The 57,671-nt window shown below is 45.7% G+C and carries 55 protein-coding genes and 4 pseudogenes (1 of these 59 running past the window's edge); 42 read left to right on the forward strand and 17 right to left on the reverse strand.

Annotated features, from left to right (window positions below):
• Nucleotides 1-240 precede the first annotated feature (240 nt).
• The 7 genes and pseudogenes from L693_RS0119935 (at nucleotide 241) to L693_RS0119980 (ending at nucleotide 8,324) form a co-directional block, all read left to right on the forward strand.
• The gene (locus tag L693_RS0119935; RefSeq protein WP_025719372.1) at nucleotides 241-1,530 is read left to right on the forward strand and encodes an arsenical efflux pump membrane protein ArsB; all 1,290 of its coding nucleotides are present in this window, start codon (nucleotides 241-243) and stop codon (nucleotides 1,528-1,530) included.
• 25 nt (nucleotides 1,531-1,555) lie between these two features.
• A pseudogene (gene arsC / locus L693_RS0119940) lies at nucleotides 1,556-1,975 on the forward strand (arsenate reductase (thioredoxin)).
• 31 nt (nucleotides 1,976-2,006) lie between these two features.
• Nucleotides 2,007-2,442, forward strand: a pseudogene (locus L693_RS29470) (protein-tyrosine phosphatase family protein).
• Nucleotides 2,443-3,757: 1,315 nt separating this feature from the next.
• The gene (locus L693_RS30150) at nucleotides 3,758-4,045 is read left to right on the forward strand and encodes a hypothetical protein (RefSeq protein ID WP_155983886.1); all 288 of its coding nucleotides are present in this window, start codon (nucleotides 3,758-3,760) and stop codon (nucleotides 4,043-4,045) included.
• Nucleotides 4,046-4,407: 362 nt separating this feature from the next.
• The gene (locus tag L693_RS0119970) at nucleotides 4,408-5,391 is read left to right on the forward strand and encodes a LacI family DNA-binding transcriptional regulator (protein WP_025719375.1); all 984 of its coding nucleotides are present in this window, start codon (nucleotides 4,408-4,410) and stop codon (nucleotides 5,389-5,391) included.
• A 204-nt stretch (nucleotides 5,392-5,595) separates the two neighbouring features.
• A complete protein-coding gene (locus L693_RS0119975) occupies nucleotides 5,596-6,831 on the forward strand; it encodes an MFS transporter (protein WP_025719377.1) in 1,236 nt (411 codons plus the stop codon).
• 11 nt (nucleotides 6,832-6,842) lie between these two features.
• Complete coding sequence (locus L693_RS0119980) at nucleotides 6,843-8,324, forward strand: glycoside hydrolase family 32 protein (RefSeq protein WP_025719379.1); 1,482 nt, start codon at nucleotides 6,843-6,845, stop codon at nucleotides 8,322-8,324.
• Nucleotides 8,325-8,456: 132 nt separating this feature from the next.
• Here L693_RS0119980 and L693_RS0119985 read toward each other — a convergent pair whose 3' ends face one another.
• On the reverse strand, nucleotides 8,457-8,792 hold the full coding sequence (locus L693_RS0119985) for a hypothetical protein (RefSeq protein WP_025719381.1): 336 nt from the start codon (nucleotides 8,790-8,792) through the stop codon (nucleotides 8,457-8,459).
• A gap of 136 nt (nucleotides 8,793-8,928) precedes the next feature.
• Here L693_RS0119985 and L693_RS0119990 point away from each other — a divergent pair, with 136 nt between their 5' ends.
• From L693_RS0119990 to L693_RS0120000, 3 genes are all read left to right on the forward strand, one after another.
• Nucleotides 8,929-9,507, forward strand: a complete 579-nt coding sequence (locus tag L693_RS0119990) for a TetR/AcrR family transcriptional regulator (RefSeq protein ID WP_025719383.1) — start codon at nucleotides 8,929-8,931, stop codon at nucleotides 9,505-9,507.
• A gap of 103 nt (nucleotides 9,508-9,610) precedes the next feature.
• A complete protein-coding gene (locus tag L693_RS0119995; RefSeq protein WP_025719385.1) occupies nucleotides 9,611-10,351 on the forward strand; it encodes an SDR family oxidoreductase in 741 nt (246 codons plus the stop codon).
• Nucleotides 10,352-10,448: 97 nt separating this feature from the next.
• A complete protein-coding gene (locus L693_RS0120000) occupies nucleotides 10,449-11,150 on the forward strand; it encodes an SDR family oxidoreductase (RefSeq protein WP_025719387.1) in 702 nt (233 codons plus the stop codon).
• Here L693_RS0120000 and L693_RS0120005 read toward each other — a convergent pair.
• On the reverse strand, nucleotides 11,144-11,371 hold the full coding sequence (locus tag L693_RS0120005; RefSeq protein ID WP_025719389.1) for a hypothetical protein: 228 nt from the start codon (nucleotides 11,369-11,371) through the stop codon (nucleotides 11,144-11,146). The two genes, L693_RS0120000 and L693_RS0120005, sit on opposite strands and share 7 nt — an antisense overlap.
• A 415-nt stretch (nucleotides 11,372-11,786) precedes the next feature.
• Between L693_RS0120005 and L693_RS0120010 the strand changes: the two genes are divergently transcribed.
• Entirely contained in the window at nucleotides 11,787-13,325 is a 1,539-nt protein-coding gene (locus tag L693_RS0120010) for an FAD-dependent oxidoreductase (RefSeq protein WP_049825228.1), read from the forward strand.
• 28 nt (nucleotides 13,326-13,353) lie between these two features.
• Here the strand turns inward: L693_RS0120010 and L693_RS0120015 are convergent, their stop codons facing one another.
• On the reverse strand, nucleotides 13,354-14,541 hold the full coding sequence (locus tag L693_RS0120015; RefSeq protein WP_025719394.1) for a macrolide family glycosyltransferase: 1,188 nt from the start codon (nucleotides 14,539-14,541) through the stop codon (nucleotides 13,354-13,356).
• Between the two features lie 234 nt (nucleotides 14,542-14,775).
• Here L693_RS0120015 and L693_RS0120020 point away from each other — a divergent pair, with 234 nt between their 5' ends.
• From L693_RS0120020 to L693_RS0120040, 5 genes and pseudogenes are all read left to right on the forward strand, one after another.
• A complete protein-coding gene (locus L693_RS0120020; protein ID WP_025719396.1) occupies nucleotides 14,776-14,970 on the forward strand; it encodes an H-type small acid-soluble spore protein in 195 nt (64 codons plus the stop codon).
• Between the two features lie 19 nt (nucleotides 14,971-14,989).
• A complete protein-coding gene (locus tag L693_RS30745) occupies nucleotides 14,990-15,160 on the forward strand; it encodes a hypothetical protein (protein WP_007432293.1) in 171 nt (56 codons plus the stop codon).
• Nucleotides 15,161-15,336: 176 nt separating this feature from the next.
• The gene (locus L693_RS0120030) at nucleotides 15,337-15,765 is read left to right on the forward strand and encodes a MarR family winged helix-turn-helix transcriptional regulator (RefSeq protein ID WP_049825229.1); all 429 of its coding nucleotides are present in this window, start codon (nucleotides 15,337-15,339) and stop codon (nucleotides 15,763-15,765) included.
• Entirely contained in the window at nucleotides 15,752-16,789 is a 1,038-nt protein-coding gene (locus L693_RS0120035; protein WP_025719400.1) for a threonine aldolase family protein, read from the forward strand. Before L693_RS0120030 ends, L693_RS0120035 begins: the two co-directional genes overlap by 14 nt.
• A gap of 181 nt (nucleotides 16,790-16,970) precedes the next feature.
• Nucleotides 16,971-17,279: pseudogene (locus L693_RS0120040) on the forward strand (pectinesterase family protein); the annotation flags it as partial.
• Between the two features lie 55 nt (nucleotides 17,280-17,334).
• On the opposite strand, the gene L693_RS0120045 reads toward L693_RS0120040, so the two are convergent.
• The 3 genes from L693_RS0120045 to L693_RS0120055 form a co-directional block, all read right to left on the reverse strand.
• Nucleotides 17,335-18,561, reverse strand: a complete 1,227-nt coding sequence (locus L693_RS0120045; RefSeq protein WP_025719404.1) for a sugar efflux transporter — start codon at nucleotides 18,559-18,561, stop codon at nucleotides 17,335-17,337.
• Between the two features lie 216 nt (nucleotides 18,562-18,777).
• The gene (locus L693_RS0120050) at nucleotides 18,778-19,551 is read right to left on the reverse strand and encodes an alpha/beta fold hydrolase (protein ID WP_025719406.1); all 774 of its coding nucleotides are present in this window, start codon (nucleotides 19,549-19,551) and stop codon (nucleotides 18,778-18,780) included.
• The gene (locus L693_RS0120055) at nucleotides 19,532-20,167 is read right to left on the reverse strand and encodes a class I SAM-dependent methyltransferase (RefSeq protein WP_331281096.1); all 636 of its coding nucleotides are present in this window, start codon (nucleotides 20,165-20,167) and stop codon (nucleotides 19,532-19,534) included. Before L693_RS0120055 ends, L693_RS0120050 begins: the two co-directional genes overlap by 20 nt.
• 197 nt (nucleotides 20,168-20,364) lie before the next feature.
• Here L693_RS0120055 and L693_RS0120060 point away from each other — a divergent pair, with 197 nt between their 5' ends.
• Complete coding sequence (locus L693_RS0120060) at nucleotides 20,365-21,954, forward strand: alkaline phosphatase family protein (protein ID WP_025719410.1); 1,590 nt, start codon at nucleotides 20,365-20,367, stop codon at nucleotides 21,952-21,954.
• Nucleotides 21,955-22,048: 94 nt separating this feature from the next.
• Here the strand turns inward: L693_RS0120060 and L693_RS0120065 are convergent, their stop codons facing one another.
• Nucleotides 22,049-22,444 carry a winged helix-turn-helix transcriptional regulator gene (locus L693_RS0120065; RefSeq protein WP_025719412.1) on the reverse strand — a complete coding sequence of 132 codons (396 nt, stop codon included), beginning with the start codon at nucleotides 22,442-22,444 and terminating at the stop codon, nucleotides 22,049-22,051.
• 162 nt (nucleotides 22,445-22,606) lie between these two features.
• Between L693_RS0120065 and L693_RS0120070 the strand changes: the two genes are divergently transcribed.
• The 3 genes from L693_RS0120070 (at nucleotide 22,607) to L693_RS31615 (ending at nucleotide 24,095) form a co-directional block, all read left to right on the forward strand.
• Nucleotides 22,607-23,167 carry an NAD(P)H oxidoreductase gene (locus L693_RS0120070; RefSeq protein ID WP_025719414.1) on the forward strand — a complete coding sequence of 187 codons (561 nt, stop codon included), beginning with the start codon at nucleotides 22,607-22,609 and terminating at the stop codon, nucleotides 23,165-23,167.
• A 113-nt stretch (nucleotides 23,168-23,280) separates the two neighbouring features.
• Complete coding sequence (locus L693_RS0120075; RefSeq protein WP_231503712.1) at nucleotides 23,281-23,865, forward strand: hypothetical protein; 585 nt, start codon at nucleotides 23,281-23,283, stop codon at nucleotides 23,863-23,865.
• The gene (locus tag L693_RS31615; protein WP_231503713.1) at nucleotides 23,850-24,095 is read left to right on the forward strand and encodes a hypothetical protein; all 246 of its coding nucleotides are present in this window, start codon (nucleotides 23,850-23,852) and stop codon (nucleotides 24,093-24,095) included. The genes L693_RS0120075 and L693_RS31615 overlap by 16 nt, the downstream gene beginning before the upstream one ends.
• 9 nt (nucleotides 24,096-24,104) lie before the next feature.
• Here L693_RS31615 and L693_RS0120080 read toward each other — a convergent pair whose 3' ends face one another.
• Nucleotides 24,105-24,806: a YoaK family protein gene (locus L693_RS0120080; protein ID WP_025719415.1), complete on the reverse strand. Its 702-nt coding sequence runs from the start codon at nucleotides 24,804-24,806 to the stop codon at nucleotides 24,105-24,107.
• 168 nt (nucleotides 24,807-24,974) lie between these two features.
• On the opposite strand from L693_RS0120080, the gene L693_RS0120085 reads away from it, so the two are divergent.
• Nucleotides 24,975-25,880: a DUF1835 domain-containing protein gene (locus tag L693_RS0120085; RefSeq protein WP_025719416.1), complete on the forward strand. Its 906-nt coding sequence runs from the start codon at nucleotides 24,975-24,977 to the stop codon at nucleotides 25,878-25,880.
• 34 nt (nucleotides 25,881-25,914) lie between these two features.
• On the opposite strand, the gene L693_RS0120090 is transcribed toward L693_RS0120085, so the two are convergent.
• A complete protein-coding gene (locus L693_RS0120090; protein ID WP_025719417.1) occupies nucleotides 25,915-26,433 on the reverse strand; it encodes a DJ-1/PfpI family protein in 519 nt (172 codons plus the stop codon).
• Between the two features lie 154 nt (nucleotides 26,434-26,587).
• Here L693_RS0120090 and L693_RS0120095 point away from each other — a divergent pair, with 154 nt between their 5' ends.
• Nucleotides 26,588-27,025, forward strand: a complete 438-nt coding sequence (locus tag L693_RS0120095) for a winged helix-turn-helix transcriptional regulator (RefSeq protein ID WP_025719419.1) — start codon at nucleotides 26,588-26,590, stop codon at nucleotides 27,023-27,025.
• A gap of 87 nt (nucleotides 27,026-27,112) precedes the next feature.
• Here the strand turns inward: L693_RS0120095 and L693_RS0120100 are convergent, their stop codons facing one another.
• Complete coding sequence (locus L693_RS0120100; RefSeq protein ID WP_025719420.1) at nucleotides 27,113-27,448, reverse strand: winged helix-turn-helix transcriptional regulator; 336 nt, start codon at nucleotides 27,446-27,448, stop codon at nucleotides 27,113-27,115.
• A gap of 255 nt (nucleotides 27,449-27,703) precedes the next feature.
• Between L693_RS0120100 and L693_RS0120105 the strand changes: the two genes are divergently transcribed.
• The 4 genes and pseudogenes from L693_RS0120105 (at nucleotide 27,704) to L693_RS0120120 (ending at nucleotide 34,292) form a co-directional block, all read left to right on the forward strand.
• The gene (locus L693_RS0120105) at nucleotides 27,704-28,813 is read left to right on the forward strand and encodes an FAD-dependent monooxygenase (protein WP_025719421.1); all 1,110 of its coding nucleotides are present in this window, start codon (nucleotides 27,704-27,706) and stop codon (nucleotides 28,811-28,813) included.
• Between the two features lie 71 nt (nucleotides 28,814-28,884).
• Nucleotides 28,885-29,649, forward strand: a complete 765-nt coding sequence (locus L693_RS0120110) for a GTP cyclohydrolase II (RefSeq protein WP_007432264.1) — start codon at nucleotides 28,885-28,887, stop codon at nucleotides 29,647-29,649.
• On the forward strand, nucleotides 29,646-30,755 hold the full coding sequence (gene ribD, locus L693_RS0120115) for a bifunctional diaminohydroxyphosphoribosylaminopyrimidine deaminase/5-amino-6-(5-phosphoribosylamino)uracil reductase RibD (RefSeq protein ID WP_025719422.1): 1,110 nt from the start codon (nucleotides 29,646-29,648) through the stop codon (nucleotides 30,753-30,755). The genes L693_RS0120110 and ribD overlap by 4 nt, the downstream gene beginning before the upstream one ends.
• A 499-nt stretch (nucleotides 30,756-31,254) precedes the next feature.
• Nucleotides 31,255-34,292, forward strand: a pseudogene (locus tag L693_RS0120120) (glycosyl hydrolase).
• A 180-nt stretch (nucleotides 34,293-34,472) separates the two neighbouring features.
• Here L693_RS0120120 and map read toward each other — a convergent pair.
• Both map and L693_RS0120130 read right to left on the reverse strand, forming a co-directional pair.
• Nucleotides 34,473-35,219 (reverse strand): type I methionyl aminopeptidase, encoded by a 747-nt coding sequence (map, locus tag L693_RS0120125; protein WP_025719423.1) that lies wholly within the window; start codon nucleotides 35,217-35,219, stop codon nucleotides 34,473-34,475.
• A 7-nt stretch (nucleotides 35,220-35,226) separates the two neighbouring features.
• The gene (locus L693_RS0120130) at nucleotides 35,227-35,772 is read right to left on the reverse strand and encodes a TetR/AcrR family transcriptional regulator (RefSeq protein WP_231503714.1); all 546 of its coding nucleotides are present in this window, start codon (nucleotides 35,770-35,772) and stop codon (nucleotides 35,227-35,229) included.
• Nucleotides 35,773-36,854: 1,082 nt separating this feature from the next.
• Here L693_RS0120130 and L693_RS0120140 point away from each other — a divergent pair.
• The gene (locus L693_RS0120140; RefSeq protein ID WP_025719426.1) at nucleotides 36,855-37,973 is read left to right on the forward strand and encodes a slipin family protein; all 1,119 of its coding nucleotides are present in this window, start codon (nucleotides 36,855-36,857) and stop codon (nucleotides 37,971-37,973) included.
• Nucleotides 37,974-38,050: 77 nt separating this feature from the next.
• Here the strand turns inward: L693_RS0120140 and L693_RS0120150 are convergent, their stop codons facing one another.
• Complete coding sequence (locus L693_RS0120150) at nucleotides 38,051-38,464, reverse strand: chemotaxis protein CheW (protein ID WP_025719427.1); 414 nt, start codon at nucleotides 38,462-38,464, stop codon at nucleotides 38,051-38,053.
• Between the two features lie 220 nt (nucleotides 38,465-38,684).
• On the opposite strand from L693_RS0120150, the gene L693_RS0120155 reads away from it, so the two are divergent.
• The 14 genes from L693_RS0120155 to L693_RS0120220 all read left to right on the forward strand — a co-directional run bounded on the left by L693_RS0120155 (nucleotide 38,685) and on the right by L693_RS0120220 (nucleotide 52,160).
• A complete protein-coding gene (locus L693_RS0120155; RefSeq protein ID WP_025719428.1) occupies nucleotides 38,685-39,620 on the forward strand; it encodes a sugar-binding transcriptional regulator in 936 nt (311 codons plus the stop codon).
• Between the two features lie 201 nt (nucleotides 39,621-39,821).
• Complete coding sequence (gene deoC, locus L693_RS0120160) at nucleotides 39,822-40,484, forward strand: deoxyribose-phosphate aldolase (protein WP_025719429.1); 663 nt, start codon at nucleotides 39,822-39,824, stop codon at nucleotides 40,482-40,484.
• A 32-nt stretch (nucleotides 40,485-40,516) separates the two neighbouring features.
• A complete protein-coding gene (locus L693_RS0120165) occupies nucleotides 40,517-40,912 on the forward strand; it encodes a cytidine deaminase (RefSeq protein ID WP_025719430.1) in 396 nt (131 codons plus the stop codon).
• Nucleotides 40,913-40,989: 77 nt separating this feature from the next.
• Complete coding sequence (locus L693_RS0120170; RefSeq protein ID WP_025719432.1) at nucleotides 40,990-42,168, forward strand: NupC/NupG family nucleoside CNT transporter; 1,179 nt, start codon at nucleotides 40,990-40,992, stop codon at nucleotides 42,166-42,168.
• 28 nt (nucleotides 42,169-42,196) lie between these two features.
• On the forward strand, nucleotides 42,197-43,381 hold the full coding sequence (deoB, locus tag L693_RS0120175) for a phosphopentomutase (RefSeq protein ID WP_197030010.1): 1,185 nt from the start codon (nucleotides 42,197-42,199) through the stop codon (nucleotides 43,379-43,381).
• Between the two features lie 39 nt (nucleotides 43,382-43,420).
• Nucleotides 43,421-44,128, forward strand: a complete 708-nt coding sequence (gene deoD / locus L693_RS0120180; protein ID WP_025719435.1) for a purine-nucleoside phosphorylase — start codon at nucleotides 43,421-43,423, stop codon at nucleotides 44,126-44,128.
• Nucleotides 44,129-44,160: 32 nt separating this feature from the next.
• Nucleotides 44,161-45,462 carry a pyrimidine-nucleoside phosphorylase gene (locus tag L693_RS0120185; protein WP_025719437.1) on the forward strand — a complete coding sequence of 434 codons (1,302 nt, stop codon included), beginning with the start codon at nucleotides 44,161-44,163 and terminating at the stop codon, nucleotides 45,460-45,462.
• A gap of 65 nt (nucleotides 45,463-45,527) precedes the next feature.
• Nucleotides 45,528-46,094: a TetR/AcrR family transcriptional regulator gene (locus tag L693_RS0120190; protein ID WP_025719439.1), complete on the forward strand. Its 567-nt coding sequence runs from the start codon at nucleotides 45,528-45,530 to the stop codon at nucleotides 46,092-46,094.
• Nucleotides 46,095-46,233: 139 nt separating this feature from the next.
• Nucleotides 46,234-46,731 (forward strand): hypothetical protein, encoded by a 498-nt coding sequence (locus L693_RS0120195; RefSeq protein ID WP_025719441.1) that lies wholly within the window; start codon nucleotides 46,234-46,236, stop codon nucleotides 46,729-46,731.
• A gap of 121 nt (nucleotides 46,732-46,852) precedes the next feature.
• On the forward strand, nucleotides 46,853-47,536 hold the full coding sequence (locus L693_RS0120200) for a hypothetical protein (protein ID WP_025719443.1): 684 nt from the start codon (nucleotides 46,853-46,855) through the stop codon (nucleotides 47,534-47,536).
• A 385-nt stretch (nucleotides 47,537-47,921) separates the two neighbouring features.
• Complete coding sequence (locus tag L693_RS0120205; RefSeq protein WP_025719445.1) at nucleotides 47,922-48,968, forward strand: sulfate ABC transporter substrate-binding protein; 1,047 nt, start codon at nucleotides 47,922-47,924, stop codon at nucleotides 48,966-48,968.
• A gap of 85 nt (nucleotides 48,969-49,053) precedes the next feature.
• Entirely contained in the window at nucleotides 49,054-49,887 is an 834-nt protein-coding gene (cysT, locus tag L693_RS0120210) for a sulfate ABC transporter permease subunit CysT (protein ID WP_025719447.1), read from the forward strand.
• Nucleotides 49,888-49,934: 47 nt separating this feature from the next.
• Nucleotides 49,935-50,810: a sulfate ABC transporter permease subunit CysW gene (cysW, locus tag L693_RS0120215; RefSeq protein ID WP_025719449.1), complete on the forward strand. Its 876-nt coding sequence runs from the start codon at nucleotides 49,935-49,937 to the stop codon at nucleotides 50,808-50,810.
• Between the two features lie 219 nt (nucleotides 50,811-51,029).
• Nucleotides 51,030-52,160: an aminotransferase class V-fold PLP-dependent enzyme gene (locus tag L693_RS0120220; protein ID WP_025719450.1), complete on the forward strand. Its 1,131-nt coding sequence runs from the start codon at nucleotides 51,030-51,032 to the stop codon at nucleotides 52,158-52,160.
• Between the two features lie 103 nt (nucleotides 52,161-52,263).
• On the opposite strand, the gene phnE (L693_RS0120225) is transcribed toward L693_RS0120220, so the two are convergent.
• The 4 genes from phnE (L693_RS0120225) to L693_RS0120240 all read right to left on the reverse strand — a co-directional run bounded on the left by phnE (L693_RS0120225) (nucleotide 52,264) and on the right by L693_RS0120240 (nucleotide 55,781).
• On the reverse strand, nucleotides 52,264-53,061 hold the full coding sequence (phnE, locus tag L693_RS0120225; RefSeq protein WP_025719451.1) for a phosphonate ABC transporter, permease protein PhnE: 798 nt from the start codon (nucleotides 53,059-53,061) through the stop codon (nucleotides 52,264-52,266).
• Nucleotides 53,058-53,912, reverse strand: coding sequence for a phosphonate ABC transporter, permease protein PhnE (phnE, locus tag L693_RS0120230; protein ID WP_025719453.1), 855 nt, complete (start codon nucleotides 53,910-53,912; stop codon nucleotides 53,058-53,060). The genes phnE (L693_RS0120225) and phnE (L693_RS0120230) overlap by 4 nt, the downstream gene beginning before the upstream one ends.
• Nucleotides 53,909-54,679, reverse strand: coding sequence for a phosphonate ABC transporter ATP-binding protein (phnC, locus tag L693_RS0120235; protein WP_025719455.1), 771 nt, complete (start codon nucleotides 54,677-54,679; stop codon nucleotides 53,909-53,911). The genes phnE (L693_RS0120230) and phnC overlap by 4 nt, the downstream gene beginning before the upstream one ends.
• A 133-nt stretch (nucleotides 54,680-54,812) precedes the next feature.
• The gene (locus tag L693_RS0120240; RefSeq protein ID WP_025719457.1) at nucleotides 54,813-55,781 is read right to left on the reverse strand and encodes a phosphate/phosphite/phosphonate ABC transporter substrate-binding protein; all 969 of its coding nucleotides are present in this window, start codon (nucleotides 55,779-55,781) and stop codon (nucleotides 54,813-54,815) included.
• A 249-nt stretch (nucleotides 55,782-56,030) separates the two neighbouring features.
• On the opposite strand from L693_RS0120240, the gene L693_RS0120245 reads away from it, so the two are divergent.
• A protein-coding gene (locus tag L693_RS0120245) for a bifunctional 2',3'-cyclic-nucleotide 2'-phosphodiesterase/3'-nucleotidase (protein WP_025719459.1) crosses the window boundary here: on the forward strand, nucleotides 56,031-57,671 show its 5' portion. It continues 258 nt past the right edge of the window; 1,641 of the gene's 1,899 nt are visible here — the first part of the coding sequence; it begins with the start codon at nucleotides 56,031-56,033; its stop codon lies beyond the right edge, outside the window.

Consider the following 57,671-nt stretch of genomic DNA (forward strand, 5'->3'; position numbering starts at 1 on the left):
GCGTTAGCGGCATGGGCGTCTAATACTTTATTTTCTTTTGACAGAGGGACCCATAGCAACTTGTGGACCGGATTCCTCAGGCTGCTCTTCCTAAAGGCTGTTCAGTTTATCTCCTTGTGGGGATAAATGTTGTCTTCAATATAAGTATATGATTATAAGATTAAGGATTACAAAGAGGAGGAATCAGCAAAACGAGAAGATGAGGACTATGGATATCACGGGTAATGGAGGTTTTAAACATTGGTTTGGTTGGCATGCATTATATTTCTAGCCACTTTAGTGTTGGTGATCTGGCAGCCTAAAAATTTGTCTATTGGCTGGTCCGCCTGCGGAGGAGCTGTACTTGCTCTACTGGTAGGTGTCGTCGATTTGCATGATGTTTGGGAAGTGACTCAGATTGTCTGGGATGCAACCCTAGCTTTTGTGGCCATCATCCTGATTTCGTTGGTGCTTGATAAAATTGGATTTTTCGAATGGGCGGCGCTTCACATGGCACGAGCTGCACAGGGAAGCGGAACTCGGATGTTCGTGTATGTGACCATTCTTGGAGCTGTTGTCGCTGCTTTTTTTGCGAATGACGGTGCGGCCTTAATTCTGACACCCATTGTTCTAGCGATGGTTCGAGCACTTAAATTGGATGAGAAAATGGTTTTTCCGTTCATCATAGCGAGTGGTTTTATTGCGGATACGACGTCGCTTCCGCTTGTGGTCAGCAATCTGGTGAACATTGTATCAGCCGATTTTTTTGGCATCACGTTTATGGAATATGCGGGTCGTATGGTTGTACCTAATTTATTTTCCTTATTGGCTAGTATTGTAGTACTGTATTTCTTTTTCCGCAAAAGGATTCCAAAAACGTTTGATGACGCACAATTAATGGCACCTACAGAAGCGATTAAAGATCCAAAAATGTTCCGTATGTCCTGGATTGTTCTTGTGGTGCTGTTGGTTGGCTACTTTGCATGCGAATTTTTTAGTATTCCTGTCTCAGTCGTAGCCAGTACCATAGCCATCTTTTTCCTGCTGTTGGCGAGAAAAAGTCCTGCGATATCGTTAAAAGAAGTCATCAAGGGTGCTCCATGGGCTATCGTATTTTTCTCTATCGGCATGTATGTAGTGGTGTATGGTCTGCGTAATGCCGGTTTGACGGATCTGCTGGCTCATGTGATTCAAGCGGCTGCCGATCAAGGTATGTTTGTAGGCACCATGGGCATGGGTTTTATCGCGGCGACTATCTCATCGTTGATGAATAACCTGCCTACGGTCATGATTGATGCGCTTGCCATTAATGCCACCCATACGACTGGAATGGTCAAAGAAGCGCTGATTTACGCTAATGTAATTGGATCGGATTTGGGTCCGAAAATAACCCCGATTGGTTCATTGGCCACATTGCTATGGCTACATGTGCTTAGCTCTAAAGGTGTGAAAATATCTTGGGGAACTTATTTTAAAACAGGCATTGTTTTAACGATTCCTACTCTTTTTATTACGCTATTAGGCTTGTATCTGTGGTTAGTCATTTCATAATTGAACATTAAAGGAGACGTTTCCCATGGAGAGAAAGACAATTTACTTTTTGTGTACTGGTAATTCTTGTCGGAGTCAAATGGCAGAAGGATGGGCTAAGAAATATCTAAGAGACAATTGGAACGTATATAGTGCAGGCATTGAGGCGCACGGCCTTAATCCTAAAGCGGTGTAAGCGATGAGTGAAGTAGGTATCGATATTTCTGGTCAAACTTCGGACATTATTTGATCCTGTCTTGCTGAACAGTGCCGATCTGATTGTGACGTTGTGCGGGGACGCGGCTGATAAATGCCCTATCACTCCTCCGCAAGTTCGCCGTGAGCATTGGGGATTTGGTGATCCGGCAAAGCTGAAGGATCGGAAGAAGAGAAATGGGGCGTCTTTCAGCGGGGTTGTGACCAGGTAGGAGAACGCATTAAACAATTTGCAGAAACCGGAAAATAGCAGCTCCTGCTATGAACTCGATAGAGGGAGAATGATTAAGGTGAATTATCACGCGCTTGTTGAGGACAAAGTATATATTGGCGGAGAGAGTGCATTGCTTCAAGTTCTTCGGGAGCAAGAGATCACAGATGTTTTTGATCTGCGTGATAACGGTACTGAGGCAGAAGGATTTCCGGCAAAGGTAACGCGTCATCATTATCCGATTGTGGAACATGAGACTGGGTAGGAGGACTCTGTGCAAGCCGCTATTCAGGAGGTTAAAGAAGCGGTGAACAGCGGGAAGACCGTGTATTTCCATTGCGCCGGCGGACGGAATCGTACAGGAACCGTAGCAACTGGAGTGTTACTTGAGTTGGGTTTAGCTACCACAGTGGAAGAGGCGGAAGCCGGCCAAAGAAAAACGTCCAGATATCAATATCAAGCAAGAAATGCGTGATGTGTTGAAAGGTTTTTATCCTTCCAAATAATTAAATCGATATAACATGGGGCTACTTCCTTCGGGAGATAGTCCTTATTTTTTTCAAAAAGTGATAATGAGGTTCCTCCAAAAGAAATATTACTCAGTAGATATTAGATCTTAATAAAAGAGAGGCGGGATTTGTTGTATGTTCACTATGTCTATTTTTTTTCTTTTGGTTACACTGATTCTTAAAAAACAGGAGGAGATTAAGATTAATTATAAAGAATTATACAATTTACATATTCAACTTCTTAATGTCTATGAACAAAAATAGAGAATTCCTTATCAAAGGATGCTCAGATGCTTATTTTGCCAATTCCTATAAGGATTCCATGTTTTCCATTTAATATTGTAGAATAAAAACATACAATATTAGCGAAGATTCATAGAAATCGTTTTACAATGGTTATGGAGCCCCTAAGAGATTATTTCTAGACGGTCATCGGCCGTGTAAAGGTAAAAGCGTCTAGTTTGGTCCAACTTGCCTATGTGCTTGGATTTGGAAGAATCTATTACTCACGAGGTCATTAGCTCACACCTCATGGTCAGGCAAACTTGGCAATGAGTTTTTTTGTTTTAGACTCAGAACAAATAAAGTGAGGTACCCTATGACTCAATCATATGCTAAGCCATCACATATTGAAAATTGGATAAAGCAGGGTAAGGGACAAGGCGTAGGAGAAAATTTTAAACCTTGGTTTACAGCAAGGCAGGTTTCCTCAATGGGGAGAACCCATAACGTAAGCGGAATAAAAACGGGAAGAGAGCATCTGCTTCTATCTGACCTAGAGTGGTATTATTTTTACTTACTTGAAAGTCTGATGTTATTCAAGGGTTTAGAGAACAATATCCCCTTTTACCTGTTGAAGAACGATCAATATTGCATATCAGTTAGGAATAGATCATCCAGTAGAACCTAGAAAAAAAGAACTGAAAGTAATGACAATACAGAAAAAGACATTCCGCTTACTTACGCAATGAACATACGGTACGTGCATAAGGCCCATCATTTAAATCTACACCATATCTCCAGTAAACAAGCTAATGAAGGCAAAGTTACTAATGGAACTACTTCTAATAAAAAAAAACGACAATTTAACGGATATTACTGACTTTGTTGATGGTACATTGGGATTTTCGCCGGGCATAGTTTGGTGATCGTCAGACATTTAATTATCACAAAAAAATGGGCTGTTGACATGAACGTGAAAATTGACCCGAATCGTCCCTTAGAACTGCTAAGCATAAATGAAAAGTCCCTTGGCAATCAGGGAGGAATTCGACATGTCTACTGATATCTATGTAAACACGGTTTTAGCCCTATGGGATGGGGAATACCAAGAGAAAGATTTAGTCGAACCTATTTAGAAGATGGTCAGATACAAGTTACATCACTAATCATACCTAAAGTCAATTTGGCAGATGCCCAAATTAGTGAGAAGGATTTAAAAATTCGAGATGAACGATGGGATTATATCCGTCGTTTAGTTCAAAAAGAGAACATCCCCCATATCTTCAATAAAAAAATGAGAGGCAAACTCATGACGGAACTCCATCAGCCAAATCCAGACAGTTATGTCATTCGGATTTCAGTACAGATTTCATTCTAAAGAGGTATGCGATTTATTGTACAAGTTATATTGTAATGAACAACCGAGTCGAGTGGTGGGAGTTTTGGAATTAGATACTCAGCTTGGTTGTAGCTGGTTCCTTAATTTCTACATTGTCGCTCAATAACACCACCGCATGGGCGAGTCCTCCCTCGAAAAAATCAAGGCTTCAAGAAAGGGATGCTATCGATAATTCTAATGTATCATCCTATACGTTCTTCTGTTGCCAAGGAGATTCTTGAGGGAGACAAATCTGAAGAATTATCCATAAGAATGCTCAAGCATGTTTTTTTCATATTTAACCATGTTAAAATGGAAAAAATAATTAGCGATATGGCATGGAGAGAAGGCAGGGAGAATCAATGAAACCAAAACTTAACGATGTTGCACAATTAGCTGGAGTTTCACCGACTACGGTTTCTCGCGTACTTAATAATCGTGGCTATATCAGTCAAGAAACGAAGGATCAAGTTCATAAAGCGATGCAGGAGCTGAATTATTTTCCAAATGATGTGGCTCGGTCATTATTTAGTAAACGAACAAATCTGATTGGATTAATCATTCCAACTACAAGCAACCCATTTTTCGGAGAGCTGACTTTTCATATAGAGAATATTTGTGCGTCATTAGGCTATAAGCTGTTGCTTTGTAACAGTTTGAATCAGCTGGATAAAGAAGAATCTTATGTAGATATGCTTATGCGAAATCAAGTTGACGGTATTATCGTTGGTACACACAACCGAGGTATCGTAAATTATGAACAGAAGAACATTGCCGTCATTGCGATCGATCGTTTCCTATCCGATTCAATCCCAGTTGTAGGATCGGATAATTATTTGGGTGGAAAACTGGCGTCAGAACTGCTTATTGAAAAGGGATGCAAGCATATCTTACACATAAATGGCCCTGTTGAATTGGAAACACCGGCAAGCTTAAGAAGAAAAGCATATGAAGATGTGATGGAGCAGTATGGTCGAAAGGCAATTACTTATGAAGTACATGATCCCTTCCACCAACAGAATCACGATGAACCGATTAAACGCTTGCTCGATGAACATCCTGAAGTAGATGGATTGTTTGCGAGTAATGACTTGGTGGCTGCGTCTTTTATTGCTAAAGCAAGAAGAAGAGGAAAACGTGTTCCTGAAGATATTCGCGTAATTGGATATGACGGAACAGAAACAACCCGCAATCTTCTCCCTGAATTAACGACAATTCAGCAACCAATACAGGAGATTGCGAGATATTCCATAGAGTTACTTATTAAAGAAATTGAAGGTGGATTCAGTGATGTCCCGCGAGAAACCTATCTACCAGTGAAACTGATTGAAGCTACTACAGCTTAATACAATTTCCATAGTTTTCAGCATTGTGATATATAAGGTGGAGCTATCTCCTTATTAGAGTAATTGAAAATCAAAGAGGAGAGCTCTTTTTCTTTCGAAAATATGTCAATCGTTGACATATGAAAGCGGTTGACATATAATCAATCTGTAAATACGGAAGTGCTTTCATTTACATTAAATGTTCAACTTAGAGGAGCGTTCGATATGAGAAAGTCAAAGAGCATGTACTGGAAACTAAGTGCCTATTTCTTCTTTTTCTTCTTTACTTGGTCAGCAAGTTATTCATTGTTCTCCATCTGGCTAGGGCAAGAAATCAGTCTGAATGGTGCTGAAACAGGTGTTATCTTTACTGTAAACGCTATCTTTGCGCTATGTATGCAACCGCTTTATGGCTATATATCTGATAAAATCGGATTAAAGAAGCATATTTTATTTTTAATCAGTTCTTTACTCTTATTTGTTGGTCCTTTCTATATCTTTATCTATGGGCCGTTACTTCAATACAATGTATTTCTCGGCGCCATTACAGGTGGATTATACTTGGGTATTGCTTTTTTGGCAGGGATCGGAGCCATCGAATCTTATGTCGAGAAAGTCAGCCGAAAATATGACTTTGAATACGGAAAATCTCGTATGTGGGGCTCACTAGGTTGGGCAACAGCAACATTTTTCGCTGGTCAGCTCTTCAATATCAACCCTAACATTAACTTCTGGATTGCATCAGTATCTGCTGTTATTCTGTTTATCATTATGATGACAATTAAAGTTGAAATGACAGATTCCGAGATGGAGCGAGCAGAATCTGTTAACTTTAAGCAAATCGGATATTTGTTTGCAAATAAGCATTTGTGGTTCTTCATTTTATATGTTCTTGGTGTTACCTGTATTTACAATGTGTATGACCAGCAGTTCCCGAATTACTTTTCATCGACGTTCTCAACAGTTGCTTTAGGCAATCAAATTTACGGTTACTTAAATTCCCTACAAGTATTCTTGGAAGCAGGCATGATGTTCTTAGCGCCTTTCATTGTCAACAAAATTGGAGCAAAAAAGGGTTTGATATTGGCAGGATTCTTGATGGCGTTCCGGATCATGGGTTCAGGCTTAGTTATTGGACCTTATGGAATCTCAGCTATGAAATTGATTCACGCATTGGAACTGCCAATCATGCTGATCTCCGTATTTAAGTACTTGGCTGCTAATTTCGATACACGTCTGTCTTCGATCTTGTATCTGGTGGGATACCAGTTTACGAGTCAGGTAGGAGCTTCGATCTTCTCGCCAATCGCCGGTATGTCTTATGACATTAGAGGCTTTGCAAATACGTACGTGATTATGGGTGTTTTCGTATTTGTCTTTACAACAATATCAATCTTTACCTTAAAGAAAGAACCGAAAAAGCTGGGTCCCAAGCCTAACAAGCATATTGAAACAGCATAGGAGGAAGACAGATGAACACATATAACAACAACACGAAGCAAGCTGAGGAAGCATTGAAACAGGCAGAAGCGAAAATGAACAAGCGGTACCGATTAGGTTATCATATTATGGCACCAGCAAACTGGATTAACGACCCAAATGGATTAATTCAATTTAAAGGTGAATATCACGCCTTCTATCAGCATCATCCTTATGATGAGAACTGGGGTCCAATGCATTGGGGTCACGTGAAGAGTAAAGACCTTGTACATTGGGAGCATTGTCCGATTGCATTAGCGCCTGGAGATGCGTGTGACCTTGATGGATGCTTCTCAGGAAGCGCAGTAGATAATAACGGTGAACTGACATTGATCTATACTGGCCATCACTATATTGATCAACCAAACAATATCTTTTTCCAAAATCAAAATGTGGCAGTAAGCACAGATGGCATTCATTTTACAAAACTAAGGAAGAATCCCGTAATCGCTGAACCTCCGACAGATAGCTCCCAGCATTTCCGTGATCCGAAGGTATGGAAGCATGAGGATACATGGTACATGATCCTGGGTAACAGCACGAAAGAAGATCTGCCGCGCGCTATTCTATATACATCTCCTGATCTTAGAACTTGGACCTATCATGGTGTGCTTCTGCAGGGAGATAAGAATATGGGTTTCATGTGGGAGTGCCCTGATTTCTTTGAACTGAACGGTAAGCATATATTTATGTTCTCCCCGCAAGGTATTGATGCACAAGGAGATAAGTACAATAACTTGTTCCAGACGGGATATTATGTTGGCGAATATAATTATAATAGTAATGAATATAAGCATGGAGAGTTCATTGAGTTGGATACTGGTCATGACTTCTATGCGGTTCAAACTTTTCTAGATGATCAAGGTCGCCGCATTGCGCTTGGTTGGATGGATATGTGGGAATCGGATATGCCGACGAAAGCAGACGGCTGGTGTGGAGCAATGACGATCCCACGTTTAATTACGTTGGGTGACAATAATAAAGTACTGATGACTCCAGTTGAAGAAATGAAGTTACTTCGTCAAAGTAAACATGTTTTGTATCAATATGGCACTATTTCTGGAAGTTACTTCAAGGGAGTTGAAGCAGACCTGCTTGAAGTTAAGATAGTGTTCGACCTCACGAAGTCAAGTGCAGACCTGGTAGGCTTGAGGTTTCGTGGAACAGGTCGAGAAGAAACGGTTATCACATATTCTATTCCGGAACAGAAACTTATGCTTAATTGTTCTAAATCAGGCAAGAAGACAGATGGAGTACGTCAAACAGCCTTAAATGCTGAGGGGCAGCTGACATTGCATGTATATCTGGATCGCTCATCCATTGAAATGTTTGCGAATGAAGGGCAAGCTACGATGACAAGTCGCATCTATCCGAGTGAGAAATTGCTAGGCATAGAAATCATAACGGAGGGTGGAGAGGCACTAGTAAATGGGCTGACATATTGGAAATTGAAAGATATATGGCAAGCTGAATAACTCAATGAAAAGATTGCAGTTCATATTATGTATACAGTAAAAGGATATGGAATCTATCTAATTTTGTTATTATTCTACGGAGACTTAGCTGGATGTTAGCTTTCATTATTATTCTTGTTGTTGGCTAGCCCCCTATATTAAAAAATCTCTTTCTGGCGAAGCTGTTGGTTTAAAGTCTATGAGAACGGCGGGTGTTCCTTCTGTCCTCATCTTAAAGTTTCTGAATTTCAAAAACAGCTTGGATAAAACAAAAGAAGTAATTGTAAAAACGGACAGGGCTATTAATAGGTGGACGACTTGTATCTTTTCGTTAAATGCAAAGTTGGCTGCCATAGCTCCCAATATGACAGCCCCCACGAATTCGTGAAAGTTCATATTTGAAAGGGTTTGCTTTTCCAATATTCTTGCAATTAGCATGAGGATAACGAATGCAGAAAAACTTTTTATCAAAATAACGATATCGTCCATGGAAGTAACTCCTTGTTTAATAGAGATCTCCCATGATTCGTATGGAGATGGCAAGCTAAGAACTCAGGTTTAGAAACGATGTTTTTTCTTTACTGAACGTTCCCAATGTGTTACATTAGTTTTGGGAGGTAGTTTTATGGCTAGAAGCAAAGAGTTTGAAGTGAACGAAGTATTGGATAAAGCAATGAAGATATTCTGGGAACAAGGTTACGAGAAGACATCGATGAGTGAGCTGGTTGAGCATATGGGAATCCATCGTAGAAGTTTGTATGACACATTCGGCGATAAACATTCGCTCTTTCTGCAGGCTATGGATCGTTATATCAACAAAGCTGAAGCCGCCTTTACAGGGGAAGTTAAACGTTCTAAGACTGCAACGGAAGCTATTCAGATTATTTTTCGTTTCATGGTTTTCGATGAAGAGGGCTTGCCTTCCGGCTGCCTAATGGTGAATTCGGCGGCGGAACTGGCCGCACGTGATGCCGATGTGGATAGCAAATCTATTGAATCATTCGCAACAACAGAGCAACTGTTTGAGCAGATTATTCTTTGGGGGCAGCGGGATGGAGAATTTTCCACTGATTTGGATGCCAAAGGGTTAGCAGAATCTCTGCATGCTATTTCGGTTGGTATAAGGGTCCTGGCAAGAACCTCGGTAGATAAAGAAAAACTATCTCGTATAGTGAATACATCAATGAAACTTTTGCAAGGCTGATAATTTTTTTGCATTTACTAGAATGATCGTTCTCATATTGTGTGCATGTCCCTTTGCTTAAGTTAATCTCCGAAGATAAGTTATAACAAAGGAGGATTTAAAAATGAAATTGGCAGGAAACACGATTTTTATTACAGGCGGCGGTTCAGGAATTGGACGAGGGTTAGCAGAGGCATTACACAAACTTGGAAACAAGGTTATCATCTCAGGACGGAGTAAAGAGCGTCTGGAGGAGACCATTCAAGCGTTTCCTGGCATGTCTGCAGTGGAGCTGAATATACAGGACCCTGCAAGCGTAAATTCAGTTGCCCAGCAGTTAATTAAAGAATACCCGGATCTTAATGTATTGTTTAACAACGCCGGTATTTATACACCTGAAGATCCGTCGGGGTTGGTTGACGAAGATCTTTTGGTTCAGACAGTCACCACAAACCTGCTTGGTCCGATCCGTATGGCGTCTGCGCTGCAGGGCCATTTAAAGTCGAAAGAAGAAGCTTATATCATCAATACGACTTCGATACTCGGATTCGTGCCAGTGGTACAGGGGGCTATATATTCTGCGACGAAAGCAGCGCTTCACTCCTATACACTGACCCAGCGCTACATTCTGAAAGATACATCGGTGAAAGTACTGGGAATTGCGCCGCCATTGGTTCAAACGCAAATGATCAATTACGATCCGAATGCGATGCCACTTGCAGCATTCATTGAAGAAACGATGAATGTACTTGGTACAGATACGGATGAAGTTCTGGTGGAGTCAGCGAAAATGTATCGTAATAATCCGGGCCCGAACGAAAGCATTCTTGTGAAACAGGGTAACGGTATGTTGTTTGGTCAGTAATTCGCTTTTATGATAAAGCACGCTATTGATGTATGAAATAGAAGCATGTATACCAATTTAAGAACGATAATTCTAAAAACAAGGGAGAAATAAAAAAATGGATATTTCAAAACAAGTTGCTATTGTCAGCGGTTCAAATCGAGGTCTAGGAAAACAATTGGCTCTTGAGCTTTTAGCAAGAGGAGCCAAAGTATACGCTGGAGCGAGAAACCCAGCATCAGTCGATCTGCCGGGTGCTATTCCGCTACAGCTCGATATTACTGATCCGAAATCCGTCATGGCTGCGGCTGAGACTGCTGGGGATGCAACCCTTCTGATCAACAATGCTGGTTCCGCAACGGGCGCTTCCCTCTTCACAGGTGAGTTGGACGATATTCATTTGGAATTCAACACCCATGTTTTCGGTACAATTTCAATGGTTCGAGCTTTTGCACCTGTTATTGAAAAAAATGGTGGAGGTTCGATCCTGAATATCCTATCTGCATTATCTTGGGTCAATATCGGTCACTCAGGGGCATATTCAGCTGCAAAATCTGCTCAATGGGGAGCAACAAATGCATTACGCTTGGAGTTAGCCCCTAAAAACATTAAGGTTGCCGGATTGCACGTAGCGTTCATGGACACGGATATGACAGCTAGTATCGAAGCACCTAAGACTAGTCCAGAGGGAATCGCCAAAATCGCGATTGATGGAATCGAATCTGATCTCTACGAGATTATTGCTGATGATACAAGCCGGAATTTACAACAAGGCCTTGCCGGAGGAGTACCTTCCCTGTACCCCCAATTGTTTCAATAAAATACCACATAATTATTCTTAGGAGGAGTACAATTAATTTGCATTTCTTCGTTTATCCCTGCTTTTGGATACTTGTGAAAAAGTATATAGGCAGTTCTTTGAGGAGGTGGGCTATCAAGATCAGAAGTACAAAGTACAGGTATTTTTGTAATCATAATATCTGCAATACTTCTTGAGACGATTGCCCAGCTTTTTTTATCTCCAAGGAAGTTTGGCAGCATAGAAACAGTCCCTAATGTAATTTTTTTCTTTTTGTATTATTAAAATAATGATTATGCCAAAGATTGAATTCGTGAGACCAACGTAAATAGCAAAAGGAGCGTCCTTGTGATGTAGAAATGAAGCAATCGTAATTCCTTGAAAAACTGGGGAGAGTTTAAAGATTAAATCAGAAGCGGCCAGGGTACTAGAAAATAGCCTAAAAGTTCAAAAATACTTGATTTTATTGGTTTTTATTGAAATAATTGGGAATACATAAATTTGAATGTGCCTCCACATCGTAATCTTCAAAATGTATAGAAAATTCAGAAGCATCACGTTATTCACTGTTGTCCTGACTAAGAGAGTCGCATAGTGAATATAAAAGTACATAATGATAACAATATACATAAAGTGAAATTTTAAGGGAGTTGTAAAATGATGAAAAACGAATCTTATACAATATTTCCACAATTTCCGGAATCGTATTGGTTAGCTTCAACTGACATCCCCGGCTTTCCCAAGCTTAATGGGGATATTCAGGTGGATGTTGCCATTGTAGGTGCGGGAATCACCGGTATAACCACTGCTTATTTACTGTCTAAAAAAGGATTAAAAGTTGCGGTCGTCGACGCAGGACGGATGCTTCATGGGACAACAGGCCACACTACCGCCAAAATTACCGCGCAGCACGACTTGATCTATAGTGAGTTTCTTTCACATTTTGGTAAGGAGAAAGCACGGCTCTATTATGAAGCTAACCGCGATGCTCTTCAATTCATTAAACAAACGGTAGAGAAGTACAATATTGATTGTCAATTTACAGAAGAAGATGCCTACGTTTATACGTGTGCAGATACGTATGTGGACAAAATCGCCGCTGAATATAAGGCCTACGAAGAATTGGGCATCCCGGGGAGTTATGTCGAGCATACACCTCTGCCGTTTTCAACGAAAGCAGCTATCATGATGAAAAACCAGGCCCAGTTCAATCCGGTTCCTTTCTTAAAGCATTTGGCGAATCAAGTCATCCGTCAGGGCGGGAAAATTTACGAGCAAACCACCGTTGTAGGTGTGGAAAAGGGAAGCCCTGCCATCATTAGAACAAACGACGGAAATAAAATTACTTGCAAACATGTGGTATCCTCCTCGCATTTTCCATTCAATGATCCAAGTAGTCTTTATTTTGCGCGATTGCATGCCGAGCGTTCTTATGTACTAGCGGTCAAGACCGACAGAATCTATCCGGGGGGAATGTACATAAGTGCTGAAGCCCCAAAACGTTCGCTTCGCTCGGTACTGGTAAATGGAGAACCAATGGTGATCGTCGGTGGGGAAGGCCACAAAACGGGCCAAGGAATTTGTACCTTCCAGTACTATGAAGCATTAGAAAAGTTTGCAGAGCAAACATTTGGATTAAAGGAAATCGCTTATCGCTGGTCGGCCCAAGACTTGTATACGCTAGACAAGCTCCCCTATATCGGGCAGGAACTATCCGACATCTCTAACATCTTTGTAGCTACGGGTTATAGAAAATGGGGGATGAGCACAAGTGTGGCGGCGGCTTTGTTAAATACGAATCTGATTATCGGTAAGGAAAGCCCGTACCAGGATCTTTTCTCCCCTTCAAGATTTCATGTGGACCCCGACGTTAAAACATTCGTGGCTCAAAATGCAAATGTGGCTAAACACCTGATTGCGGGGAAGTTAGAAATGAGCCACAAAAAAGCCGAAGAACTGCAGCATGACGAAGGAGCGGTCGTCCGGGTGAACGGCAAAAGGGCGGGCGCTTACCGAGACCTACAAGGAGCATTGCACTTAGTGGACACAACTTGTACTCATATGGGCTGCGAAGTCGAGTGGAACGAGGCGGAAAGAACATGGGATTGCCCATGCCATGGCTCTCGCTATTCGTATCAAGGCGAGGTCATCGAAGGACCGGCCCAAAAATCACTTGGCAGGGTTGAACTCGAATAGCACCATAGAGGATAAAAAAGCTCGTGATTTACGCGAGCTCCTTTTGAAGATAAGCATCAATTTTTGCGAGAGCTTCCTCTGTACCTCCGGCTTGCTGGAAGCTTTCTTTTATTTTTTGCACCCCCTCTTTATACGCTGCGTTCGACACCACTTCACGTACGCCATCTCTTAATGATTGTACACTGATATGGTCCTTGGTTATTCGATAGCCAGCTTGAAGTTCCGTTAACCGCTGCGCAACCATCGGCTGATCCTTATCCTGAGGCAGGACGACCAAAGGTACATTAAAGTGAATTCCTTCATTCACGCTGTTCATTCCACCATGAGTAATAAACACATCTGAATGACGTAATACCTCTAATTGAGGAACATAGGGCGAGATGATAAAGTGCTCAGGGGCCGGATTGATTTTCGTAAAGTCAGCTTTCTCGCCTGCTGCAATCACGACGATGCCTTCAAAATCGGAAAAAGCTTCAATACAGGTGTTAAAAAAGTCTTCAATATGATCGAAAATCGTTCCCATCGAAATATACAGAACTTTTTTATCTTGTAATGCATCCAGGGGGAATGAATTTTCCCCTTTGCGCTCTGGGAAGCTGGGGCCAATAAAAAGATTCTCGTCACTAAACAGTTCGCCGTTCGGCTGGAAATATCTGCTGGTATATACAACATTCAGTGCCCCTGAATTATTCATAAATTGAAACATATGCTTGGGAGCAACACTGAATCTTTCCTTCATGTGCTGCAGGGAGGTGGTGGCCTGTTCATCAATCTGGAACGGTACTTCAGCATCAGGACGAAGGGGGTTAACAATCATCTGATTGTTTGAAACAAGAAAGGATGGAGATGAAGCAATGCCGGGGATATTCAAATAATCTCTAACTAATTCGCCTGCTCCGAATCTGTCATAGAATACAAAGTCAAAATCAATGCTTTCCGACAACTTCTGGGTAACTTCCAATATGTCTAGCGAAGTCTGAATTTGAATGTTCAAAAATTCGTTCAATCCGGATGGAGAAGATCCGTTAATAGAAGCATTTCTGACCAAATCGGGATGCAGGTGAACCGTTGCTCCAACTGCTTCTAATCTGTCCTTGTATTTCTCAGTTGTAATGTAATGTACTTGGTCCCCTCGTGCTGCAAAGGCTTGCGTAATCCCGATCGTAGGGTTCACATGCCCTTCTGCTGGAAAATTAACCATTAAAATGTTTAACATTCATCATCACTCCTTTTCGTTTCTTCGAAGATCGCAGTTTTCACTGAATCTCTCTATCTATAATAACAATAATATTTATTTTTTCAAATGATATCCTTTCTGTAAACGTATTTAAGTGCTCCAAATTAATTTGAGATTATATTCTATAGGGCCATGTCGGTAAGAAGTTTGTATAACAGATATTTATCTTGTGCATAGTAAAGACGAACCTAATCAGCTAGGGAGGCCTTTCAAATGAATGTCCAAAGAGCACAAGAAATAGCGTCCTCTCCCATAATGGCGAATGTGCTGTGTGATGGGTTGCCGATTTATATTCAGCATGTGAATGAGCAGAGTGAAACGGCACGTATTTATGCGCTCAACAAGCCGGAAGAGGAACGGGAAGTCCCCTTGTACACGTTAACCGAACGGGATCAGACACTGGAATAAGAAAGGAGCGATATGAAGAATGAAACCAAATCAACAGAAAGTGGTCGAGGCCGACCGTTTGAATTTTCGTGACCAGACTGATGATGTGGTCAGGGAAGTACCAGCCACGACGGATGCCAGCGAAGCCGTTGCTGCGATGACCTCACATATCAATAAATACGATGTACCGGATGAGTTGGAGGAAAAATAGAGAACGATCAAGCACGCACAGGATTTTCTGCTGCGTGCTTTTTATATGATACAAAACTTGAATGATATTGGCGTTTTCGTTGACATAGTCCACAAAAATCCTTAATATAATTGTTGCATAAGTCCACTAAATAGGGGGAGTTATACATCAATATAGATGCTGGGATCATAGCAGATATGAGACGTTTCAATCGTTTTTATACCAATATGCTGGGTGTATTAGACAGACATGTGCTGGATAGCGGATATTCCTTTACCGAGGCACGCGTCATTATAGAGATCGGTATGATCGAGCCATGTATAGCCAATACATTGGTCGACTCTCTTAAAATTGACCGCAGTTATATGAGTAGAATCATAGCTAAACTTTGCAAAGAGGGCTTTCTTGTTAAGGAAAATTCTACGGTAGATAATAGAACAAATCTGATTCGTTTGACGCCTAAAGGGAAAGCGTTCTATCACCAACTGGATGAAAGATCTGACGAACAAGTCATAAAATTAGTTCAAGGTTTATCAGAGGAAGAGATTAAAGAATTACATGCTTCTATGGTGTTCATTCAGAATAAACTAGAGAAATTGGAGAGATTACAAAATGATTCGATTTGAGTGTGACTATACCGAAGGTGCCCATGAGCGTATTTTACAGCGACTATTGGAGACGAATGACGAACAAACTGGCGGCTATGGTGTGGATAAGCACTGTGAAAAAGCTAGGGCTTATATTAAAGCGGCATGTGATTCCGAAAATGCGGACGTACACTTTTTAGTTGGAGGTACACAGACCAATACAACGGTGATCTCTTCTATTTTGCGTCCGTATCAAGGCGCCATTGCCGCAATTTCTGGACATATTGCCGTACATGAGACAGGAGCGATTGAGGCTACTGGACATAAAGTACTTACTCTGCCAAGCGATGATGGGAAAATCCGGGCCGAACAGGTAAAGAAGCTGTATGACGCTCACCGGAATGATGCCACTTTTGAGCATATGGTACAGCCTGGTATGGTTTATATTTCACAGCCTACCGAGAATGGAACGATCTATACTAAATCCGAGCTTAAAGCATTAAGTCAAGTCTGTCGGGAATGCGGCTTACCCTTGTTTATAGACGGTGCTCGCTTAGGGTATGGTTTAGTGGCAATGGACAACGATGCATCTTTAGCAGATATAGCGAAGCTGTGCGATGTATTTTATATCGGCGGGACAAAAATTGGAGCGTTGATGGGAGAAGCGGTAGTTATTATAAATGATGCTTTGAAAAAAGATTTTCGATACATGATCAAGCAAAAAGGAGGGCTGTTGGCGAAGGGAAGAATGTTGGGCATTCAGTTTGAAACTTTATTCGAAGATGGTTTATACTATGAAATTTCCAAGCACGCTATAGATATGGCCATGTTGCTTCAAACTGCATTAACGAAACAAGGAATTCAATTTCTATATCATTCTACAACCAACCAGCAGTTCCCGATTTTACCAGATCGTACATTAAAAGCTTTAAGCGAAAAATATACTTTTTCCTTTTGGGAAAAAGTTGATGCTACACATAGTGCTGTTCGATTTTGTACCAGCTGGGCCACGAAGAAAGAAAATGTTGAAATGCTGATTCAGGATATCCAAGCCTTGCAGTAAAAGATACGTAAGTTGATAGGAAGTAAACCCAGAAGCTCATACTTCAATGCGTAACTGCAGTGAAGTATGAGCTTCTTATGCTGCCAATGCAATGGGTTCAATGCAGCTTGTCTTCAGTTCCATGAAAGAGCAAGCGGATCTAAAAATAGAAAAACAATCTGACATCCTCTGCAATATGCTGAGCTACATCAGTGGCAGTGTAGATTTTATATTTGGCAATGCATCTGCCGTGTTTGATAATTCGATCATACACAGCCTGCGTGCCGGATATGTGACAGCAGCTTCAACAGAAGAGAACAAGCCGGGGGGCTGGAATAATTGGGGCAAGGAATCCAATGAGCAGACTGCAAGATTTGGAGAGTTCGACAGCTTTGGGCCAGGTGCAAGAGGGAGCGAGCGTGTACCTTGGGCCAAACAGCTTACTGCCGACGAAGCAAGCCAGTACACCGTTGAAGCCGTTAATAGCACAACAAAGCAGTGCGCGTGGTAACCCGGACTTTACGTACTCGTCCAAGGTTACCGCTGTTTCTTGGATTGGAGGCACCCTATAGACTGTGATTTCTTTCTTGTAGAGCAGCTGATTTTCCAAACTCTAATTTTTTAGAGACCGCCAGCAAACCGAGGGAACAGAGAATCAAGGCCAGGCATACCCAATAGGAGTTTCGATAACCCATCCATTGAGCGGTTAATCCGCCCAACAAGCTTCCCACCAGTCTGCCGATGGTTGTCGCATTGGAATACAGCGTCGAGGCGTAACCAGGAAGAGAGGGCAATAAATCCTGCATATAGCTGATGCCAATGGCCGAAATCACTGCAACAAAGAAGGCTAGAAGTAGCTGCCCCACTAATAGCTGCCACATCTCCGTAGACATAAGGACGAGAACATAATAGACAACTCCTGTTAATGCCCCTAAAGATACAAGCAAACGATTGGAGTATTTAGCTGCAAGTACGCCCAGCATGAGCATCAAAGGTATTTCTAATAGCGCGCAGACACTGGATATTAGAGCCACATCACTCGTGTCCCCCTTTAAATTGTGAATGATAAACAAGGAGATATTCAAATTATTCATCCAGTGAGACACATAGAGCAAGGTGAGGACTGAGAAGGGGATCAGAATTTCAATGTTTTTATGTAATGTAATGTGATGTATTGAGAGCTGCTCCTTACTTTTGAGCCGAGCAGGGGATTGCTTAATAAAACAAAATAGAAGCATAGCGATAAGTATAAAAATAAGAGTTGTCCCTACAAAAATACCTTTAAAACCGGTATGTGCAATCAGGAAAGACCCAAAAAGCGGCCCCGTGATAAAGCCAAGAGAAAACATAGAGCGAAGTGTCGAATTGGCAAAGGCATGATCAGCTGATTTACTGCGATCTACCGCTTCACGTGCACTGGCAAATAACTGCGGCATTCCAGGTGCACCCATGGCTGTGAAAACAGTCATATATACAAAAAGTACATAAAAATTTTGAATGACAAGATATCCTGCAAAGGCTATCCCATTAAATAACGTACAAATAACCAGGATTTGTTTGCGATCCAATCCAGTATCAGAACGCTTGGCAATCAGAGAGCTTATCCATATACCGCAAATCAAGGTCACAGCCGTAAAAACGCCAAAAGTTCCAACCGATACGCCAAGTGTAGTTGTAAAATATACAGCCAAAAAAGGTGCGCTGATTGATATGGCTATACCCTGTAGTAACATACAGACCATAAATAGCGGGTAGTTAGGGATAACAAAAAGATTTTTAATACGCTTTAGCATTTCATTTTTACACCCCTTCAGATTTAGAAGCAGAATATTAAATATTTATCCTCTGAACTATATATGAGGTTAGCATAATTTGTATATTTACACTGTATCAAATATTATTTTTCCTTTGATGAGCTGGCCATTTTTTGCGAGGTCATATACAGACAAAGATATGGCATTGAGAGTGGGATGCAGATGTGTATATGGAATTTTTCTGTAGATTGCGTCTTAAAGGCTGAAGCGGTCTATGAATTGCTTGATCTGGTCGTTCAAAACTCCGGCGGCCTTCGTAGGAAGGCGGTGATCGACTTTTTTAATGAAAACAAGCTCATTTTTCGGCAATTGCTGATGTAATATTTTAGCATAAGGATGAAAGAGCTTATCATCCTCACCATAAACGAGCAGGACAGGAAGATGGATTTCCCCGAGACGTGAGGTGCAATTGTACTTCAAGCTGTATCGGTAATATTGTTCGACATTGCGGGAATTTCCCTGCTTCGCATCGTTGAATAATTCACGGAACAAAGCAAACTGTTTCGTTTGCGACCAAGCATTAGAAAGCGCAATCGTACCGACTGCGCCGATTTTGGAAAGAGCCATACCCAAAGAAATTTTGTTTCTTAGTCGCCATTCGTTTACTTCCGACATTCCACTGATCACGATGCCTCCCCATGCCCGATCCGGATAGGCCAAGAGAAATTCAAGCACTATCGAGCCTCCGGTAGAATATCCACACAAAAAGACTTTATCAATGCTCATCTGGTCCATCAACTGTTTGATATCCTGGGCGATCAGAGGGTAAGTAACCGTTTGTTTGGAAGGCTGACTCTTGCCGTGTCCTCTGATGTCAAAAGCAATCGTTCGAAAATGAGGCGATAGCCCTTGGATTTGGTATGTAAAATTTAAGCTTGTGAGTACCGGAGGATGAATGAAGAGGATAGCGATTCCTTTTCCGGAATCACTATAGTGCATGGAGTATCCATTAATGTTTGTAGTAGTCATCGTTATGCTCCCCTCCCTTTGATGATTTTGGTTTTACTGAGAACAATAATTCATGGTATAAAAAACATTTTCGGAATCGTTTTATGACCCTGCAATCATAATCGTGATCTCTAAACAATCGAATATATTCTTCTTCATTACGAATATACTCCCCATTGTCGTACCATTTCATAAACCAGTTACATATCGGCTTTTTCTTGCATAGACAGGGCTCCATAACGATAACGGTTCCGTTAGGCTTTAAAATTTTTTGAAATTCTTTCATGTAACTTGATATTCCCTCTGAAGAAATATGGTGTAATACAGCGATAATAAGTATGTAATCGAACGACTCATTATCAAATGGAAATCTCTTATTATTCAATACCTGAAATGCATGGTGGTTATATAATCGCTTTGCATAATCAATTCGTTTGGCATCAGGATCAATCCCAACATAGTACAACGGGTGAAACATCGAGCAATTTGCGCCAGTACCGCAGCCAAAATCCAGTACAGTTTGGCCATCAAAAGTAAAATGGGAATGTACATGATCATGGATATATTTTTTAGTAAACCATTTCGGACGAACAAACCAATGATAAAGTCTGGGTGAGAACGGAATGTTAATGAGAATTCACCATCTTTCTATATTTAGTCGAGTCACATAGATAATTTTGGCCTATTAGATCAAAAAAATTCATGAAATTAATAATTTCATTTTTATGGGATCACTTTTTTTTGCCCAATGATTCAATAGGAATAATTTTTTTAATGTAAGAAAAAATAAATAAATCAAAGGGAACTGTGTTTTTCAAAGAAGGAGGCGCACACATGGGAATAAAGAATAAAATGACCATTGTACTAGTGCTAAGTTTAGGCTTACTGATTGTCGGTTGCAGGGCGGACTCCAGTTATCAGCTCAATCAACAAAGTGTCAAATCCAATATCCCGGTGGATAATAAGGCCAAACCTGTCATAGTTATCATGATTGATTCTTTAATGACCAAGCCTTTGCAAGATGCAATTCAAGAAGGCCGTGCACCCGCAATGCAATATCTCATGAAAAAAGGACAATACTTCCCGCAGGTTGTGAGTTCATTTCCCACGATGTCCGTAACCATTGACAGTACTTTATTAACGGGGACCTATGCAGATCAACATCATGTGCCCGGACTTGTGTGGTACAGCGACCAAAGGAAACGTATGATTTTCTATGGAAATGGCCTCAAAGAAGCCTTTAAGATAGATCAAATGCAAGTATTTTTGGATGCTATCTATCAGTTGAATCAAGTTCATCTGAACAAAAAAACAAAAACCATTCATGAAGAGCTGGCCGACAAAGGAAAAGAATCCGCATCCATCAACGCTATTGTTTTTAGAGGAAGAACGAAACATGACTTAAAAGTGCCTCGCTTTATAGCGAACAGCAACCGTGTACCAGAACAATTGAGAATCACAGGACCTCAATGGTTTTCCTATGCAACTTTGGCACAACTGGACCCGAAGAATAGCTGGAATACGCCCCCGTGGAAAAAGTTCGGGATGAATGATGAGTTTTCTGCAAAAGATACCGCTTTTTTAATCAATCAAAAAAAACTTCCTAGCGTAACCATCGCGTACTTTCCAGAGAATGATAGCTTGGTGCATAAAAAAGGTCCCAATCAGCTGGAGGGAATCGAAAAAGCGGATCAAGCACTGCAAAGTGTGCTTAACGCATATGGTTCGTGGGAGCAGGCTGTAAAAAATGCTGTATGGGTCGTTTTGGGAGACAGTGGGCAAAGTGCAGTTTATGATGACCGACAGGCAGCAACAGTAGAACTAAAGCCGCTGTTGAACCATTACCGCATAGTACAGTTAAACCAATCTGTAAGAAAAGAAGACCAAATTGTCCTTTCCACGAATGAACGAATGGCCTATGTCTATGCGATTCATGAGGACGTTGAGTTATCCGACGTAGTAAAGAATTTACAAAAAGAGGAAAAGCTTGATATCATCGCAATGAAAGACGATAACAATAATATATGTATTACCAAGGGGAAAGAGGGAGCCATCTTTTCTTATCGACCCGGTGGAAACTTCACCGATGAATATGGACAATCATGGACATTATCGGGGGAAGCAAGCCTTGTCGATATGAAGATAAATAACAACCGGATCAAGTATGGAATATATCCTGACGTTTTGGCGAGGCTGTACGGGGCCATGAATTCTCATGAAGGAAAATACGTTGTCGTGACGGTCAAGCCCGGATATGAACTCGTTGGTGAGAGTTCTCCTACCCACATCGGAGGAGGGGCTCATGGTTCGCTGCATGAAAAGGATTCCCTTGTCCCATTAATTATTTCTGGAACAGACACACGTCCCAAATCATTACGAATCGTAGATATAAAAGACTGGATTCTGCAATTAGTGAACGGATAAAAGTTATACTGAAAGAAGTATTTAACGGTAGTCAGGCGTTATAAAGGTATAAGCAACGAGCATGTAGTACAGCATTTCAAACAAGCACGCCTCCTTAAAGAGGTGGTGCTTGTTTGGCGTTTTTTTCCTTCACAGAATACTCTTCCAGCACCTTTGTTTTATCTCCATAGATCCTATCCAAATGATCTTCTCCCCATAAGCAAAAACGATCAAGCAGATCTTTAAAATCCCATCCATATTCACTAAGCTCATATTCCACTTTGGGGGGAACCTGGTTATAAATGATGCGGTGGATGATTCCATCCTTTTCAAGCTCTCTAAGCTGTTGGGTGAGCACTTTTTGGGTGATTTTCGGAATGAGTTGACGAAGTTCGTATGTACGTTTTCTGCCGCTGGTTAAATGGTGTAGGATGATGCTTTTCCACTTTCCACTGATGACCTCCAAAGTTGCCTCGATCCCGAGCATATAGGTTTTGGCTTTGTCTTCCATAGACTTTCCCCCTCTCCGATCTGTAGTACAAAAGGCACTAAGGAACCTTAAAGTACCTACGGTACATTGAAGTGCGTACTTCACACTTTCATATATATCAACCATAATAGCATCTGTAGACAGGGTACACCAATCACGAGGAGAAAGAAGGTTACGGATAACATGAAAGTTCTATTGGTCGTTACGCATCCTAGAGAAGACTCACTTACCCTTGCGGTCATGAAGCGTTTTGTAGAGGGATTGAAAGAGAATAAGCACGAGGTAGATATTCTGGACTTGGATCGGGATGGGTTTAATCCGGTTTATAGCGCGGCAGACGAGCTGGATTGGAATACTCCTCATAAACAATATGCTCCTGAAACACGGAGAGAGATGGACAGAATTGCTGCTGCGGATGCTCTGGTCTTTGTGTTTCCTCTATGGTGGTACAGTGTCCCTTCCATGCTAAAGGGATACCTGGATAAAGTATGGAACATAGGCTTACTTCAGGAGTTTACGACAAAACAGGTTTTGTGGATGTGCCTGGCGGGAGGAACAAAAGAACATCTGATCAAGTATGGATACCACGATCTGGTAACTCAATATTTGAATAAAGCCATTGCCGGTTACGCAAGAGTAAGAGAGTCCAAGGTTGAGTTCTTCTATGATACTTTGTCCGAATCGAAAGAATACATTGAAGGCTTGCTGGAGCACGCCTATCAATTAGGTCGAGCATATAAGTAAACCTGAGGAATGAGTAAAAGCACCTTCAAAACCACTTTTATAGTGATTTCAAAGGTGCTTTTTATTTTAAGTATGAACTGGGAAAAGCTATCCTTTTATTGGTTCATGTATAGGTGCTGACGCTCCTCCTTGACGTCAATTGTTCGAATGTAACATCGGCGCAGCTATCGGCAATCGAACAGGAAGTGAATCGGCAAATCTACAGTAACCGCAGCATAAAAAGCTATTTTGTAACCGATGAGCAATTGAAGGATATCCCGCTCGTGAAAACGCCCAAAGTGACGGAAAATATTCGGATTGTTGAGATTGAAGGCATTGAATATAATGCCTGCGGTGGTACACATGTGGCTCAGACGGGGGAGATTGGAATCATCAAATGTCTGAAATGGGAGAAGCAGAAGGGCATGGCGAGAATCCATTTCAAATGCGGCGCTCGTGCACTTCAGGATTTTAACGAGAGTGTACGGATTCTGGACGTATTATCTGCGAGGTTCAATACCGGGCGAAAGGACATTTTGACCCGATTTGAAAAATGGGAGCAGGAGCACAAGCAGCTCAAGGCGCAAATGGAGCTTCTGCAGAAGGAAAATGCTTCGTATCAGTCGAAAGAATTGCTCGCTACGGTTCAGGGCACGTTCTTGCTCATATGTTTGAACAAAAATCGTTTCAGGAAATACAGCAAATGGCTGCCAGGCTGACAGCTGAACATGATTTGCTTGTTTTATTCGCCACAACAGCAGACAACAAAATCATTCTGACCCATAACGGCACACAGGCTGTCGCCTGCGGGACATTTTTTAAGGAGAATCTGGGCTCATTTCAAGGGAAGGGGGGCGGCAGCAACCAATCAGCTCAGGCCGCATTCCCATCCCGCGAGGATCTTTTGAATTTCTTTGAAATGGCCCAGCGCCAGTTTGTTCAGGGGTAATACACAGGCTTAGTGACGCAGGGGCAGCTTCCACTTCTCTTTTTCCGTAAATAAAATAAAAGAAAAAATGAGTGCAACAACAGCGCCCCAAATGGCTTTATCCCCAATCGTCAAAGTCAGAAATCCCCCCAGCAAAGCACCGACCAAAAAGGCTGCCAGGATGACACCATAACGCATCGCTCGAATGGCAGCGTTCGTGTCCTTGGTCGTTATGGCGATATACACAGCCTCTGTAGCGGATCGGAGGTTTCCGGTGCTGACCGTCGAGGTGTACGGCACATCAATGAGCTTGCGGAAGGAAGTCATTTGTACGGAAGCGACGAACGAGACGATCACCACTACTACCGTATTGGGAACTCCTTGCGGAATCAGTCCCACGATGAAAAAAATTGCAATTTCCAGTAAAAGAATAGTGCGGGCCCAGTCCGGTGTTAGACGGTGGGTCGATTTTCGCTTGATCCCTTCAGCAATAAAAACGCCCAGCGAAAAGGCGATCAAGGGCGGGATATGAACTAGCGCCTGAACCCAGCTTCCCTGAATGATTTTGACAGCCAGCAGTACGATATTGCCTGTCTGTGCGTTGGCGAATACGCCATCTCTTCCGACAAAGGTATATGTGTCCAGAAAGCCCCCTACTAATGAAAGTAAGGCGCCCAGTCGTAACGATTCGGACGTTACCTGATGTAAATGGATTTTGCCTTTCATAATCACGGCATAAGCCTCCTATGCTAAACGTCGATTCTTCCAAATTAGCACGACAATCCAGAACCGTACAATTAAATTAGTCACTTCAGCATGAAAGACAGGTGCAAAAGGAGAACAAGTAACATAAATTACTGCTGATAGGTATAATGCAAATTACAGAAGAGGTGAGACGGAATGAAGCTTCTAGAGATGACCTGTTGGGAGCCTGATTCTAAAGGAACACAGGTACACATCGTGGTAGGTGATTCTTTTGCAGGGAGTATGAAAATAGCGCTCAAACAACTTGGATGGGAAGACACTCATCGAATAATTTCTTTTCGGGATAATTATGCGATCGGTCCACTGTGGAAGTTACAAGAGGAAATTGGTCGTAGCCATAGACGTGAATGGTTTAGAGATCATATTTATGATGAATATGGCGAATACGCTGAATTGGATGATTTTCTACTAATGGAACAGTTTGCTGCTATTTCTGCACAGGCGGACATTACAATCTGGACAGGGAACAATGCACCAGAGCAGGTGGGACTCCGTTTGGCCATGTATCTGCTGAGAAATATGCCTAACCCTATACGTATTAAAAATGCTGCGGACGCTTACAGCCACGAAGTTAGACGGCGGGATACTACAGGTTTGAGATCAGCTGAGATATCTGCAGACCAGCTGAAATCCATTGTAAACAAAAGCGGCAAGGGTATTCCATTAACGAAAGAAGAAAGAGGACGATTGGTGGAGGAGTGGTATGAGCTGTCGCTGCAGCCTGAAGTACTGCGGATATGGAAGGATAGAGAGATCGTTAACGTAGCCGAAGACTACTATGACGTCTATATATTAAAAAAGGTGAACAAGCTGCATCAGCAGCAACCTCAACCAGATTTTATGAAATCTGCACGAGTGATTGGAGAGGTCATAGGATATTTGGATCAACAAATAGGGGATGAGTTTTTTGAATATCGACTCCGATACCTGGCTTATAATGGACAATTGGAAATCAAGGGCATTCCAGGAGCCATGAGGCGGTATAGTATTAGAAAAAAGGCATCTCCAAGCCCAATGAAAAATGGACCTGAAAATGCCTGATTGTATGACCTGCTCTCGTGATTTCTAAGCTAGTTTATCGCAGGGCTTTAACGAGGGCTTCGCCAAACTCCTGAGCGCCATCTGGGCCATCGGCTGTAATAATGTCGCTATGCGCAACGACATGCTGAGCCACATATTCGGCTTGATGCGATTGGAGTTGATCCTTCTGTACGTCCACCGGATAGCATGCAGCCGTTCTGCCGGAGAGCAGTCCGGTTTGAGCCACGGCTACAGAGCCTGCGCAGATACCGGACAATAGAATGTTTTGCTCATGGGTTTGTTTCAGCAGAGCTTGGAGGTCTGCATTGTTCCACAGATGATCATTTGTTCCTGATCCACCGATTACAGATACCACATCATAGTCCGTAGGGACTGCGTCTGTGAATATAAGCTCAGCGGTCGCTTTACCGTTGTAGTCACCGATAATTTCACCTGTTCTTGTACTAGCCAGTGTCACTGTAACGCCTGCTTGCTCTAGCGCTTCCTTGGGTTTAAACAATTCATCCTCATTAAAGCGCTCTGGGGGTATAATAAAAAGGGCTTTTTTACTCATACTTTATTCCTCCTTGAATATGAAACGATATCTATTATTGTAGGATGGCTTCGTCTAGCTGTGAAGAATGCACTTTCAAGTACGGAGGTTACCTGTAGGTTACTGTTAGGCTTAGGCTGTAAGAACATGATGAATTAAAAGGAGTTAACGATATATGTCTGATACGCTAAGAGAAGAAATACGGGAGAAGATCGTCAACGGAGACTATAACTGTGAAAAGGAATTGACCCTGTCGGTGTTAAGCGGAAAGTGGAAGGTTGTTATTTTGTGGCATTTGGGTGTGGAAGGGCCGCATCGCTTTAGCGATCTGCAAAGGCTGTTTCCGAAGCTGTCACATAAAGTGCTGACCAACCAGCTGCGCGAGTTGATGGAGGACGGTATTGTACATCGGGAAGTATATCCAGAGGTGCCCCCAAAGGTGGAGTATTCGATGACCGATCTGGGAATGACGATTTTACCGATTGTAGAGATGATGTACGACTGGGGGAAAAAACGGGTGCAAGCCATCCGTGAGGAAATGCAACGCGGCGGCGATGGAAGCGTTGATGGGAACTGCAATGGTAACCTTGTAAATCATGAAAAAGATACATAAGTGAAATGTCTTATAAAGAAATAGAACGCCTTGCGTGATGAGTACGAATTGTACCCGGCAAAGGCGTTCTTTAGCATGTTAGGCGGATCATTGCTGTTCAATTGCTGGCACAACTTCAATCCAGCGGGTAGCCCAAGTACCGATATGGTCAAACAATGGAGCTAAATCGCGTCCTTTATCCGTAAGGGAGTATTCGATCCGAACCGGCTTCTCAGGGTAAACCATACGTTGTATGATTCCTTCTTCCTCAAGCTCCTTCAAGCGATCGGAAAGAACCTTCCCGCTTAAATTGGGGATTGAATTCTCAATAGCGACAAATCGTTGCGGACCATTAGTTAGTTGAAACACGATTAATACCGTCCAACGTTTGCTCAGTAGCTCCATAGCTTTTTCAAACCGTGGGCACATTTGCGGAATGTTCATAAGATCACCTCATGCTCCTATTATTAACGATACACTGTCAAAAGTAAATGACTTTACTTTGTATAAATTTATTACTTGACGAAATTGAATGATATAAATATACTTTGTTACATAAAGTAACTCGTTAGATTCGCTACGGACATTTATATATGAATGCTTAAAATTTGAACTTATTTTAATGTTATAATGATGTAATTAAATGGACAGGTACGGACTAATTGCTGAGGTCATGGTTTGGGTGCAGGGGGAAGTCAGATGAAGCTGAAATGTGAAGTGTGTATAGTTGGCGGGGGACCGGCAGGGACTTTGTTGTCCTGTTTGCTGGCGAAGCAGGGTATTTCTACAATATTGGTTGAGCGGCAGAGCGTGGCGGGAAAGGCCTTCCGCGGTGAAATTTTAAATGATGAAGGTCAGCAGGTGATTCAAAAGCACAGGCTGCTTGAACAAATTCATGAGGATTACATTCTTGCCTCAACGAGAATCGAATATTGGGAGCATCAGCAGCAGATGAAAACGGTCAAGCCGGGCTCAGCAGACGGGAATGTGGGGATTCACATTCCACAGCCTCGCTTTTTGGAGGCTCTGCTGAAACAGGCTTCAACGTATGAATCCTTCCGTTACCTGGCTGGCACGACTGTGACTGCATTGCAAGGTGACAGCGAGCAGGGCTACACGGGTCTGACCGCCCGTGACCAGAGCGGCTGTGAGATTACAATTCATAGCTCTGTGATTGTCGGGGCAGACGGTCGCTATTCAACGGTGCGCAAGCTGGCACAGATGCCTGCAACGAACATTCGACACGGCTATGATCTGCTATGGGCGAAAATCACAGCACCTGTCGGATGGGAGCCTGTCACACGTCTTGCGCTGGTCAATGGACGGCAGCTGTCTTTATTTTCACAGGCTGAGGGCTACATCCAAATTGGCTGGAATGTGGAGGAAGGCAGCTTTTCGAGCCTGTTTAAGCAATCTTTTGAACCGTTCATCCAGCTGATGACGGAGGCTTTCCCAGATCTGGAGCATAGTGTGCATGATCACATTCGTTCATGGAAGGACTTCGTGCCGTTGGATATTTTCAGCAGCCGCAGTGACACGTGGACGCTGGGCGGACTGGTCCTCATTGGAGATGCGGCGCATACCATGACACCTACCGGAGCTTTTGGCCTGAACGCAGCCTTGAAGGATGCCGATGTGCTGGCGAGTGAGCTTCTTCGTTTACGTCAGGAGGGGGGATACACCGCAGCGGGCTTGAAGGCGTTCGAAGACAGACGGCGACAGGCTGTGACCGAGCTTCAGGAACGGCAGCTGACGATGGAATCCACGTTTCATGAACATTTTTTACCAGCAGAAACCCCAATCATATAAATCAGCGATTAGGCTTTGAATAACCGAGGCTTCCGGATAGATAGAGCTTATATAAAGGATGGTGCAGAGAGATGAACCAAAAAGATGTAGCTACGCTACTTAACGATAAAATTCAAACGATTCGTGGAGAGCAATCCTCGACGATTTTGGTAGGACCGATCAAGCTGCCAGTTAATTTGGAGGGGGAAACCGTTGTTTTCCAATGGTACTGCTGGTTGCCTGTACGGGATGAGGCTGATCGTCAGGACTTGCTGAACGCAACCGCTGACACAATTGTGAAGCGATTGTCGACACTGAATTTGGCAGAGGGACAACAGTCAAGTGTACTGGTATATGGTGATCTTCAACAGTCGGAAAATGCACTTGTTCGTATGCATAGTATTTGCCATACTGGAGATATTTTTGGCAGCAAGCGTTGTGATTGCGGATTTCAGCTTCACCAATCTATGAAGATGATTGTGGAGCATGGAACAGGTGCATTGTTCTATCTGGCCAATCATGAAGGTCGTGGGATCGGTTTGTTCAGTAAAGCAATGGCATATATTTTGCAGGAGGAAGGCATGGATACTGTCGAAGCCAACCATCAATTGGGCTTTGAAGATGATACCCGCAACTATGTGGACGCCATCAATGTGCTGCGTCACCTGAGACAAAAACCGGTAACATTGATTACAAATAACCCTAAAAAGCTGGATGCCTTGAAAAAATCGGGTATGAATGTGGCGGGGCGTATGCCGCTGTGGGGCGATGTATCGCAATATAACGAACGGTATTTGAATACAAAAGTGGAACGGTCCGGCCATTTGCGGGATTTTGATTTCAGGGAGGTTCTATGACCACTCAGACCATTCACGAAAAATATATGCGCCTGGCGTTGGAAAATGCCAGAAGTGCCAAAGGGCAGACAGAACCGAATCCGCTCGTCGGATCAGTGATTGTTAACAACGGTCGTATTGTTGGGATCGGCGCTCATTTGAAGCCCGGCGAGCCACATGCGGAGATTCATGCTTTGCGTATGGCGGGTGAGCATGCTCGGGGAGCAACGATTTATGTAACGCTGGAGCCGTGCTCCCACCACGGACGGACAGGCCCGTGTGCAGAAGCGATTGTGCAGGCTGGTATTCGCCGCGTGGTGATCGCTGCACTGGACCCGAACCCGCTCGTTTCGGGCAGAGGGGTACAGATTTTGAAAGATGCGGGCATCGAGGTCATTGTCGGAGTATGCGAGCAGGAATCCATTCGTATGAATGAAGTGTTTAACCATTATATTGCAAGCAAGCGTCCTTTTATTACGATCAAATCAGCAGTGACGCTGGATGGTAAAATTGCCACCCGAACCTCGGAAAGCAAGTGGATTACGTCCGAGGTGGCACGGGAGGATGTGCATCGTCTTCGTCATGAGCATGTGGGCATCCTGGTCGGTGTGCAGACCGTGATTCATGATAATCCGCAGCTAACGACACGTTTGCCGGAAGGAAGGAATCCGATTCGTATCATTCTGGACAGCACGCTGCGTATTCCATTGGATGCTCGTGTCATTACAGATGGTGAAGCACCTACCTGGATATTTACAGGACGTGTTTATGATGAAGGCAAGCGAAGCCAGCTGGAACAGTTGGGTGTAAAGGTATATCCGACACAGGATGAAAACAGCGATCGGGTTAGTCTGCCGCAAATGCTGGATATTTTGGGTGCGGCGGAGGTGTCTTCGGTGTTCGTGGAAGGCGGTGCCGAGGTGAACGCTTCGTTCGTACAGCAAGGACTGGCAAACAAGCTTGTACTGTATATTGCGCCGAAGCTGGTTGGAGGACGTGAAGCACCGGGCTTTTTGGGAGGAGAAGGCGTGTCAGCGATGAGCGAAGCGGTTGGGCTACAGGATTTGAGCGTGACGCAGGTTGGCGTGGATTTGAAGATAGAAGGGTATTTTGAGCGGAAGAAGTGAGTGAAATTGTGGTGAGGGAGGCTCCGCCACAAAGTAACTCATTTTTCCGAATTGGTGTGGAGCATGGTAGAAGGGGAAGAGGACTTTCAAAGACTCAAAGACTTAAAGACTCAAAACTTATAGATTTAAAAAGACTGAGGATCTGAAGGGCTGGAAGCCTGGAAGATTCTTTTTTTTGTATACTAAACCTTTATTAGGGTGAATGGTTAATGAGATGAACAACTCATGGGGTGAATGTTTTATGGGATGAAGCCAAAGGAAAGAATGGATGTAATTTCCCAGAATGAATAGTGTTCCGGTGCTCCGGGAGGATTTTCGGGCTTTTCGTCCTGGTTTCTTTTATTTTTTTAGAGACTTTCGCCTCGTTTAGTTGAAATATAGAAATGAAGGATTGACCTAGCAATCAGGATAAAGCACAATGAAGTTGAATCTGAATTGGAATAAAAGGGAAAAACCTTGCAGTGAAAGGGGTTAGCGAATTCTAAGGAGGAGGTAGGCTATGAAAAAATTGCTGTTATGCTTGTTAAGTGCCAGTCTGATATTTTTAGCTGCACCGGTTTCTACTAAAGCCTTTTCGGGTGAGGTCACGCAAGGTGCTGGTTCATATTCAACCATACTGCCCGCTGGAGCAGCAACTCCGCAGAATGAAATTTACAAAACAGGGAATGTATCCGGTCCAATGCCCACCAATGACTGGTGGAGCAGCCTGGCCTGGGTGCCCTACTCCGAGGCCCAATATCCGCATCCCCTTGCCTTGAAAAATCAGCAAAACGGGCTGCGCATTTTTAACCCGAGCGGAAAAATTACTGTAAATCCGGGGTACATCGCAGGTTGGATGGATGATGTGAACGATTTTACCATTGGCCATTCTGTAACCGCTTCATTTCCTGATGCCAAGGTGGACGGCTTCAGCGACTGGTTTGTCAAATCATTATTTCAAAGCGGAAGCAATAAAATGAGTGCTACCTATGGACACGGCTCTCCATATGTTTATTTTGAGTTGGCGGCGGAAATCCCAAGCTTTCGTTTAATAAGGTACCTGAGGTTTGGTTCGGGTCTTCCACCACCCCTGTGCTTGGCATTACGGTCAATGGTTCACACTATGGCCTGTTTGGTCCTTCCGGCAGTACCTGGTCCGGCTTGGGAACGAGCACACTGACCAATAATTTGAACGGGAAAAGCTATTTTACGGTGGCAGCTTTGCCTGACAAAACAGAGGCCACATTGAACAAATTCCGGCAATACGCCTATTCCTTTGTCACAGCCTCCAAAGCACAGTACAGCTATAACGAAACCTCTGCCGAGTTAACCACCACCTTTACCGTTACTACAGCCGCGAAGGAAGGTACACAGGGCGGTACTATTTTTGCCTTATATCCGCATCAGTGGAAAAATTCTTCCCAACCCTTGCTGAACTACACATATAATTCTGTACGCGGCCTGATGAAAACAGCGGAAGGTACTTCTTTTCAAACGAAAATGAAATTTACAGGGGTGCTCCCTTCCCTGCCCGACTTGGGGTCTTACGATAAAAATACGCTGAACAGCTACATTAACGAAGCGAAAGCCGAAACCTACTCTGGCAATGAAGACACGTACTGGATTGGAAAACGTCTGGGCAAGCTGGCAGCTCTGGCACCGATCGCCGACCAGGCTGGCAACACTGCTGCAGCGACCCAGTTCCGCAATGAGATCAAAAGCCGACTGCAGGACTGGTTTAAGGCCAGTGACAGCTCGGGGAATCTGAAAAGCTCCAATCTATTTGTGTATAACAGCAATTGGGGAACATTGATTGGTTATCCCGACAGCTTTGGCAGTGCAGTGGAATTAAATGACCATCATTTCCATTATGGCTACTTTATTAAGGCCGCAGCTGAAATTGCACGTGTGGACAAAAGCTGGGCATCCAATGCCCAATGGGGGAAAATGGTGAATCTGCTCATTCGCGACATCGCCAATACCGACAGGTCTGATTCGCAATTTCCGTATTTGCGTAATTTTGATCCCTATGCCGGGCACACCTGGGCCGGTCTAATTTTATGGGGCGAAGCGACGGGAGACACTCGAACACGTGATCTGGGCATTTATCTATATACAACTGAAATGAATGCGATTAACGAATACTGGTTTGATGTGAAAGGCACAAACACTCCCACGGGGATGCAAAGCGCTACGGCGAGCATGATTTGGGGCGGTAAAACGGTGGGAAATGCAACATGGTGGACCGATAATGCTACAGAGGTGCATGGCATCAACTGGCTGCCGATCACCGCTGCATCCTTGTATTTGACGCAATATCCGGAGTATGCAGCTAAAAATTATAACGATCTGCTGCAAAAAAGCGGAGGTAATTTCAATCCGTGGGAAGATATTGTGTATATGTACAGAGCGATTTCGGACCCGTCCGATGCGAAGGGCAGATTCAGCACACGCGCAGCGAGCATGACACCGGAAGCGGGTAATTCCAAGGCGAATGCCTATCACTGGATCTACAATTTGGATGCTTTAGGCAACATCGACCGCAGCATCACCGCCAATTCACCTATTTATGCCGTATTTCATAAAAACGGAGTAAAAACCTATGTAGCCTACAACTTTACAGACCAGGTCAAAACAATAACCTTCTCAGATGGGCATAGTATCACCGTGCAGCCGAATAGCTTTAATGCTGGAAATGGAAGCGGCGGCAATCCGCAGCCTGATACGAAAGCACCATCCATCCCCGCGAATGTGCGAGCCACGGCTAAAACGGCTTCGGCGGTCACGCTGGAGTGGGATGCAGCCACAGACAATGTTGGTGTTACGGGTTATACCGTTTATAAGGACGGGATTCAGACAGCAGAGGCCAGCGGTACTTCTATTTCCGTTACAGGGCTGAATGCAGCCACCACTTACAGCTTTACCGTTAAGGCTCGCGATGCAGCCGGCAACCTATCTGCGGCCAGCAATGCTGTAGCCGTAACTACGGAAGCATCCTCTGACGGCGGGAATGACGGGGGCGGAGAAACGAAGGATTACACCGCACAAGCCCGCTTTGTCAGCGACAGTGAAGCGCTGCTTCAATTTACGCCCAAAACAGCCTCCGCCTATGTTGACGTGCATTATACTTTGCCAGGTGGACAACAGCTCAACTACCGGATGACAAACAACGGCGGCGTCTGGGGGCAGCGGGTTACAGGCCTCGCCATCGGGACCGTTGTCAGCTATTGGTTCACCTATGAAAAAGCGGGATTGCAATATGATACCCCTTCATTCAGCTATACACACCAGGCTTCCTCTACAATGACAGGGGTTTCCAGAATTTCCACCACCGAGGCGTTGATCACGTTCCAGCCGGAGAGTACATCGGCATTTGTAGATGTCCACTATACCGTGTCCGGCAGCACTCAAATGAATTATCGCATGAAGAACAACAATGGAGCCTGGGAGCACACGGTCAGTGGACTTTCAGCTGGTCAGGTCATCAGCTATTGGTTCACCTATGAGAGCAATGGCTTGGCTCATGACACCCCTAAGGCGAGTTATACCCATCTATAGGCTAAAAGCGTTCTAGTGGATCAGGCCCAAGATACGAATGTGACAGGTTGTCAGGAGAAAATTCGATTTGAAGATGGGAACGGGATATCGTTTACACTATTACCTGTAATGAATAAAGAAAGCTGCTATGCCGAATACGAAAAAAGAAGTCGACCTTTCGTTGATCGACCTCTATTTATTCTATTGCGCGGTCAAAATTTGTGGACCTTCAGCCGTGATGGCGATCGTATGCTCGTATTGGGCGGCAAGCTTGTTGTCCATCGTCCGTGCGGTCCAGCCGTCCGGATCGATTGTCATGAAGTAGGTGCCTTCGGTGATCATGGGCTCAATCGTGAACACCATACCTTCCTTGATACGGAGGCCTTTTCCGGGCTTGCCGACATGCATATAGGTCGGCTCCTCGTGCAGGTCGCGGCCGATGCCATGGGCGAGAAGGTCGCGTACGACGCCGAAACCGTATGATTCCGCATGCCGCTGAATCGCGCTCGTCACGTCGCCGAGTCGATTGCCGGGCTGCGCCTGCTCGATGCCCAGGTCAAGACATTCCTTCGTGACGCGCATCAACTTCTCGGCCGTCGGCGAGATCTGCCCGACTGCATAGCTCCAAGCCGAATCGCCGAGCCAGCCGTCGAGCTCCGCGACCGTGTCAATCGTCACGATATCGCCTTCCTCAAGTGGCTTATTGCTAGGGAAGCCATGCGCGATCACGTCGTTGACGGAGGCACAGGTCGCATATGGATAGCCCTTGTAGCCCTTCTCGTATGGCTTGGCGCCGTGCTTCAAAATAATGTCCTCGAATATGCGCTCAATCTCGTTCGTTGTGATGCCCGGTTTGATGAGCGGGGCAATTGTACGATGGCATTCAGCCACCACTTGGCATGCCTTGCGGATGGATTCGATTTCATGCTTGCTTTTTAAGATGATCATGTTCGTATCAGGACTCCTTCGTAATAGCTTGCATAGCGAGTCGGGCGATTCGATCGACGTCCAGGTCGGAATTGCCCGCATAGTAGTGCAGCCCACAGCAACCGACCAGTACGGCAAGCATATGGTCGACGCTGTCGTCTTCGCACTGAGCGATCAATTGGAGTGGAACATACAGCCGTTCCATAAATTTTCTTTTGGCGTGGTGTCGATCCCTCTCAGGCAAGCCAGCATAATGTTCCGCCGCCATTTTGTAGACGAGATAAGCGCGGGCGTCCGACTGCCACAGCCGGAGCAGCGCTTTACAATACGTCAACAACTGCCAGTCATCCGGGGGGCTGCCGCTGATGTTCGCCCATTTTGCGATAACTTGCTCGCATCGCTCGAAGCCGCTTCCTAACACATCTTCTATTAATAAATGCCGGTTGGGGTAATAATGGTATACTGTGCCGTAACCAAGCCCTGCCTCGCGGGCAACGTCGCGAATATCAAAGCTCCCGCCCGTGCGAAAGTAGGAACGAGCGGCGACATCCAGGATCTGTTCTCTGCGCTGCATACGTATGAGCTCATTTTGTTCTTTGGTACGGGGGCACATGGGTGTTAAAACCTCCTTAATATAGACCTGCAAATTTGTCGATACAAAGATAGTAACGTATGGGGCGGAGAAATGCAAAAGAGATTTGTTGGTGTTCGATGAATGAAGTTCTGAAAAATAAAGAACTAGACCGTAAAAATAAAGTTGTAGACTGGGCGCTGGCGTTAACCTAACGGGAAACATTAGTTCAATGAAACAGCGATAGCAAAGGACTTTATTTTCTTGTCCTTTGCTATCGCTGTTTCAATTTTCTAGGGCAAGTCTAAAACTTATTTTATGGAGTCTGACGGTATGGCAATTCGAAAAGCCGCGTGGAATAAAGACATCCAGTCTAATACTTTATTTTCTGCTGACACAGGTAGCTATAAAAAGAGCGACACGAAGTGAGCCAAAAGAGCTTCTTCCGTGTCTTTTTTTTGTTTTTGTATAGGGTCGTAATACTTTCGCCATGTTCGTGAGTGAGGTTGTGCGCAATAATGATGAAGGCTGATGCAGGAAGATATTACCGAGGCGAGGATTTCTAAAGGTCCCGCAGTGCCTGCCCTCATCGGGCCAGGTATCCTGTAAATCTTGTGTATCCACCAACATTAGGGTTCGATTCCCAATCGCCTTCCAAGCGACTTCTGGTAGAGTATTCGAATGGTCGAATAAAAACAATGAAAAGACCTGGATGAGAGCATCCCATTTCTGGTCCCTATGACAGATGCCGAGGCGATGGCTATGCGGCTAGCGGATACCGGAAAGAGCAAGCGCCGACAGGGCCCGCGGCTTCGGGGATACGGATTCACAGTCGATGTTGGGCTGATGAATCCCATCCTCGAAACACGGAGACAGGCGGCACCTTCCTTTTTCCTCAAGCTTGGCCCCGCCGTTCACCCCGGAGGGATGCTCTGCAAGGGTCACTAACCCTGCTACAACGAATAAAAATGAAGATCCTCATTTTAAAAATGTATTTTGACTATAATGTGCGAATCAGCGGAGCCGCCACACGTAGAAAAAAGCACTCTTTTACGTTGAGGATTTTAAATACTAGGAGTGATACCATGTTTAAGAAAATAACCATTAAATCTGATGAACGCGGACTGCTGTTCAAAAAAGGGAGCTACCACAAGCTGCTGCTGCCCGGGACTTACCTGTTGAAGACATTTCAGCAGGAGACGGTTGAGATTTTGAATGTAGGTGAACCGTTTTTTGTACCAGACCATGATATTCGCCTGTTTTTGACCGATCCCCTATTGCTGGAGCAATTGAATGTCGTAGAGGTTGAGGATCATGAATATGTCCTGCATTATGAGGACAATAAGTTCGTGGAGCTGCTGACGGCAGGAAAATATGCGTTTTGGAGTGTGCTCAAGGAGCATCGCTTTGTCCATGCAGATACCCGGCAGCCTGCGATTGATAAGGCATTGGGGCAAGCCTTTTTGTCCAAGACAAAAGGCTTCTGGAAGGCACTTCAGGTAGCCAGCTATGAGCTGGGCTTCCTGTATTATGATAACGTCCTGCAAGGCGAGCTGAAGCCGGGCAAGTATTACTTTTGGATGTCGACGGTGAACACAGAGATCAAAACGATAGATATGCGCCAGCAGCAGATGGATTTGATGGGACAGGAAATCATGACAGAGGATAAAATTACGCTGCGCCTTAACTTCGTTTGTCAATACCGTATCATTGATCCGCTGCGTGCATTGGAATTCCGGGCATTCGAGGAGCAAATGTATATTATGCTTCAATTGCTGCTGCGTGAATACGTTGGCGCCATGAAGCTGGACGATTTGTTGAAAATGAAGCAGGAAATCGCTCAATATGTCTTGACTCGACTGAATGAGCAGAGCGGCGAATATGGAGTGACCTTTACGTCGGCTGGGGTGAAGGACATTATTTTGCCAGGGGATATCAAGGATATTCTGAATACAGTGCTGCTGGCAGAGAAGAAGGCGCAAGCCAACCTTATCACACGCCGCGAAGAGACGGCCTCTACTCGTAGTTTGCTCAATACGGCCAAGCTGATGGACGAAAACGCCACTCTCTATCGTCTCAAAGAGCTGGAGTTTCTGGAAAAAATCTGCGAGAAGATTGGCACCATTTCGCTGACCGGAGGGAATACGCTGCTGGAGCAGCTGAACACGCTGGTTCACATGAAAGAGGGACAGGGGCTGCAATAATTGAAAATACTCCCGAACGATGAGTGCAAGCTGACTCAAGGTTCGGGAGTATTTTACATGAAAGCTTTAAAGCTTTTTTAGTTTGTCTTGGTGGAAGCGAGAAAAGCGTCCATATCCAGCACCGGAATGAAGGTACCATGATGCTCCAGCACGGTGGGAAACAGCTCGCGTTGCCACTCTTCCTCATTGCTCTGTAGCTGACTGTCCTCGGCAGAAGCTGTATCCTCCACCTGATCGACAATTAGAGCAATCTTCGCCCGGCTGAGCAAAATCATTTTGTCCTCGGAGGACTCATTTGAAGCGGGAAGCAGTAGCTTTTTTCGCAAATTGAGGATCGTAAATACGTTGTCACGGATGGTGACCATTCCTTCATGCCATGCCTCGGAAAAGGGAAGCGGTGTCCCTTTCTTGACGTTCATGACTTCTTCCACTTCCAGAAAGTTTAAAGCGAACCTTTTGTCCGCCAGACTGCACACAATATACTCAGACATAGCCATTCTCCTTACATATTCAGATAAGTCTTCTACAGGGTGCTGTGAAATGACAGTAAAACGGGTTAGCTATTGCGTTTTGGCACATGGAATTATAAAGTTGAGGGTGTGGTGAAACTGTTTCAGTTAATCACAGAATATCACAAACTGGCAGTTAAATCTTCCAAAAGAGAGACTCAGGTGATGGGACTACATTTTATGATAAGCGGGTTGAGGTAGAATGGATCATGATAAGCAGCGATTAAGTATCGAGGCAGCCAGGTTATACTATCTGAACGACTATAGCCAGCAGGATATCGCGGTCAGACTCGGGGTTTCCCGTCCTACGGTATCGCGGCTGCTTCAGGCTGCCAAGGAACAGGGATACGTAAGGATCAGTATTGTTGATCCAATGGAGGATATGGATGCGCTTGGAGAGCAGCTCAAAAAGAAATACGGGCTGGATACCGTGCTGGTTTGCTACTCGCCAGTCAATGAATATCAGGAGATTAAGAAGCATATTAGCAAAAAGGCAGCCGATTATTTGCATGAAACGGTCCAGGATGCGGATATTATCGGGGTAACGTGGGGCACGACGATGCATGCAGTGGCACTCCATCTCCAGCAAAAGCAGGTTAAGGGAGTTGAGGTGGTTCAGCTCAAAGGAGGCGTGAGCCATTCGCATGTCAACACATATGCTGTTGAGACGGTGAATTTGTTTGCGGAAGCCTTTCACACAATTGCACGGTACTTACCGCTTCCTGTGATTTTTGATAGTCATGCCGTTAAGAAAATGGTTGAGAAGGATCGGCACATCCAGCGCATCATTGAACTTGGCAAGCAGGCGAATATTGCCGTGTTTACGGTGGGAACGGTCAAGGAGGATGCGCTGTTGTTCAGACTGGGGTATTTTAACCAGGAGGAACAGAAGCTGCTGCAAAAAATCGGCAAGGGCGACATTTGCTCGCGCTTTTTTGACGATGAGGGCAATATATGCAGTGACGAAATCAACAGCCGTACCGTTGGAATTGATCTACCGGATTTACGCAAGAAGGAGAAGGCTATTCTTGTAGCGGGTGGACAGCGCAAAGTGGAGGCTATCCGTGCATCATTGCGGGGCAAGTACGCGAATATTCTGGTGACGGATCAGTTTACGGCACAAGCACTTTTACAATAAGCATGTGCATCACTTCCGTGTAAACATACGGTTTTGGCGTCCGCCTATAGGGTAATGTGAACTGTAGGTGACTGTCCTATGCATAGGCTTGAACATAATTTCAAAATGTATTTTACATATGTTCAAAGCCGTGCTATGATGATCCCATCACCAGAAATAAAGGGTCTTCACACTATTTATCAAATGAAGGAGCTTCTAGATATGAACATTGCAGCATTAATTGACCATACATTGTTGCGTGCAGATGCGACGAAGGATGAAATTACGAAATTGATCACTGAGGCGAAGAAATATCAGTTTGCTTCCGTATGTGTGAATCCAGCGTGGGTAGCCTATTCAGCAGAACAACTCGCAGGCACAGGCGTAGCCATCTGTACAGTTATCGGTTTCCCGCTGGGAGCAAGCACTTCAGCAACAAAAGCATTTGAAACGAAGGATGCCATTGCTAACGGTGCGACTGAGGTGGATATGGTTATTAATATCGGGGCTTTGAAGGCACGTGATCTGCAGCTTGTGGAGCAGGATATTCGTGCGGTCGTGGAAGCTGCAGCCGGTACACTGGTAAAAGTCATCATCGAAACTTGCCTGCTGACTGACGAAGAGAAGGTACTTGCATGTGAGCTATCCGTCAAAGCGGGAGCGAATTTTGTGAAAACCTCGACAGGCTTCTCTACAGGTGGAGCTACTGCGGAAGACGTAGCCTTGATGCGTAAAACAGTAGGATCTGAGATTGGTGTTAAAGCTTCTGGCGGCGTACGCAGTCTGGAAGACGTGCAAAAATTAGTAGAAGCAGGCGCAAGTCGGATCGGTGCAAGCTCCGGTGTGAAAATCATCGAGGGCGAGCAGTCTACATCTTCCTACTAAGTTCTATTTTAAAGTCATGGAGGGATTCGCGGGTGAAGGATCAATTGATTCAGGAAGCGCTTGAGGCGCGAAAACAGGCATATATTCCGTATTCGAATTTTCAAGTCGGTGCAGCGGTTCTCGGTAGCGATGGCACGATTTATCGCGGATGTAATGTGGAAAATGCCTCCTACGGCCTCTGCAATTGTGCAGAACGGACGGCGATTTTTAAAATGGTATCCGAAGGCTGCCGTAAAATTGATGCGATTGCGGTTGCAGCAGACACAGCAGGACCTGTATCTCCATGCGGGGCCTGTAGACAGGTCATTTCCGAATTTGCTCATGTAGATACCAAAATATATCTGACTAACCTTCATGGCAACACGGAAGAGTGGACGATGGAAAAACTACTGCCGGGTGCTTTTCGTCCCGCGGATTTGGGGAAATAAAAAAAGAATGCCTCTTTCGGGGGCGCGTTCTTTTTATAGGTAATGTAAGCGCTTAATGTAATAAGGGGGATAATTAAATGAAATATATCATCGCTATAGTGGGGCTGCTCGTTGTATTTGGACTGACTTACATCGCCAGCAGTGACAAGCGCAAAATCAGATATCGTCCGCTGGCGGTTATGGTTGTATTGCAGGCTGCGCTTGCTTTTGTATTGCTGAACACAGGAATTGGCGAATTTCTAGTCAAAGGCTTTGCAGCAGGGTTCAATAGTCTCTTGGGATATGCATCTGAAGGGATTAACTTTGTATTTGGCGGAATTGCCAATGAAGGTGCGGCACCGTTCTTTATCGGTGTGCTGCTGCCGATTGTATTCATTTCCGCGCTGATCGGGATTTTACAATATATAAAAGTGCTTCCTTTTATTATTAAATATATCGGACTTGTCTTGAGCAAAGTAAACGGAATGGGTAAACTGGAATCCTACAACGCTGTAGCTTCAGCTATCTTGGGTCAATCCGAGGTGTTTATTTCCGTTAAGAAGCAAATTGGTCTTCTGCCGAAACATCGGCTGTATACGTTGTGTGCATCTGCAATGTCCACTGTATCCATGTCGATTGTGGGGGCTTACATGCAAATGCTGAACCCCAAATATGTGGTTACTGCATTGGTGTTGAACCTGTTCGGCGGTTTTATTATCGCTTCCATTATTAATCCGTACAAGATTGAAAAGGAAGACGATTTGCTGGAGGTTCAAGAGGAAGAAAAGCAGTCCTTTTTCGAAATGCTCGGCGAGTACATTATGGACGGCTTCAAAGTCGCCATAACTGTAGCAGCGATGCTAATTGGATTTGTGGCGCTGATTGCCATGGTTAATGGCATTTTCACCTGGGTGTTTGGAATCAGCTTTCAGGCGCTGCTTGGTTATGTGTTTGCACCGTTCGCTTTTGTCATGGGGATTCCATGGAGCGAGGCGGTTCAGGCGGGCAGCATTATGGCTACCAAGCTCGTATCCAACGAATTTGTGGCCATGCTGGATCTGACCAAGCAAACAGGCCTGTCTGAGCGTACAATCGGGATCGTATCGGTATTCCTCGTATCCTTTGCAAACTTCTCATCCATCGGTATCATTTCCGGGGCAGTGAAGGGTCTGCATGAAAAGCAGGGAAATGTGGTGGCCCGCTTTGGTCTGAAGCTGTTGTATGGAGCGACGCTGGTTAGCGTGCTCTCGGCAACGATCGCAGGGTTGTTTTTGTAAAAAAACAGCGAGTTAGGAAAGGATTTTTATGATGTCTAAATTCAAACGGATTCACTTGATCGTGCTGGACTCAGTCGGCATCGGCGAAGCGCCGGATGCTGCCCAGTTTGATGATTACGATGTAGATACACTTGGTCATATCGCCCGCGAACGCGGCGGTCTGAACATGCCGAATATGGGTAAGCTTGGTCTGTCCAACATTCGTCCTATCGAAGGGATACCGGCGGCTGAAAAGCCGCTCGCGTACTACACTAAAATGCAGGAAGCGTCGAATGGCAAGGATACGATGACTGGGCATTGGGAGATCATGGGCTTGAATATTGCGGTTCCGTTCCGCGTATTCCCCGACGGGTTCCCGGATGAGCTGATTCAGCGCATTGAGGAGCATACAGGGCGCAAAGTCATTGGCAACAAGCCAGCCAGCGGAACGGAAATCATTGATGAACTGGGCGAAGAGCATGTGAAGACAGGAGCGCTTATCATCTATACTTCGGCGGATTCGGTGTTGCAAATTGCTGCGCACGAGGAAGTTGTACCTCTGAAGGAGCTTTATGAGATTTGCGAATTCTGCCGTAAAATCACGCTGGAGGATCCGTACATGCTGGGCCGCATTATTGCACGTCCGTTCGTAGGCGAACCGGGGAACTTCTCCCGCACCTCCAATCGCCATGATTATGCGCTCAAGCCGTTTGGCCGCACCACGATGAACGAGCTGAAGGATGCAGGCCTGGATGTGATCGCTTTGGGGAAAATCTCCGACATTTATGACGGTGAGGGTGTAACGAAGGCGGTACGCACCGTATCCAATATGGACGGCATGGATAAGCTGGTCACTACGCTGGATGAGAAATTTACCGGATTAAGCTTCCTGAATTTGGTGGACTTTGATGCTGTATACGGTCACCGCCGTGATCCACAGGGATACGGTCAAGCCCTGGACGATTACGATGCACGCCTGCCGGAGGTATTCGCCAAAATGACGGATGACGATCTGCTGATCATCACTGCGGACCACGGGAATGACCCAACGTACCGGGGAACGGATCATACTCGTGAATATGTGCCATTGTTGGTGTATTCCCCACGTTTTACAGCCGGAGGCAAGGAACTGGCAGTTCGTAAAACGTTTGCGGATATTGGAGCAACGGTAGCGGATAACTTTGGTGTAAAACTGCCAGAACACGGAACAAGCTTTTTGGCAGAACTTCAGTAACGATACAAGCACGGAAAAATGGGACGGAGGAATAGAAAAATGAGTGTACACATTGGAGCTAAGCCAGGAGAAATTGCAGAAACGATTTTGCTGCCAGGAGACCCGCTGCGGGCGAAGTTTATCGCTGAAACGTATCTGGAGGACGTGACCTGTTACAACGAGGTACGCGGAATGCTCGGATTTACGGGAACGTATCAAGGCAAACGCCTGTCTGTACAGGGAACCGGAATGGGACTGCCTTCGATCAGTATTTATGTCAATGAGCTGATCAGCGAGTACGGTGTAAAAAACTTGTTCCGTGTAGGTACATGCGGCGGGATGAAGGAGCATGTGCATGTTCGTGACGTGATTTTGGCACAGGCTTCGTGTACGGATTCTGGCATGAACCGTCATATCTTTGGCGGCTACGACTATTCGCCGATTGCCAGCTTCCCTCTTTTAAAGGGCGCTTATGATCGCGGTGTTGCCAAAGGCTTGAACATGCATGTCGGCAACGTATTCAGTTCGGACAGCTTTTATCGTGATGACAAATCAGTGGTGCAAAAGCTGATGGAATACGGCGTGCTGGGTGTCGAAATGGAGACTTCGGCTTTGTATACGCTGGCAGCCAAATTTGGCGTTAACGCGCTGACAATTTTGACGGTAAGCGATCATTTGCTGACAGGTGAAGAAACAACGGCGGAAGAACGGCAAACCACCTTTAAAGAAATGATGGAAGTTGCACTGGATACAGCAGTATCCCTGTAAGCGATCATACGCACAGTGAGGAGAAATGACATATGAGAATGGTAGACTTGATCGCAAAAAAACGTGACGGAAAAGAACTGAGTACGGAGGAAATTAATTTTATTATCCAAGGCTACACTCAGGGTGAAATTCCTGACTATCAGGTCAGTGCATTGGCGATGTCCATTTTCTTCCAAGATATGACCGAACGGGAACGCGCAGATCTGACCATGGCGATGGTTCATTCGGGTGATACGATTGATCTGTCCGCGATTGAAGGAGTCAAGGTCGATAAGCACTCGACTGGTGGTGTGGGCGATACGACAACGCTGGTACTGGCCCCGCTCGTAGCGGCCTTGGACATTCCGGTGGCAAAAATGTCAGGTCGCGGCCTCGGACATACCGGGGGAACGATTGACAAGCTGGAGGCTATCGCCGGCTTCCACGTAGAAATCAGCAAGGATGAATTTGTGGAGCTGGTGAACCGCAGTAAAATTGCTGTGGTCGGACAAAGCGGCAACCTGACGCCTGCGGACAAAAAGCTGTATGCCTTGCGTGACGTTACAGCAACGGTAAACTCGATTCCGCTCATTGCCAGTTCGATTATGAGTAAAAAAATCGCAGCCGGCTCCGATGCCATCGTATTGGATGTCAAGACAGGTGCAGGGGCATTCATGAAAACGGTAGACGATGCCAGAGAGCTGGCACATGCGATGGTAAGCATCGGGAATAATGTCGGTCGCAAAACGATGGCGGTTATTTCTGATATGAGCCAACCGCTGGGTCTGGCCATTGGCAACTCGCTGGAAGTCAAAGAAGCGATTGATACACTGCGCGGTGAAGGACCCAAAGATCTGGAGGAGCTGTGTATGGCCTTGGGCAGCCAAATGGTATTTTTGGCCGGGAAAGCAGATTCCCTCGAAGACGCGGAAGCAAAGCTCAAAGAAGTTATTCGCAACGGTAAAGCACTGGAGAAATTCAAGGAGTTTATTGCCAATCAGGGCGGTGATGCTTCTGTAGTGGATCATCCTGAACGCTTGCCGCAGGCACAGTATCTCATTGAAGTACCTGCGAAGCAGGATGGTGTGGTGGCCGAGATCGTAGCGGACGAAATCGGTACGGCTGCGATGCTGCTTGGAGCAGGACGTGCGACCAAAGAATCCGAGATTGATCTGGCTGTCGGCCTGATGCTGAACAAAAAGGTCGGCGATGCGGTTAAAAAAGGCGACTCGCTGGCTACCATCCATGCGAACCGTGAAGACGTAGCCCAGGTGCTGGAGAAAATCTACGCGAACATCCGGATTGCGGATCAAGCGGAAGCGCCAGTGCTGATCTACGGAACGGTGACAGAATAAGCACAAGAGCCGGTGTCCCCATAATTCAAAGGGGCTCCGGCTTTTTTCATTTTTTAGGTCGAAATGTGATCAGAGAAAAAACGGCTGGTTTGCATCAATTTGCGAGAAAGGGATACGATGCCGCTTCTCTGCAATTGATTGCAGATGAGGTAGGGATAAAGAAGCAGTCTATTTACAACCATTTTAAAAGCAAAGATGATTTGTTCTTGGATATATTTTCTGATGCGGTGAAGCAGGAAATTCTGGAGTTGGATCGTTATTTTCATGAGCAATCTGAGCAGCCGCTTGAAGCTGTTCTGCGGGGGCTCATCGCCGAATTCAAGGACCGTTATGGGAGCGCCATGAATTTGCGTTTGATTTTGTATGTCGGCTTTCTGATACCGTCCAATCTGGAGGCCCAAATTCAGGCCATGGTTATACGCTATGTCCAGCATAAGACAAATTTGGTGTGTGAGCGAATTGCGGCCGAAACGTCGGTAAAGCTGCGTGTTCCAGCCCGATCTGCCGCAACAGCTTATATGAATTTAATCGAAGGCATGCTGGTAGAGCTTGTGTATAACGGAACCGCCGATTTTGATCCGCGTCTGGAAAGCTCTTGGGATATTTACTGGCATGGACTAATTCAGAATTGAGTAAATGAAAGCGGGCATGGGCCATTGGTGTAGTAGGAGAACATGAACGGAGGATGCTTTTGATCCGGTTTGGAAAATATGGCAGCTGGACTCATAATAGATATGAGTTCGGCTTTTGTTTTGTGAAGGAGGGCATAAAATGGTGGAAAAATGGGTTTGGATAGGCGTTGCGGGGGTGATCGTAGGTTATGCGACTTTTGCCAGTAACCATACCACGAATACTACATCAACATCAACGTCGTATGTGACGCACCCAGCAGCTCCGCTTAGCGCGCAGAGTAAGCAGGGAGACGCAGCCAAGCGTATCGTACAAGATCAAAGAATGCACTTTGGAGGACAAGGACAAACGGACTTTAAATTTGAAGAGGGGCGCAAGCTGTACATCAGCATCAAAAATACAGGAAAGCAACCCATACAATACAGCCTCACCAGTTCGAATGGATCAGACTTGGAAAGTACAACGAGCGGATTTACTAAACGAACGTTACAGCCGGGAGAACGCCATGATCTGTTGTTTGTAAAGCAGGAGGGGCAGGCAGAAGCGGGAAGCGACTCCTCGAATAAGTTGATCTTGAACGTAAGCACAGACGATGGATCGCAAGGAACCGTTAAAACTTTCGCATATATTACACAGTAAGCTCCTTCCAGAATGGGCACGACATGCGGTCATTAGCCTACTATGTTACAATAGAACGGTTGAAGGCTTAATGAACAGAATAGGTCAGAGCAGAAAGCAGAAGCAGAAAGGATGACCCGTTGTGCCCAAAAACCATGAATTCGGTAATCAAAAGCTGTCACGTAGGCTGTCGCTCACAGCCGTTTTACTTACACTTACATTTGTTGCTCTTGCTGGCTGCGGCCAGGATAAGAATGCTGAAACCAACAATACCGGAAGCAGTACAAGCGTGATTGAGAACGGAGCCGATGCGAATCGTAGCGGTTCAGCCCAAAATGACAAAGCAGCCAAAGAGAGTGGGAATGCAGAAAACAGCAGCAATGACGCGCAAAAGTCCACTCCTTCGGTCCCGGCTGCTTCATCGGATGCAGTTTCTTCCCCGACACCCTCCAATCCATCTCAAAATCCTTTTGAGGTAGCAGGCATTCAAGACCCTAAAGCGTTTTTGAACACGTTCAAAGCGTTACAAAAGGCTGTTGCCGACAATGACAAAGAGAAGGTGGCCAATTATATTTTTTACCCTTTGCGTGTCAATGATAGCGAGAAATCGCTAACGATTCCGAATAAGAAAGACTTTATTGCCAAGTATGATCAGATTTTTACGGATGCGATTCGTGAAGCGCTGGTGAACCAAAAGACGGATGATTTGTTTGTCAATTACCAAGGAGTTATGGTTGGCTCGGGTGAGCTGTGGTTAAGAAGAGACACCGACAATCCGAAGCTTTTTGGAGTTTTTTCGATTAATCTTGAAACCGTGGCCAACTAAGCAATACTCCGCGTGTGAAAATAACCCCTAAGCAGTCGGAAACATACTTTCATGTTTCTGGCTGTCCTCTCTCTTTGAAGCAAACAAAACACAGATAGCCCATGCCAAAAAAAAGTTTGACATTGTTCATAAACACTCGTATTATATTCGTATAACTCATTAAACAGGTAGGAATTAAAGATTTAAAGTATTAAAGTATGGTCATTATGATCACGCCATTGTGGCGGAGAACCTCTAGGAACAGCAGGCAGACACTGTCCACGCGACAGGTTTGACCTATCAGGGCTGCATCAGGGAATTCTCCGCTATTTTTCTGAATAGGTCTGTAAATAACAGGCGTAAATGAATGTGTTTTCACAAAATACATAGAATTAGGGGTGTCTTGATGAAGAGTAAATGGAAAATTGGACTTATTCTCGGACTATCTTTGGTTTTAACGATTATGCTAAGTGCTTGCGGGGCAAGTAAGGAGGGGAGCTCAGCTTCCGGCTCCAAGGATGTCGAGTTGCTTAACGTTTCTTATGACCCTACCCGTGAGCTGTATGAGGCATATAATAAAGCGTTTGCCGCGCATTGGGAAAAGGAGAAAGGGCAGAAGGTGACGATCAAGCAGTCCCATGGGGGATCTGGCAAGCAAAGTCGCTCTGTGCAGGATGGACTGGATGCGGATGTGGTCACTCTGGCCCTGGGCTATGATATTGATGCGCTACAGGAAAAAGGACTTATTAAAGAGGGATGGCAAAATAAATATGAGCATAACAGCTCTCCATACACTTCAACCATCGTGCTGTTAGTGCGCAAAGGCAATCCGAAAGGGATCAAGGACTGGGATGATTTAATCCGTGGTGATGTGCAGGTCATCACACCAAATCCTAAAACTTCGGGTGGAGCCCGTTGGAACTATCTTGCGGCTTGGGCCTATGCGCTCAAGAAAAACAATAACGATGAAGCAAAAGCTCAGCAGTTTGTACAGGAGCTATACAAGCACGTACCGGTACTGGATAGCGGAGCGCGCGGGGCGACTACGACCTTTGTGGAGCGTGGAATTGGCGATGTGCTGATTGCTTGGGAAAATGAAGCATTGCTCTCTGTGAAGGAGCTGGGTGCGGATAAGTTTGATATCGTGTACCCGTCGATCAGTATTTTGGCTGAGCCTCCGGTGGCGATCGTCGATAAGGTTGTAGATAAAAAAGGCACACGTGAGGTAGCGGACGCGTACCTGAAATATTTGTACAGTGAAGAAGGGCAGACCATTGCAGCCAAGAACTATTACCGTCCAACGCTGGATAGCGTAAAGGCGAAATTCAAGAATCAATTTCCGGATATGGAGCTCGTAACCTTGAAGGATGTTTTTGGAACGTGGAAGGAAACGCAGCAGAAGCATTTTAGTGATAAGGGTATTTTTGACCAGATTTATGTACCCGGCAGTTGATAAATAAGTCGTCTGTCAAGTCGGAGAGGATCGGTAATACGCAAGCGTTTAGAGTGAAAGGATTTCAGAGAGGGATGGACAGAACATGAGTCAAGTGCAAGCCACCCGAAAACGCGTACTTCCCGGATTCGGGTTAACGATGGGTTATAGTGTGCTGTACCTTAGTTTGGTGGTGCTGCTGCCTTTATCGGCGCTGCTCCTGAACTCAACCGGACTGACGTGGGAGAAATTTTGGGACGTGGCAACGGATGTGAGGGTGCTGGCTTCCTACAAGGTCAGCTTTCTGTGTGCCGCGGCAGCGGCTTTGATCGACCTGTTTCTCGGCTTATTGATAGCCTGGGTATTGGTGCGGTATGAGTTTCCGGGAAAACGGATTTTCGATGCGGTCATTGATCTGCCCTTTGCTTTGCCTACTGCGGTTGCGGGTGTTGCTTTGACCGCTCTATATGCGCCAAATGGTTGGATCGGTTCGTTGTTCGAACCGTTGGGCTGGAAGATGGCGTATTCGCAGACGGGCATTACACTTGCGCTGATGTTTATCGGCATCCCGTTTGTCGTGCGGACGGTGCAGCCAGTACTGGAGGAGATGGACAAGGACGAGGAAGAGGTTGCTGCAACGCTGGGAGCGGGCAGATGGCGTACCTTCCGCAGCGTGATTTTGCCGGAGTTGATTCCGCCGCTGCTAACGGGCTTTGCACTCGCATTTGCCCGGGGCATTGGCGAGTACGGTTCTGTTGTCTTCATCTCCGGCAATATGCCGATGAAAACCGAGATTGCTCCGCTGCTCATTATGTCCAAGCTGGAGCAAAATGACTATGCAGGAGCAACGGCAGTAGCGATGATGCTGCTGGTAATTTCGTTCTTGCTGTTATTTGTGATTAACAGCATTCAACGCTGGTCACGGCGTCGTGCCATATAATTAATGTAGGGCAGCGGTACAGCCGCGTTCTAAGGAGGGACATGATCATGTCACAAGCGATAACGGGGCAGGGGCTTGCTCATGCACCAGTACCTTCATCTGCACCGCCCCACAGGGTTACAAGCGAGGCACCCTGGGTAAAGTGGACGCTGATTGGTGCTGCTTTTCTTGCTTTGCTATGGGTGCTGGTATTGCCGCTGATCGTCGTGCTTACCGAAGCACTCAAGCAGGGCTGGAGTGTATACATCGAAGCGTTGCGGGACCCGGACGCGATGTCCGCGTTACAGCTGACGCTGCTGGTGGCAGCCATAACGGTGCCGCTGAATACGGTATTTGGCGTAGCCGCCGCTTGGCTGATCACAAAATTTCAATTTCGCGGCAAAGGCTTGCTGGTCACCTTGATTGATTTACCCTTCGCGATCTCACCTGTCGTCGGCGGATTGATGTATGTGCTGGTGTTTGGCGCACAAGGCTGGCTTGGGCCGTGGCTGGATGAGCATGATATTAAAATAATATTTGCCTTGCCGGGCATTATTTTGGCAACGCTGTTCATCACCTTTCCGTTTGTGGCGCGCGAACTCATTCCCATGATGGAGGATCAGGGACAGCAGGAGGAAGAAGCGGCTGTTATGCTGGGCGCTCGCGGCTGGCGTATTTTTTGGAAAGTGACGCTGCCGAATATCAAATGGGGTCTGCTCTATGGCATCATTTTATGTAATGCGAGAGCCATGGGGGAATTCGGCGCGGTGTCCGTCGTCTCCGGACATATCCGGGGAGAGACGAACACACTGCCGCTGCATGTGGAGATTTTGTATAACGAATATCAATTTTCGGCATCCTTTGCCGTGGCTTCGTTGCTGCTGCTTCTGGCTCTCGCTACCTTGGTACTTAAAAGCTGGTTTGGGCGCAAGCGCGGACATTAATTTTGGTCCTGTGCTCTTTCAGTGGAATGATTGCATGATTGTACTTTAGGAAAAACGTAACAAGCGAATGTGCTTGAGCCCATAGAGCCTCTCTTGGTGTCTATCGTCTTATTACCGACGAGAAGATGGAAGGGAGGCTCTTGTTCTAAGCCGGCTTCTATGGATAATAAAATGATCATATCAAGGCACGTTGCTGTGCCCAGGAGGAGCGAAGGGAATATGAAACATCCGTTTCAGTCCTACCGTCAGCTGTTTCCGGTGCTGTCCTCACATATCCATGTTGGGAGCTGTTCCCAAGGGGCTGTATCGAGGCAAGTTTCTGCTGCAATTGAGGAGTACCATCGAAGCTTGCTGCAATATGGCAATAACGGCGAATTGTCTATGGCACGCTTGGAGGAAGCCAGAGCGCATTTTGCCAAGCTAATCGGGGCGGAGCCTGACGAAATTGCAGTGCTGTCCTCAGCCTCTGAGGCCATTGCCGGGGTGGCGACTGCACTTCCTTATGTACCGGGAAAAGAAGGCATTGTATATGCGGACACCGACTTTCCGACGGTGGGACACATTTGGCAAGCACAGGAGTTGTTCCGTGATCACATCCGTTGTATCCCCTCCATCGAAGGAGAGGTTACGATAGAGCAGTATAAGGAGCATATTACGGAAAAAACTGCACTCGTTATAGCATCCCATGTGAATTATACCAATGGATTTCAGCAGGATCTAAAATCCATTGCAGCTATAGCTCATCAAAATCAGGCGCTGCTGTTTGTGGATGCCTATCAGTCAGCGGGGGTCATTCCGGTGGATGTAAAGGCAATGGGCATAGATATTCTGGTGACTGGAGCACGTAAATATATGTTGGGAATACCAGGAGTGGCTTTTCTGTATGTAAGCAAGGATCGAATAGACCGCTTCAAGCCTCGACTTACGGGCTGGCTAGGACAGGAGCTTGCTTCCCGGTTTGATATTGCTCACCCGGTTCCGGCGGTGGGAACCCGACGCTTCGAGTCGGGATTGCCTTCGTTCATCAGCATTTTTGCCGCGAATGCGGCCTTAAAGCTGCTGCTGGAGATCGGGGTCACGAATATTCAGGCATATATGAGTGAATTGTTGGAGTTTTCCGTTGCGTATGGAAGTCGCAAAGGACTGAACATACGTATACCTTACAGGGGAGGCACATTACCAAGCCTGCTCGCTGTTGAAGTAGCAGACGTAACGGCTGTGGAGATGCGTTTGAGAAGCCAAAATATGATCGTTTCGGCACGAAAGGATGTCATCCGTGTAGCTCCGCATTTTTACAATACAGCTGAGGAGATTAGGCGGGTGATGGATGAGCTGGCGAGGATTTGTTGAATAGGAAAAGCCTCCTTCTGTGTGAATGGGAGTGGGACACTTCCCTTTTACACAGAAGAGGCTTTATTGGGCTTCTAGCTTATAAATTATATAAATAAAAAGACTATACGATCCGTTTGCGCAGCCAGCCGGAAATCAGATCCGTCAAAATGATCAGGACCACAATGCCCAGTAAAATAACGCCTACGCGGTTCCAGTTTCGCATTTGGAGTGCAAACAGCAGCGGAGTACCAATACCGCCTGCACCGACCAGACCGAGTGTGGTGGCGGAGCGGATATTAATTTCAAAACGATAAAGCGAATAGGAAAGAAACTGTGGGATCACCTGCGGCAGTACGGCGAAGAAAATCACCTGCAGACGATTGGCGCCACACGCGACCAAGGCTTCCTGCGGCCCATGATCGACGTTTTCGATCGTTTCCGAGAATAGCTTCGCCAGCATGCCGATCGAGTGAATACCAAGGGCAAGCACCCCGGCAAACGAGCCGGGTCCAACGGCTTTAATAAACAGAATGGCGACGATCATTTCGGGAAATACCCGGATGACACTAAGTACAAATTTCCCGCTGCCTGATAGGGGACGCAATCGGGTCATATTGCTGGACGCCCAAAAGGCGAACGGAAGACAGACAAACGCGGATACGAAGGTTCCGAGAATTGAAATGACCAGCGTATCCAGCAGCCCGCGCAATAAATCCTCTCCTTCAGGGATGTAGACGAATGACCAGTCGGGATGGAGAAAGCCGTCCAATATAGCGACAGAGACACTTTTGGCCGTTCCCTGTAATCCTTCAAACTGCATCCCGCGAAAAGCCCAAATATAAATAATGATTAGCAGAATAGCTATCGCCCATAGGCGCAGGCGGGAGCCAACAGGTCTGCGAAGCGTAGGATCATTCATAATAATTTCCTCCGTAGCAGGTTACTGCCGTAATCAATCGCAAGGACGATGACGAGGGTCAGTAGAATAATGATGCTTGCCCGGTCATATCGGAACAGCCCGAGGGAACGGTCAAGCAGCAGACCGATACCGCCAGCGCCGACCAGGCCCAGCACGGAAGCCGCACGCACATTAACCTCAAAGGTGTACAGCAAGTACGACACAAAATAAGGCAGCGCCTGCGGCACAACACCGAAGGCAATGACCTGAATGCGGCTTGCACCGACGGCAGTCATAGCCTCCAGCGGCCCGGGATCAATCGCTTCAATCGCTTCGAACGTCAGCTTGGCTATGATGCCGAAGGAGAAGAAAAGCAGGGCGAGCATCCCTGCAAAAGGTCCGATGCCGAACACCGCCACAAAGATGGAGGCGAACAGCAAATCTGGAATCGTCCGCACCAGATTCAGGATCGTACGCATCGGCAGTGAAATCAGCTTGCGCGGCATCACATTGTAGGCACATAGCAACGCGACAGGGATCGCCAGTATGGCTCCCAGTGTCGTGCCAACAATGGCAATCTGGATCGTTTCCAGCATCGGCTTCCAGATGGTAGGCAGGTAGCTCCAGTCAGGCGGAAACATTTCGCGCAGCAGCTTGCCCATTTCGGGCAAGCCAACGATCAACTGGTAAGGCGTGGCATTCGTATGAATGGAGCAGGCTACCAGCACTACGATAAAAATCATCCAGGTGGCATAACGCTTGTAACGCCCCGGCAAGGGTGGTCCGGTGGGCGACTTGCCGGGCTGCGGTGGTCCGATATGTGGCGACGGCGGCGTCGAAGAGAGTGGCTGGGCCGTAGAGTCGGGCTTCATGATCCCACTCCCAGTAGTTCATCATGCTTGATGGCCCGGCCGTAGATCTCCGCAAAGGCCTCATCTGTTGCTTCCTCCGGCGTGCCGTCAAAGACAACCGCACCGGCGCGCAGCCCGATAATCCGCGTCGCATATTCGCGCGCCAGGTCAATGAAATGCAGATTGACGATGGTCGTAATCTGCATTTCACGATTGATCCGCTGGAGATCGTCCATGACCTGGCGGGTGGTCAGCGGATCAAGCGATGCGACAGGCTCGTCCGCCAGTATAATCTTGGCCTCCTGCGCCAGCGCGCGGGCGATGGATACACGCTGCTGTTGGCCACCGGACAGCTCATCGGCCCGGCTGTAGGCTTTTTCGCGGATGTTCACGCGTTCCAGTGCCGTCAGCGCCAGCTCCACATCCTCCTTCGGAAAAAGGCCGAGAACAGTTCTGAGCGTCGAATGATAGCCGACACGACCGGAAAGTACATTGCGGAGCACGGTCGACCGCTTAACCAGATTGAAGCTTTGAAAGATCATGCCGATATCGCGACGAATGCGCCGCAGCTCGCTGCTTCCGGCAGACGTAACAGACCTGCCGCCTACGACAATGTCGCCGGAGGTAATGTCATGCAATCGGTTAATGGAACGCAGCAGGGTGGACTTGCCTGCACCGGACAAGCCGACAATAACGATCATTTCCCCCTCTTTAATCGTCAGATTAATATTGTTCAACCCTTTGGTGCCGTTTGGGTACGTTTTCGATACGTTGCGGAATTCGATCATTTGCTCCCAACTTTCTCCCCCGATGGGGTGGAATGAAAACAACACCGCCATGAATACATGGACGGTGCTGCCCTGTCATTCGTAATGCCTGTTTCGTAGCTGCTGCTTCATTACAATTGCGAGTTTGCTCCTGTTACTTAACCGCTTGGCCGACGGCTTCGGCATATTCACGTACAGCGTCGAAGTTTTTATCGTCGCCCTTTTCATAACCTACGTGTGTGTAGATTTCCTTAATGATTTCGCCGCCCTTCGGGTCTTTGGCGATATCTATAAAGGCCTGGCTGATTTTGTCTCTCCACGCTTGATCCATATCGGAACGTACGCTGACCGTGTCATTCGGAATTTTTGCTGTGTAATGAATGACGCGTGTTTTTTCAAATACATCCGGAATTTCCTTCTTTACCGTGTTGCGCGCATCCTGGAAAACAGCTACAGCATCAACCTGACCGTTCAGCAGCGCCAGAATAGCGGCATCATGGCCTTTGATCGTTACACCCTGTACATCCGTATCCGGGTCCACGCCGGCTTTTTTTAGCTCGGCTGCGGGATATACGTAGCCTGCCGAGGAGGTTACATTTTGCCAGCCGATTTTTTTGCCCTTCAGATCAGCCAGGCTTTTAATCGGAGAATCTTTTTTCACCACGATCATTGATTTGTAAAAGTTTACCTTTTCAGTTGTGTCCTTGCCTGTGGCATCATCAATGCCGTAGCGTTGGGCTTGCAGCAGCAAATCGGCTGCTTTGCGATTATCGTGTGCCAGCACATAGGCGTTTGGTGGAAGGAAACCTACATCTACCTGTTTGGAAGACATGGCTTCGACAATCGTGTTGTAGTCAGGAGATACCGTTACTTTCACCGGAATTCCGAGCTTGTCCCCCAGCAGCTTTTCGAGCGGCTTGGCTTTGGCTTCGAGCGTATCTGCATTTTGGGAAGGAACGAACTGTACCTTTAACTCTGTAGGAACATAGGCTGTGCTTTCGCTTTTCGTGCCATCTGTGCCAGGAGTGGACGCGCTGTTGTTATTGCTTGCATTGGAGCTGCAAGCAGCCAGACCTGCCGCCAGTGTGAAGGTCATGCACAAGGTCAGTGCTTTTTTGAACAAAATAATTTCCCCCTAAACATAGTAATAAAGAAGTAATAAACGAAAAAAAATAAAAACTCTGTAAATTCTGTGACAAAGCAAATCTTAACAGCTAGTCCGACGGCTAGGGTTAAAACCACTCCTGACTTTGGTAAAAGTAATGTAAAATTTATCATATAGTTACCTGCTTTGATTCATTTAACATTCTCTTAACAGTGGTCTGCTAGACTTGTTCAAGCTCTATGACCGAAGCTGGGGGAGAGAACAGAATTGGATACAAATGAAGTGATACATCTGGAAACATCACGTCCGGTGAGGGTAAAATTTCGCATCATGGTTACGACGGATCTACATGTCAGCTTGTGGAATTATGATTACTTTGCAGATGAGGAAACGTTGCAGTATGGTCTGGCACAAACCGCCAGCTTGATTCGAGCGGCCCGGTCTGAGGTGTCCAACCATCTTCTGCTGGATAACGGGGATGTCATTCAGGGAAATCCAATGGGTGATTATGCTGTGCAGCGTCTTCAACAGAACTCCAGTGCTGTGCATCCTGCTTACAAAGCAATGAATCTTTTAGGGTACGAGGCAGGAAATATCGGTAATCATGAATTTAACTATGGATTGGAATATTTGCAGACCTGCCTTCGGGGAGCGCGATTTCCTTATATGAATGCCAACATTTATGTAGCGGGAGAACATGAACAAAACTATTTCACACCATATCTGCTGCTGGACAAAACGGTAGAGGATGAAGCAGGCGGTAAGCATCTTTTAAAGGTGGGGATAATCGGCTTTGTGCCTCCACAAATTATGCAATGGGACAAGGCATGGCTGGAGGGAAAAATCATCGTCAAGGATATGCTGGAAACGGCAAGACGGTTTATTCCCCAAATGAAGGCTGAGGGAGCCGATCTGATCATTGCTATGCCCCATGCGGGCTTTGAGGATATTCCTGAAACGCCATATATGGAAAATACGGTGCTGCCGCTAAGCAGGGTGGAGGGAATTGACGCCATTCTGTTTGGTCATGCGCATAAAGTATTCCCCGGGCCTTTGTTTGTTGGTAAAACGGGTGTTGATACGGAACGAGGCACCATCCACGATATTCCGGCGGTAGAGCCGGGCTTCTGGGGGGATCATCTGGGTATTATTGACCTCGACCTTACTCTTATGGAAGGAAAGTGGGAGGTGGTTGTATCTTCTGCCGAGGTACGCCCGGTGTATGATCCGGTACAGAAGAAGGCGCTGGTGCAGCCGGATACTGCAATTCAGCAGTTGGTAGCAGAGGAGCACGCCGGAACATTGGAATATATTCGCGCTCCTGTAGGCCAGACGACGGTGCCGGTGAACAGCTTCTTTGCCCAAGTGATGGATGATGCTTCAATTCAACTCGTAAATGATGCGCAAATTTGGTATGTGAAGCAGCAGATGCAAGGGAGCGAGCATGAAGATTTACCCGTTCTGTCGGCAGCGGCTCCATTTAAGACGGGCGGCAGATACGGACCTTCGTACTACACTGATATTCCGGCAGGGATGTTGGCGATCAAGCATATCGCAGATTTGTATAACTTCCCGAATACGCTGCATGTCGTCCGGTTGACCGGAGCGGAAATCAGGGAATGGCTTGAGTGGTCTGCCGGACAATTCCGGCAGATTGATCCTTTGGCAGAGCATGAGCAAGAGCTGATTGATGCTGATTTTCCGAGCTTTAATTTTGATATCATCGACGGGATCAGGTATCAAATTGATGTAACGCAGCCTGCCAGGTATGATATTGCCGGGAAATTAAAGGAGCCGGATGCGCACAGAATCCTTCATATGTCTTTCGGAGGAGAGCCAATGGATATGCAGCGAAGCTATTTGGTGGCCACGAACAACTATCGCGCGTTCTCCTCTGCGCTCGTTAAT

The sequence above is a fragment of the Paenibacillus sp. 1-18 genome (genome assembly GCF_000520755.1).
Classification (GTDB): Bacteria; Bacillota; Bacilli; order Paenibacillales; family Paenibacillaceae; genus Paenibacillus; species Paenibacillus brasilensis.

Coding starts and splice junctions, on each gene's coding strand:
- L693_RS0120140 (WP_025719426.1), top strand. CDS start 36,855: ATGTTTAAGAAAATAACCATTAAATCTGATGAACGCGGACTGCTGTTC.
- L693_RS0120105 (WP_025719421.1), top strand. CDS start 27,704: ATGAAGCTGAAATGTGAAGTGTGTATAGTTGGCGGGGGACCGGCAGGG.
- cysW (WP_025719449.1), top strand. CDS start 49,935: ATGTCACAAGCGATAACGGGGCAGGGGCTTGCTCATGCACCAGTACCT.
- L693_RS0120185 (WP_025719437.1), top strand. CDS start 44,161: ATGAGAATGGTAGACTTGATCGCAAAAAAACGTGACGGAAAAGAACTG.
- L693_RS0120170 (WP_025719432.1), top strand. CDS start 40,990: ATGAAATATATCATCGCTATAGTGGGGCTGCTCGTTGTATTTGGACTG.
- L693_RS0120130 (WP_231503714.1), bottom strand. CDS start 35,772: ATGCAGCGCAGAGAACAGATCCTGGATGTCGCCGCTCGTTCCTACTTT.
- ribD (WP_025719422.1), top strand. CDS start 29,646: ATGACCACTCAGACCATTCACGAAAAATATATGCGCCTGGCGTTGGAA.
- L693_RS0120100 (WP_025719420.1), bottom strand. CDS start 27,448: ATGAACATTCCGCAAATGTGCCCACGGTTTGAAAAAGCTATGGAGCTA.
- L693_RS0120205 (WP_025719445.1), top strand. CDS start 47,922: ATGAAGAGTAAATGGAAAATTGGACTTATTCTCGGACTATCTTTGGTT.
- L693_RS0120020 (WP_025719396.1), top strand. CDS start 14,776: ATGAATGTCCAAAGAGCACAAGAAATAGCGTCCTCTCCCATAATGGCG.
- L693_RS0120060 (WP_025719410.1), top strand. CDS start 20,365: ATGGGAATAAAGAATAAAATGACCATTGTACTAGTGCTAAGTTTAGGC.
- L693_RS30150 (WP_155983886.1), top strand. CDS start 3,758: ATGGGATGGGGAATACCAAGAGAAAGATTTAGTCGAACCTATTTAGAA.
- L693_RS0120220 (WP_025719450.1), top strand. CDS start 51,030: ATGAAACATCCGTTTCAGTCCTACCGTCAGCTGTTTCCGGTGCTGTCC.
- L693_RS0120015 (WP_025719394.1), bottom strand. CDS start 14,541: ATGTTAAACATTTTAATGGTTAATTTTCCAGCAGAAGGGCATGTGAAC.
- L693_RS0119980 (WP_025719379.1), top strand. CDS start 6,843: ATGAACACATATAACAACAACACGAAGCAAGCTGAGGAAGCATTGAAA.
- phnC (WP_025719455.1), bottom strand. CDS start 54,679: ATGATCGAATTCCGCAACGTATCGAAAACGTACCCAAACGGCACCAAA.
- L693_RS0120035 (WP_025719400.1), top strand. CDS start 15,752: ATGATTCGATTTGAGTGTGACTATACCGAAGGTGCCCATGAGCGTATT.
- L693_RS0120030 (WP_049825229.1), top strand. CDS start 15,337: ATGAGACGTTTCAATCGTTTTTATACCAATATGCTGGGTGTATTAGAC.
- cysT (WP_025719447.1), top strand. CDS start 49,054: ATGAGTCAAGTGCAAGCCACCCGAAAACGCGTACTTCCCGGATTCGGG.
- map (WP_025719423.1), bottom strand. CDS start 35,219: ATGATCATCTTAAAAAGCAAGCATGAAATCGAATCCATCCGCAAGGCA.
- L693_RS0120150 (WP_025719427.1), bottom strand. CDS start 38,464: ATGTCTGAGTATATTGTGTGCAGTCTGGCGGACAAAAGGTTCGCTTTA.
- L693_RS0120050 (WP_025719406.1), bottom strand. CDS start 19,551: ATGACTACTACAAACATTAATGGATACTCCATGCACTATAGTGATTCC.
- L693_RS0120010 (WP_049825228.1), top strand. CDS start 11,787: ATGATGAAAAACGAATCTTATACAATATTTCCACAATTTCCGGAATCG.
- L693_RS0120065 (WP_025719412.1), bottom strand. CDS start 22,444: ATGGAAGACAAAGCCAAAACCTATATGCTCGGGATCGAGGCAACTTTG.
- L693_RS0120045 (WP_025719404.1), bottom strand. CDS start 18,561: ATGCTAAAGCGTATTAAAAATCTTTTTGTTATCCCTAACTACCCGCTA.
- L693_RS0119990 (WP_025719383.1), top strand. CDS start 8,929: ATGGCTAGAAGCAAAGAGTTTGAAGTGAACGAAGTATTGGATAAAGCA.
- phnE (WP_025719451.1), bottom strand. CDS start 53,061: ATGAATGATCCTACGCTTCGCAGACCTGTTGGCTCCCGCCTGCGCCTA.
- deoC (WP_025719429.1), top strand. CDS start 39,822: ATGAACATTGCAGCATTAATTGACCATACATTGTTGCGTGCAGATGCG.
- deoD (WP_025719435.1), top strand. CDS start 43,421: ATGAGTGTACACATTGGAGCTAAGCCAGGAGAAATTGCAGAAACGATT.
- deoB (WP_197030010.1), top strand. CDS start 42,197: ATGATGTCTAAATTCAAACGGATTCACTTGATCGTGCTGGACTCAGTC.
- L693_RS0119975 (WP_025719377.1), top strand. CDS start 5,596: ATGAGAAAGTCAAAGAGCATGTACTGGAAACTAAGTGCCTATTTCTTC.
- L693_RS0119985 (WP_025719381.1), bottom strand. CDS start 8,792: ATGGACGATATCGTTATTTTGATAAAAAGTTTTTCTGCATTCGTTATC.
- L693_RS0120070 (WP_025719414.1), top strand. CDS start 22,607: ATGAAAGTTCTATTGGTCGTTACGCATCCTAGAGAAGACTCACTTACC.
- L693_RS0120095 (WP_025719419.1), top strand. CDS start 26,588: ATGTCTGATACGCTAAGAGAAGAAATACGGGAGAAGATCGTCAACGGA.
- L693_RS0120195 (WP_025719441.1), top strand. CDS start 46,234: ATGGTGGAAAAATGGGTTTGGATAGGCGTTGCGGGGGTGATCGTAGGT.
- L693_RS0120000 (WP_025719387.1), top strand. CDS start 10,449: ATGGATATTTCAAAACAAGTTGCTATTGTCAGCGGTTCAAATCGAGGT.
- L693_RS0119995 (WP_025719385.1), top strand. CDS start 9,611: ATGAAATTGGCAGGAAACACGATTTTTATTACAGGCGGCGGTTCAGGA.
- L693_RS0120090 (WP_025719417.1), bottom strand. CDS start 26,433: ATGAGTAAAAAAGCCCTTTTTATTATACCCCCAGAGCGCTTTAATGAG.
- L693_RS30745 (WP_007432293.1), top strand. CDS start 14,990: ATGAAACCAAATCAACAGAAAGTGGTCGAGGCCGACCGTTTGAATTTT.
- L693_RS0119970 (WP_025719375.1), top strand. CDS start 4,408: ATGAAACCAAAACTTAACGATGTTGCACAATTAGCTGGAGTTTCACCG.
- L693_RS0120005 (WP_025719389.1), bottom strand. CDS start 11,371: ATGCTGCCAAACTTCCTTGGAGATAAAAAAAGCTGGGCAATCGTCTCA.
- L693_RS31615 (WP_231503713.1), top strand. CDS start 23,850: ATGGCTGCCAGGCTGACAGCTGAACATGATTTGCTTGTTTTATTCGCC.
- phnE (WP_025719453.1), bottom strand. CDS start 53,912: ATGAAGCCCGACTCTACGGCCCAGCCACTCTCTTCGACGCCGCCGTCG.
- L693_RS0120110 (WP_007432264.1), top strand. CDS start 28,885: ATGAACCAAAAAGATGTAGCTACGCTACTTAACGATAAAATTCAAACG.
- L693_RS0120085 (WP_025719416.1), top strand. CDS start 24,975: ATGAAGCTTCTAGAGATGACCTGTTGGGAGCCTGATTCTAAAGGAACA.
- L693_RS0120155 (WP_025719428.1), top strand. CDS start 38,685: ATGGATCATGATAAGCAGCGATTAAGTATCGAGGCAGCCAGGTTATAC.